Here is a 57,671-nt window from a genome sequence, read left to right as displayed (position 1 = left end):
AACTATGTTATTAATAGCTGTACCATTAGTTTTAATATCTTCAATGGCTTGAATTAAAGGATGCGTAGAATTAACTTCATTATCTCTGTAGGCTCCAATAAATAATAAATATTTACTGTTAGCGTTAGTAGTTAAAATTTTTATTAAATTTAATGTAGCAGAATCTGCCCATTGTAAATCATCTAGAAATATAACTAATGGGTGTTCTTTTTGTGTAAATACCTGGATAAACTCTTCAAAAACTCGATGGAAGCGATTTTGTGATTCTGTTGCTCCTAGTTGAGGTACTTCTGGTTGTTTACCAATGATTAATTCAACTTCAGGAATGACATCAATAATTATTTTGCCATTACTTCCCAAAGCTGATAAAATCTTATTTCGCCATGTAGCAATTTTTTCTTGATTTTCTGTCAGTAAGCAGCGAACTAAATAGGTAAATGCTTGAATTAACGAAGCATAAGGAATATTACGCTTTAACTGGTCAAATTTACCTGTGATAAAGTAACCTTGACGATGAGTAATAGGTTTACTGACTTCATTTACTAAAGCAGATTTACCAATACCAGAATAGCCAGAAACTAATACGACTTCATTACTTCCAGATGTGATGCGTTCAAAAGCTGTTAAAAGTTCATGAACTTGTGTTTCCCGTCCATATAACTTTTGAGGAATTAATAGCTGACTTAAAACATCTAAACGACCTGGAACGAAATTAACAATTTCTTGTTGGTTTTCTAAAGAATTTAAACATAGTTCTAAATCAAATAATAAACCTGCCGCACTTTGGTATCTATCTTCAGCATTTTTTGCCATCAGTTTCATGACAATTTCTGAGATAGCTATAGGAATCTCTGGATTGAAAAACTGGGGGTTTAACGGTTGAACTGCTATATGTCTATAAACTATTTCTAGAGGATCTTCACTAAAAAATGGTATCTCTTTGGTAAGCATTTCGTATAAAGTCACTCCCAAAGAATAAAAATCACTCCGGTAGTCAAGAGTACGATTCATTCTCCCGGTTTGTTCAGGAGACATATAGGCAAGTGTGCCTTCAACACAGTTAGGATTAGTAAATTGGGGAGTTTCTTTGTTTAAACGTGAGGCGATACCAAAGTCTGCAAGTTTAACTTGATTTGTTTGGTAGTTAACAATGATATTGCTTGGTTTGATATCTTTATGAATAATTTGGTTTTTGTGAAGATAATCTAAAGCTTTAGTTAACTGAATAGTAATTTTTAAAGATTTGATTAAATCAATTTTTTCTATTTTTAAAATTTCTGCTAAAGATTGCCCTCCAAAGTCTTCTAATAACAGCCCTACACGATGATCAAAGTTTTCTAGAGCAATTGCTTTAACTATATTGAGATGGTCTAAACCTTGCTGAATTTGATACTCGTTTTTTAGACGAGTAAAGGCTTCAAGAGTAGGAAATTCATTTTTAAGCAATTTGAGGATTACTCGCTGTTGCTTTTCTGGCATTTGCGCCCGATAAACAATTGTTTGGACTCCTTCGTTAAGGGTAGCGTTAATTTGGTATCCAGTAAGATTTGCCATTGATTTTTGACTACAAGTTACAAAAGTTAGCACTAGCCCCTTTTCTTAAACACAAGGGGTTCTGGTTTAATTATTCCCAGTAGGCAAAAAATTCTTACTATCGCTAACAATAACGTTATAAATATCGTTGTAATATCTATAGCAATCCTCAAACCTAAGCTTTTCTAAGTCTCTTTATCGAAACTTAATAGTATAGATGGTTTTCTTGTTGGTAGTTTAATCGATGAGTATGGTAAACATAACAAAGTTATGAAATTTGTTAGCCTTGTTAAAAGGCAGACGGAAGTACCAAGTTTTTTCAAAAATTCAATAGGAGTTTTGTAGTTTGGTTTTTTATGCCAAGTTATTATTATAGTGCGGCTTAAATCAAGCTATTAGCTGAAACAGGCGAAGAACTTAAGAAATCAATGCTCTTACTTGCTGCCTTGTTGTGCTAGGAAAATGGTGGGACTTGCCCACCATTCAATTAAGCTCGGCTACCAACACCTTTTTGGAATGCTGGTCGTTCAGTCATACGCTTGATGTAGTCTAAAACTGCTGGATAGGCACTGAGGTCTAGTTTCAGCATCATGGGAATGTAAGCAAGGATAGAGCCAACAGCAACGTCGGCAACTGTGAATTCGTCACCCAGTAAGAAAGGTTGCCGCGCGAAAATTTCATTCAAGGGAGTCAACAAACGGGGTACTTCTCGCTCTCTGGTTGTTTCTGTAAAAATTCCTGGGCCGAGAGTACCGTTGGCAAATAATACCCATTGGTAAAATTCGGCACGCTGTTCTGGCGAAACTGAGGTTTTGCCATACTTATCATTTAAATACAGCAGAATCGCACCAGATTCCCACAGATGTACATCTCCATCAATGATGGCTGGGACTTTACCCATCGGGTTAATTTTCAGATACTCAGGCTGCAAGTGTTCGCCTGCTTTCATATCTAGCTGCACAAACTCATAGGGAATTTGTAGTTCTTCTAGATACCACTTAACGATGGAAGCGCGGCTCATAGCACCGCCGTAAAGTTTTAGCATAATTACAGATATTTAAAGAACTTTGTGAGTATGTGAGTGCTGTTTTACATTGTCGTCTTTTGTTACTACCCTGGCAGCATTTAACACACGCTTTCGCTCAGTTGAATACTTGAAATCAGTGTAGGTTGTACCAAGAGGAATTAAGGTTTTGGCAGTTTCTGTACGCTTATAGGTGCGGGCGGCTGCAAAAACTCGTTGTGCAAATTCATCTGCAAATTGAGCGGAGTCGGGAAAGCCTTCTGGCAGTAGTGGTGTATCCCCATCCAAGACTGCTTCTAAGGTTGTGGCACAAGCTAGTTTGTAGGAAGTAGGAATATCTTTCATTAATGCTTCTAAAGATGCAGAAGGAATTGGCTCTATCACATCCACTTGATGAACTTCTCCATCTTCTTTAATAAAGCAAGTTGCTAGACCGATAACGACGTAATCATCGGCTGCTAAATCGGATGTATCTTGATCAGAAATTGCTGTTGTCATGGGAAATTTTCACAAGACCTAAAAATTAAAATTCTGTAACGGAAAACTTGGAGTGTGTTAGTGGCTTTTTAAGGGAGAAACACAGCAACAAAAAGAAACTCCTATAGTCTCTTGAGGTTGCCATGTCTCTGTACCCTTTTCTCCATCTCTTATGAACGGCTAGTAGGATTCTATCAAGTTGTTGCTCATTCAGAATTAGGAAACAGGCAAGAGACACACGGAAAAAGGATAGTTAATTTTTTTAGTATCCAGTAGCTAAGATCTAATCCCCGTAAAGATTGATTTTGTTTTTTTCTGGAATTCTACTTGCGAGTGAAGTATCTATTAATAAGTTAGTGCATGAATTGTTGGTATAAGTCCAAGTTTTTTACTGGTTGTAGTACCGACAATTTCGTCTGAGTTACTTAAATTAAAGTAATTATAGACACATTTAAAATGTATCGGGGCATGACTACCACCATAGATAAAACTTGAATTTAATTTACAAGAGCAAGCATCTTAGGCAGGGAGACATGAACAGTCACTCATTTTTAACTTCTGGTGAACAGCAAAATAACAGTTGCCAATCTGTTGTAGCTGATACGTCAAATACTCTAGGGGATGAGGCTGATGGTAGTGGTAAATCTGCTTTAGAAGAAAGCTACTTGCGCTCTTGTGCTTTGAAGTCTGCTAAACAAGGAGATTATACTAAGGCGATCGCCCTGTTAAACGAATTGATTCACCATCATCCCCAAAATGCGCTTGATTACAACAATCGGGGCTTGATTTATTTTCAAACAGGCGACAAGCAAAAAGCTTTGGGTGACTACAATACAGCACTACAATTAAATCCTCATTTAGCTGGTGCTTATAATAATCGGGCAAATTACTACGCAGCTTGCGGAGAGTTGGCTGCTGCACTTGATGACTATGACCAAGCGATTGATTTGAATCCTAGTTATGTGCGCGCCTGGATTAACCGAGGTATTACCTTACGGGATTTGGAAGAATATGAGGAGGCGATTGAGAATTTTGAGATCGCACTGCTGTTTGGTCAGTTAGAGGCTCATATTTGGGCTGAACGCGGCAGAACTTACCATCTTTGGGGCGACTGGAATTGTGCGATCGCAGATTATCGGCGTGCGCTAACAAAAGTATCCTTACTAGATCATAGCGGTAGTTTTTCGGGTTGCCGTTTACGTTTAAAAATTGACACTTGGCTAAATGATCTGTTGTTTGGCAAGTACTAGGGTGAATTAGTAATCTTCAACAGCAGTTAAATGAAGCTTGACATCATCTTCAGCTGATTAGTGGGTGTATCTGTGCAGAAACTAAAGAACCCTCTCCCCTGCGTCCTTCATGATAAGTCTTTCACCGAACACGATATAACGGCAGATTGAGACCCTGTATTACTAATAGCTAATCAGTGATAACTATATAGCTTTTTAATCATTATGTGTATATCTCTATATACGCAACTATGCATAAAAGGAACTGTAATGAGTGCAAATTCCTAAATCAAAATTGCGTTTAGGGTAAGGAATTTAAGGGTTTAATTTCTTTCCCATCCTGATTTGTTAACACAACCAGACGCTGGTTAGGTTGAAATTTATATCCTTGCTGCTCAATCATAGTTTTAGTTTGGCGGGGATCAAAGTTGCGGACAAATTCTGCCTGTAAGGTATTAACACGGCCTTCCATAATTTTGACTTCAGTGCGAACTTCTCGCAGCTTTTGCTGCTGTAGCAAGTGATAAGGCAAAAGTTGTGTTAGCGCGGATGCTGCTGCTGCTAAGATGACAAAATTGACACCTATCTTGACTGAGGCTTCAAGAGCCATCACTTGATAAGAACGTTGACGAAGATGCCGTTTTGGACGAGGCGTTTGGCGTTTCTGTATAGGTTGTAACGGCTGTCTAGATGGTTGGAAGGCGTTCATAATTTTAAAAATAACCTCACTAGTTCAATAAAAACACGCTATACCAGCTATTGTCGCTATTTAAGACTGAAGTTAGCTGTCATATTACTGCATTTTTTTGCAATTGCTACACGTATGTCAAAAGTTAGAAATTAATCCAACATACGTAAATCTGGGGTTTAACAGTTTGCTGTTCTCAACTACCAGCTTTGGGAAATTGCACCCAGCACCCAAGGATTATTAATCCTTTGTGATTTTATGTCAATGCCAAGCAAATATGATAATATTTATAGCCCAGCACCTTTAACTTTAAGTAAAGTTATCTTTTGAGTTTGAGAAGAGAAAATTATTAAGTAAAATTTTGCAATTAACAATAAATATTTAGTGATTTGCACACAAAGCTTAATATTTTTAACTACCAGCCGCTTCATCTTTGTGATGACCGTTCCTCTCACGCTTGAGACTTTCTTCTAAAGCTTGAATTTGTTCACGACGGGCTTCCAATTCTAGAGAACGACGGGCTAAGTCTTGATTTTGCAAGGTTAAAGATTGTCGCCACTGTTCGGCACGTTCTGCTTCTTGTTGTAAAAATTCTGGAGTCATGCCACTGCTGAGGTAAGTTTGTACCAAGTTCAGTACCCAATTACAGGCATCGTCTAGCTTTGTAATTTCACCTGTAGGAGAAAGTTCTACTAGAACTAGCAATTTTTCACTCATAGAGTTGCCTTTACCCAAAAGAATAAAAGCTTCTTCGGGAATAATTGCCCAGAGATTTTCAGCTTCTTGACGTGCTAACAAGTGCAACTGGTACTGGTCTAAAAATTCGTTTTTTTGTACCTGAGCTAGGTATAACATGATCGTTGTTTAGCTCCACTTTACAACCAAAAATTAAAAAATAAGTGATAAGTCAGGCGAGAGGGGACAGGTGACAAATGAATATTTGGGAATTTTTATTTATGGGTAATTGGTGAGAGTTTGGCTCAAAACTCTCCCATTACCCATTACAGTTATGACAGACTCAGCAGGCGATCGCTACAACAATGTCTGAAGGCGTACGCGCAAAATTTCGGCTTGTTTTTCAGCCTCGGCTAAGGCATCTTTCGCTCCTTTTACCACGTCGGCGGGAGCTTTATCGACAAACTTAGGATTGCTTAACCTACCTCTGAGAGATTGGGCTTCAGCTTCAGCTTTGCTAAGGCTTTTCTCCAGTTTGGCGCGTAGTGCGTCAACGTCTACCACACCAGTCAAGGGAATTACTACTTGGACTGTACCGACAACCCCAGCAATGGTTTGTTCTGGTGTTTGTGGCTGTTCTAAGACTGCTTGTTGCTGTATTGGCTGTGTATCTGGCGGGAACAACCCAGCCCAGAATTGTTGTCTAGCTTCGGCAGTTAAAAAGTTACGAACAGCAAACCAAGCAGTATAACCTAAACCGACAATTTCAAAGAAAGTGCCAATCAAGGGAATGGTGTTAACTGTGTTAGCAGCTGCGAAACCAACTTTGGCAAAGACAAGCCCCACAATAACTAAACCAATAGTCTTCCAACCCTGTAGGGGTTTTTGAGTTGCTACTGCTATTGGGGTTTTTTGTTCACCAGCAAAGCTTAAAGTTTCCACTTTAGCTAAATCCTTGATATAAGCTTGGCAAGCAGTGAGGATTTGCTGTTCCTTGATGCTGTCGGTTTGCAAATATACCTTTACTTTTGCCCCTGGCTTTACATCCGCCTCAGCGCGTAAATTGCGAATTGTGCGGATAGTGCCAATCAGCAATTCAAACTGTTCTTCCAAAGCGGGATCAATGAGATTGGCATCTGCCTTGGGGTAGGCTTGTAAAGCCAAAGATTTTTGAGAATCTGGGTCTTGTTGGGTGAGTACCTGCCAGATTTCCTCAGTGATGTGAGGCATAAAGGGATGCAGTAGTTTTAAAATCCCTTCCAGTACGTAGGCTAAGGTTTGTTGGACTGCGCGACGGGATGCGGGATCAGCAGTTGGTTGTAACCTAGATTTGACTAATTCAATATACCAGTCGCAGAAATCGCCCCAAATGAATTCGTATAGACCCTTGGCTGCTTCCCCTAAACCGTAGTTATCGATGCTATTTGTAGTTTGCTTAACTACTTGATGATAACGAGAAAGAATCCAGCGATCGCTCAATTCAGTAGCAACAGGCTGACCGAGTTGTTGCGGTGTCTGTCCATCCAAATTCATCATCACGAACCGCGCCGCATTCCACAACTTATTGGCAAAGTTGCGCGATGCTTCCACTGAGGATGACTCATCAGTTTTGCGGTTGTATTCTAGGCGGATATCTTGACCTGCACCTGCAACTTCCTTCACCAAGGTGTAGCGCAGGGCATCAGTGCCGTATTTCTCAATCAAAATTAACGGGTCGATGCCATTATTCGCCGTCTTCGACATCTTTTTATTGTTTTCATCCCGTACCAAGCCGTGGATGTAAACTGTCTGGAACGGCATCTGCCCGGTAAAATGACCCGCCATCATCGTCATTCTGGCAACCCAGAAAAAGATGATGTCAAAGCCTGTAACTAGGGTTGTAGTGGGGTAATAAGTTGCTAAATCTGGGGTTTTTTCTGGCCAGCCTAAAGTTGAGAATGGCCATAGCCCCGAAGAAAACCAAGTATCAAGAACATCTGGATCTTGTTGTATCTGGACATTTTCACCAAATTGTGATTTGGCTTTCTCCCAAGCTTCATCAGCAGACTTCGCCACGACAAACGGGGTAGTATCGGTGATTTGTCCGTCAGTTTCGCTAACAGCGTACCAAGCCGGAATTTGGTGTCCCCACCAAAGCTGACGGGAAATACACCAGTCGCGCAGACTGACCAACCAATCACGGTAAACCTTAGTCCAGCGTTGAGGGACAAACTCAGGTGAATTTTGTTGGTCGAGGAATTCTAGGGCGCGGTCTGCCATTGGGCGAATTTTGACAAACCATTGAGTCGAGAGGAGAGGTTCGATTGGGACTTTACCGCGATCACTATAAGGAACGGTATGCTTATAATCTTCTACCTTCACCAAAACCCCATCAGCTTCCAGACGAGCAACTACATTCTTTCTCGCCACAAAGCGGTCTTGTCCTTGAAACTCGCCAGCGTTAGCGTTGAGAGTGCCATCCTTATTCAGGATGTTAATAAACGGCAAATTATGACGCTTACCCATCTCAAAATCATTGGGATCATGGGCGGGCGTTATCTTCACGCAACCCGTACCAAAACTGGGATCAACCAACTCATCGCCAATAATGGGAATTTCGCGCTGCATAATTGGCAGCGTGAGTGCTTTACCAATCAGGTGTTTATATCGGTCATCATTGGGATTCACCGCTACCCCAGTATCACCCAACATCGTTTCTGGTCGAGTCGTCGCCACCTCAACATAACCAGACCCATCAGTCAGTGGATAGCGGAAATGCCAGAGATTACCATCAACCTCCTTAGATTCCACCTCCACATCCGACACAGCCGACTGAGTAGCCGGACACCAGTTCACCAAATATTCACCACGATAAATTAATCCTTCATCGTACAGACTTACAAAAGCTTCTACCACAGCTTTAGATAAGCCCTCATCTAACGTGAAGCGTTCCCGTGACCAGTCCACCGAGACACCCAAACGGCGTAGTTGATTAACAATTGTTCCCCCAGACTCCGCCTTCCACTGCCAAGCGCGTTCTAGGAATTGTTCACGCCCCAACTCAGAGCGAGTTTTACCTTCTTTTTTGAGTTGTCTTTCTAGCATCGTATGCACAGCGATACTAGCGTGGTCAGTTCCGGGTAGCCACAGAGTATTGCGTCCTTGCATCCGGTGGTAACGCACAAGCACATCAATCAATGCACTTTCAAAAGCGTGACCCATGTGCAAACTGCCAGTAACATTCGGTGGCGGAATGACGACACAATAAGGTTCGCCACCGTGATTAGGGTCAGCTTTGTAAACTTGGTTGTCTTCCCAGAATTTTTGCCACTTAGCTTCAGTGGAGAAGGGTTCGTAGAGACTGGGAAGATTTAGGATAGTTGCGGTCATGCGGGGAAAACTAAGTGTGGAAGGACTTTAATAAATTTTGCCACAGGGTTGTTATGGAAACGAACCGCCAAGAAGCCAAGAACGCCAAGAGAAGAGAACCTAGCCAAGAGTTAGATAGGTTAGCTTATGCTGTAATTGGAGCAGCGATAGAAGTACATCAGAGTTTTGGGGCCAGGATTTTTAAAGGAAGTGTATCAGAAGGCATTAATTATAGAATTTTTAAGGCGAGGGATACCTCATGAGTTTGAAAAGTTTGTAACAGTTAATTACAAAGGTCATGAAGTAGGCAAAGGTAGATTAGATTTTTTAGTTGCCAATTCTTTAATTGTGGAATTAAAAGCAGTCCACAACTTAGCACCTATTCACGAAGCTCAAGTTCTCTCGTGCCTGAAAATAACCAACTGTCCCTTAGGCCTCCTCATAAACTTTAATGTCCCTCTTCTAAAAGACGGTATAAAACGCATTATTCTTTCTTCTTAATCTCCTCTTGGCGTTCTTGGCGGTAGCCTGCGGCAAGCCGCTTACGCGTCTACGTTCAAAAAATTATCCTCATCTTATGTCACGCTCCCCCTGGTATTACATCCCCACCTTATATTTCGCCTCCGGTGTACCTTACATCATCATCAACACAGTTTCCGTCATTTTTTACAAAAAACTAGGCATAGACAACACACAAATCGCCGTCTGGACTAGCCTTCTTTATCTACCTTGGGTCATCAAAATGTTTTGGGGGCCAATTGTAGATACTTACTCAACTAAAAGAAAATGGCTACTTTACACCCAATTTGCTATGTTTTGCTGTTTGGGTTTAATCGCATTTTGCTTACAATTACCCAACTTCTTTTTTATCTCCCTCGCTGCGTTAACAGTAGGAGCATTTATTTCCGCGACTTATGATATTGCGACAGATGGCTTTTATCTCCTAGCTTTAAGTCCAGAACAACAAGCATTTTTTGTTGGGATTCGCTCACTATTTTATCGACTTGCGGTTATCTTTGGTTCAGGATTACTAGTAGTTTTAGCAGGACAGCTTGAAAGATATTTAAATAACATTCCCTTAAGCTGGACGATAGCAATTGGCTTTGCAGCAGTAGTTTTAGCTATCCTTAGTATCTTTCACAGCTTAGTTCTGCCTTTACCAGATACAGATAAACCCCGCCAGCTACAAACAGATAATCTACCGTTTTGGTCAATAATTAGTTCCTATTTTGCTCAAGAAAAAATTATCTTCATTTTAGGATTTATTTTGCTTTACAGATTTGGCGAAGCTATGCTAGTCAAGTTTGCTTCCTTATTTTTGCTAGATAAACCAGAAGCTGGCGGCTTAGGATTAACAACATCAGATGTTGGTTTAGTATATGGCACATTTGGCGTGCTATCCCTAATTATAGGAGGCATTTTAGGCGGATTAGTAATTGCGAAGTATGGTTTAAAAAAATGTCTCTTTCCTATGGCTTTAGCATTGAATTTACCAGATTTATTTTATGTTTATATGGCTTCAGCTAAACCTTCTTTAAACTTTGTTTATCCTCTGGTTTCTTTAGAGCAATTTGGCTATGGTTTTGGCTTTACTGCTTTTAGTGTTTATTTAATGTATATCTCTCAAGGAGAATATAAAACATCACATTTTGCTATCTCTACGGGTATTATGGCTTTGGGTATGATGGTACCGGGAATAGTTAGCGGATATCTACAACCAGTATTAGGGTATACATTATTTTTTAGTTTAGTTTGTTTACTGACTATCCCTGGAATGATTATTTTATTTTTTATTCCTTTAAAAGAATAAACAAAACAAAAACCTATCGAACAGTAAAACAATTCATGAGTTACGTTTTAGGAATAGATGGCGGTGGTACTAAAACTGTATGTGTCCTGATGGATGATACTGCTAAAGTACTAGGACATGGTATCGGGGGCGCATCTAACTATCAAAGTGTAGGTGTGGAAGCGGCAATACAATCAATTCATTCTGCTATATATAAGGCTGTTAATGAAGCCCTCAAATCTACTGAGGCAATTACAATTAAAGCGATCTGTTTAGGTTTGGCTGGGGTTGGTCGTCCAGCCGACATTAAAATAATTCAAGGAGTAGTACAAGAGCTACAAAGAAGTAATTGGTTGCCGATTTTATGGGATATACAACCATCTAATATTATTATCTGCCATGATGCTTTAATTGCTTTAGTGGGTGGTATCGGTGATGATGTGGGAATTGTTGTCGCAGCAGGTACAGGCTCAATAGTCTTCGGGCGAAATCAGCAGGGAGAAACTCACCGTGTTGGTGGTTGGGGTTATATTTTAGGAGATGAAGGTAGTGCCTATAAAATTGCTGTTTCTGGTATGCAAGCAGCACTAAAATCTTATGATGGACGTGAAATATTAACGAGTTTAGTAGATAGTTTTAAACGACATCTTGGTTTAGAAAATATACAAGATTTAATTGAAGTAGTATATCGGCGAGGATGGGGAGTTAAAGAGATATCTTCTTTAGCACAAATTGTAGATTTAGCAGCAGCTTCTGGCGATGAATTAGCTAATACGATAATTAATGATGCTGTGGAAGAATTAGTAAAGGCTACATCCACAGTAATTAATAAAATTTTTAATAACAATTCAAATATTGAAATAGTTACAGTTGGCAGTGTTTGGCAAGGTAAGTCTCAAATACAGGAGAGATTTGCAGCATCTATTTTTCAGGATTTCCCGCTTGCTAAAGTGATTTCGCCTAGATACGAACCGGCTTATGGGGCTGGCTTGTTGGCAATCAAGGGGTTATGATAAGATATCCTAAGCCTGTATACAAACCTGCTTCCAATGAAGTAAAATCATTTTAAACTGCTACTCAGCATTCAGCAGTTTCCAGAAGTACTCCAAAAACTCAACCGTATATATAGAACAATGAAGTAGTACCACGTAAAAAACGTCAAAACAAAATCAACAAAACAAGTTTGACAAGGTTACTTCAAAACAGTCATGAACTAAAAATACTGTCATCCCTGATTTATAAGTTAAGCTGCTGAGGAAATTTTTGCAGCTAAGTTTTGTATGCATAATTCACCCGTATTCTTTGTGCATAGACGGGTGAATAGATTATGATTTGAGGTTGCGAAAGAATGCAGAATAAAACAATATTAATAGCTGAGAATTTAGCTTATGAACTCGGCTATGCTAGGACTTTATTTGAAAAAGTTCTGGTGAGTATTGAGACGGATAATCGTATTGCTTTAGTTGGTAGCAATGGTGTAGGCAAATCAACTCTCTTAAAGATACTTGCAGGACAAACTAGTCCGAGTTCTGGTTCGATTTGGCGAAATTGTGGTATTTATTATTTGCCACAAATTAGCACTATCAAGCAAGAAATCAATGCAGATACGGTATTGAACTATTTAATTTCTATTTCTGATGAGTGGTGGCAGATTGAAGAAGTATTACAGACGCAGTTCCAAACAAACATTGACTTATCGCTACCACTTGCTAATTTAAGTGGTGGTGAATTGACGAAATTATTTCTGGCGATTGGTTTATCACAACAGCCAAATTTGTTGTTATTGGATGAGCCGACTAATCACATGGATTTGCAAGCTTTAGAAAGCTTAAAACAGTTGCTTTTAAATTATTCTGGTGCATATGTGATTGTCTCTCATAAACCATTTTTCTTAGATCAGGTTACAAATATTACCTGGGAACTTACACCTAACGGAGTCAAGGTATACGGGGGAAATTATTCTCACTTTCGACAACAGAAGGAAATTCAGCTTGAAGCAGCGATGCGATCGCACGAACTAGCCAAAAAGGAACTCAAACGCACTCAAACAACCGCCATGCAAGAACAGCAACGCGCCGCCCAAGTCCAACGTAATGCTCGGACTCAGTTGCTCAATGGTAGTATCGACAGAAAAGTAGCTGCATCACTTAAAAGTCAAGCGGAAACATCAGCTGGAACTGCGAAAAAGAAACATGAGGCGGCTGTGATCAAAGCTACGCAAAAGGTAGCCGAGACGAAGGTTAAAACTACCAAAGTCACCAGTATTCATTTAGAAGAAAGAAACCACAAGCGCAAAAATCTGATTGATATTCAAGGTGCAAATCTTTGGCTATCAGAACGCTTGCTAATTAAAAATATTCAGTTGCGTGTGTCGTCAGGCGATGCCTTCGGCAAGACGCTTTCGCATCAACGCATCGCCATTGTCGGTGCAAATGGTTCTGGTAAATCAACTTTGGCCAAGGCAATTCTAGGACAAACCGGAAGTCTAAAATCGGGTGAGGTTTCCATTGCACCCACAATGAACGCTGTATATCTTGACCAAACCTACCAACTAGTCAATCGCCAGCAGACAATTCTGGAAAATATGCAAGCTGCGAATCCTCATCTCAGCTATCAGCTATTGCGTCAACAACTAGGACACTTCTTATTCAAATATGATGATGTTCACAAACCAGCATCGGTATTAAGTGGCGGTGAGTTGGCAAGACTAGCGATCGCAATTATTAGCATCAGTGAAATTGATTTACTAATTCTTGATGAGCCAACTAACAATCTAGATATTGAAACTGTAGAACAAATGGTCACAGGTATCAATGAATATCAAGGTGCATTGTGGGTGATTTCTCACGATATTGATTTCCTCAGCCGCATCAATATTACCCAAAGTTTTCAATTGAAAAATCAAGCTTTGCAAATGACGACATATTTACCTAGTGCGCCTGAGGAATATTATCAAGAGATTTTAGATGATCATCCCAAATTTTGAACTTGCAAAAACTTATCCATAATCTCGCGGGGAATTGGTCGCGGACGCATTGTATTGACATCTACCCAAACCCATAATGCTTCGGCCGTAACTAACAAATCTTCTTGGTCTTGTTTGCGAATTTCGTAGCGTCTAAAAGCACGAGTACCACGCATTTCTTTTAACCAGGTGGTAACTTCCAAAGTATCACCAGCCACGGCGGGACGCAGATAATCAATTTCTACCCGCCGCATCACAAATACGCCACCTAACTCTCTATAAATATCCAAAGTTGCGCCCAGATTTTCTGAGTGTTCAATGGCCGCTTGTTCTAAATAATTTTGGTAGACGGCATTATTCACGTGTCCTAAAGCATCCATTTCATAGTGTCGGACGCGCAGTAAAGTCTTGAATGGTTGCATAATGTTAGTTTTGCCAAAGTTCTGGGAATTGTAAAAGTACTGACCCCCAAAAATATTGTCAGTCAAATTAGTCATGCCTGAGTAGCTGGAGCGAATAATACAGCTAATATAGTCAAAATACGGACTATATTTATTTGCCAAAAACAGGGGTAAAGCATGATGACGCTAGCTCGACAAGCGATTAAACTGTGGTTAATGTTAATCAGTTGTTGCTAAAAGCGACACATAAATAAAGCTAATTACATTGTTAATGATTCATAAAGTCTAATCCTGCTATAAACAAACTACTTATGACAGTGCATCAACGTAGTGTTGGGGAGACCGCTGATTTAATTATTGGTGTTCACAACCAAGAAAATCACCAATTACAACCCAATTCTGCTCCTGTGGGTGCCTTATCTAGAAGAAAAGGAACTATTTCAACTTTTCTTGCTCCTCTGACTCAGGATACTTTTAAACAAGTTGTTACCGATGTCGAGCATAAATTACAGATTGTCCATCAAACCTTGTCCATGCTGGATTCTCATGGGTTTGAAACAATTCTGCAAGAAATGTTGCAGTCAATTACTTTAAAAACTGGGGAATTATTAGGAGCAGACCGCACAACTATATTTTTATTAGATGAAGAAAAACAAGAACTGTGGTCAATCGTCGCGGCGGGAGAAGGCGATCGCCCACTCGAAATTCGCATTCCAGCCGATAAAGGTATTGCAGGTGAAGTCGCCACTTTAAAACAAGTAGTTAATATTCCCTTCGATTTTTATAACGATCCTCGTTCCATATTTGCTCAAGCACAAGAAAAAATTACTGGTTACCGCACCTACACAATGTTGGCTTTGCCACTGTTAAACGAAAATGGGCAATTAGTCGCAGTAGTACAATTACTTAATAAATTAAAGCCTTTAGCTCATCCTGACGCACATTTAGCAGAGCGCATTGATACAGTAGGTTTTACGAGCAACGATGAACAATTATTTCAAGAATTTGCGCCTTCGATTCGCTTGATTTTAGAATCATCGCGCTCTTTTTACATGGCTACGCAAAAACAACGAGCCGCAGCAGCACTGATGAAGGCGGTGAAGTCTCTTAGCCAAAGCAGTCTCGACTTAGAAGATACCCTCAAGCGGGTAATGGACGAGGCTAAAGAATTGATGAACGCCGATCGCAGTACCCTCTGGTTGATAGATCGCGATCGCCATGAATTGTGGACAAAAATTACTCAAGATGACGGTTCCACACGAGAGTTACGCGTACCCATCGGTAAAGGTTTTGCGGGTATCGTAGCTGCATCCGGGAAAACACTAAATATTCCTTTTGATTTGTATGACCATCCTGACTCAACAACAGCTAAACAAATTGACCAGCAAAATGGTTATCGTACCTGTAGTCTATTGTGTATGCCAGTGTTTAACGCCGATCAAGAGTTGATTGGTGTTACACAATTGGTAAATAAAAAGAAATCTGGTGATTTTCCGCCTTACAATCCAGCAACTTGGCCGAAAGCTCCCGAATGCTTCCAAGCTAGTTTCGACCGCAATGACGAAGATTTCATGGAAGCTTTTAACATCCAAGCTGGGGTGGCGTTGCAAAATGCTCAACTGTTTGCCACAGTCAAGCAGCAAGAACAAATGCAACGGGATATTTTGCGGAGTCTGTCTAATGGTGTAATTTCTACAGATAAATCAGGTTGTATTATTGCTGCCAATGACAGTGCTAAACGCCTGCTCGGTTTAGAAGCAGAAGAGCGTTTAGAAGGTAGATTAATTAATGATGCGATCGCTATTAAAGAAGGCGACTTTAGCAAATGGTATGAAGACGCATTACACGCCAAAGACCACAAACGCCGTCAGCAATATTATCCTGACCGCACACTTATAAGCACTAGTACAGCACAAGAACAACACAGCATTAATTTATCGATTAATTCTATTGCTGATGTGAATGACCAAGAGCAAGTGCGCGGCGCGTTGGTGGTCATGGAAGATATTAGTGATGAGAAACGCCTCAAGAGTACAATGTACCGCTACATGACTCAGGAACTAGCGGAAGAATTGCTGAAATTAGATGATGCTAAACTTGGAGGCGATCGCAAAGAAGTTTCGATTTTATTCTCTGATATTCGTGGCTACACCACTTTGACAGAAAACCTCGAAGCCGAGGAAGTGGTGAGTATGCTAAACGAATATTTTGAGTCAATGGTAGAAGCCGTTTTTAAACATAAAGGAACTCTAGATAAATACATCGGCGATGCCATTATGGCTGTGTTTGGTTCACCTTTACCTTTAGAAGAACACGCTTGGATGGCAGTTCAAACATCCATAGAAATGCGTCATCGCTTGCATGAATTTAACCAACGTCGTTACGCTGCTAATAAACCGAGAATTAATATTGGCATTGGGATTAATTCCGATACAGTAATTAGCGGTAACATTGGCTCTAGTAAGCGGATGGAATTTACCGCTATTGGTGATGGAGTTAACCTCGGTTCGCGGCTAGAAAGTGTTAGTAAACAATATGGTTGTGACATTATTCTTAGTGATAATACATTTAAACCCTGTCAAGAATATATTTGGGCGAGAGAATTAGATTTCATTCGCGTCAAAGGTAGAAATGAGCCAGTATCTATATATGAATTAGTTGGTTTACGTTCTGATCCAATTCCCAGCGACAAACTGCAAGTTATTGAACACTATCACAAAGGACGTGAGTATTACCTCAAGCGTCAATTTACCTATGCTAGGGCTGAATTTGCCAAAGTTTTAGCATTTGACAACCAAGACAAAGCCGCAATGTTGCATCTTTTGCGTTGTCAGCATTGGTTACAATCACCCCCAACTGATTTAGATTGGGATGATGGTGTTTGGACGTTTAATGAGAAGTAATACCGAGTTGCAGCCAAAGATAGTAACCTAGAGTGGGAGTTGGGAGTGGGGAGTAGAAATACTATTTCTGGAATTAGGGGTCTAATTGCAAATTACTATGGCCAAATGCCATAAAATCCCCTAGGCCAAAACAGCGAGTCGCTGTGGTTATAAAACTGCAACCTTCCATAACCTAAAAACTGTCCGTGGGATTTTTCTCCTGGGGGAAACGCTGTGACTCCAAAGAGATAAACACCAGTATTCCGAGGATTTTGCCAGGGTTTTAGACCAATTGTAATTGTCTTACCTGGAGATACTGGCGGGTCAAATGTTAAACTGACGGTTCTGGTTTTGCGATCTCGCTTCACATCTTTTAATCCTAGCTTCTGTCCTCGACCTGAACGCTTACCTTCAAAAGCAACAGTGTCGCTCAAATCAAAGCGAATATTATCTACTCCCTCACGCTGATTAATTGTGAGGCTTTGCAACCCTTCGCCTGCATTCTCTGGCAAGCTGATTGTAAAGTAGTATGTCGCACCCCATACATAGACTTCGTTATAGGTAGTAGCTGTTTCAACCAGGCGCGGCGGTTGTGCAAAATATACTGTCCCGTCTTGCAACTGAATTGCTTGACTCTGGGATACAAGACATCCTTCTATTAAAGTTATACTGGCGATCGCTGCACCTAACAACACTCTAGGACGCATTACTTTTTCTAGATGAATACTTAATTATTATTGTAGGTTGGGTACACCAAGGCTGCATTATTCCAGTCTTTCTATATACTTTAGAGCCTGGTTGATCTTACTCATGAAGCTTTACTAACCAACTGAGTTTATTAACCTTTCTTTACGTTTTTGTTCTCCTAGTTAAAACTAGTTTGTAAAAGTTAATTGATATTTGTTGTCAAAGTCACTGTTTAAGTTAGACACTAAGAGTAAGAGAACAGCAATTATTTCGTATTATGAATACTCTTGCTACAGTTGCATTCAAGCGGTCATTTTGGCAACCTGCCATTATGTTGACCTTGGGTTTTTGGTTAAGTGCTAGCGTGGTTTTAGATTGGGTAATAATGCCTAGTCTTTATCTATCTGGCATGATGAACGGAGCTAGTTTTACTACAGCTGGCTATGCAATTTTCTGGAATTTTAATCGCATCGAGTTATTATCTGCTGCGGTAATTTTAACTGGTGTATTAGCTTTAAGTAAAACCAAACCAAACTGGCATCCTAACACTATTGTGTTTGCCATTATTTTGCTCACAGTAGCTGTGCTAGAAACTTATTTTTTAACGCCGAATATGTGCGCCGCAGGAATTCATCTCAATCTGTTTGAAACATCTACAATTCCTGACACCATGAATTTACTACACGGCAGTTACTGGATATTAGAAGCAGTTAAGCTGGTGACTGGTGGAATATTGTTGAGCCAATGCTGGCGGATGCAAGCTGAATAAAGATACTCACAGGCAATGGGGAGTAAAGGCTCAAAAACTTCTTCATAGAGACTTATTGCCTATGGCCTATTAGTGAAAATCATAGATCCCCGTTGTGAAAATTGAAAGTTAAAAAACCTCAGTCTTTCTAAAAAACTGGGGTTATCATTTTTTTGGTAATGATTTATGGTGTTGGTTCAGAATCTTGTGATTCTTCGTTGTTAAAAAACAATAGACGTGCAGCGAGGATGGCAAAACCTAAAGCCGCGATCGCCTTTAAAATACGTGTAGGTAATAATTCTGCTACCGCACCCCCTGCTAATGCACCTAAAAGGCTGGTTAATAATAATGCGCCTGCTGTACCAAAAAATATAGCCTTTTGAGATTGACCGCGACTAGAAAGTGCGATCGCAGCTAACTGGCTTTTGTCACCTAATTCTGATAAAAAAACTGTAATAAAGCTTATTCCTAAAAGATGCCAATCCATAAATTTAAGGGGAGTAGGGAATATATAGGAGGTGACAGGTGATAGGTGACAGACTTAAAAGTTTTTTGGTGTCTAAGTTTTATCATCTATGGATTTAATCATCACCTTGGCTATTGCAACAAACTAACCTTGCAATACATCCCAAAACAGCATGACTGAAATTAACAGCAACATTACTCCGGCTGATTTTTCTACAGTTTTGGGACTGAGGCGGCTAGATATCCAACTACCCAACAGCACACCTAGTAAACTTGTGGTGATCAGTGCAGCCGCAGAACCGAGAAACACTACCCAAGGTGCATGAGATTCTGCACTCATTAACAAAGTTGATAGCTGGGTCTTATCACCAATTTCTGCGAGAAATATCGTCACGAATGTTGTGCCAAACACTACAAAAGCTGATTCCCGCTTTTTTGGACTATCAGTAATTACAGGTTGCAGTGGCTCAATAGTGGCAGTTGTGAGTTGAGATGTAGTGTTTTCCTTTAATTCTGGCAGGTCTTTTGCAGAAATAGCTACAGGTGCAGTGTCAAGTTTCACAGGCAGTAGTTTTGTTGCTAGGTAATTTTCATATTTCTCTCATTTTCTCAGATAGTTGCCATAAATTGCAACTGTATTGCCTGAATAAAATAGTTATGGTGAGAGATATCAATAATTGGTTATACAAAATGTTATGGAACGTGAAGCTTTAACAATCCGTTTCCCGACTGAACTGCTTGCCAAAGCCAGAAAACTCAAAAACGAGGGTGAATCGTTTAATGATTTAATCGTTGAGGCTTTAGAACGAGAGGTAAAACGCAGGCGCGGATGGGCTGCACATCAAAGAATTATTGCCCGTAGCGAAATCATCAAAGCCAAAACTGGTATACAACCAGCCTCTACAGATTTGATTCGCAGTCTCAGAGAAGATCAGGGGCGACGTGACTAGAGTTTTGTGTATAGATACCAGCGTTTGGATTCTCTACCTTTTAATTGTTTACAAAATAATGCTCTTTAAAGTAGTCAATTGCTTCTCTAGGGGAAGAATTATAATTAGATTCTTGTAGCCAGTCATGAAATTTATTAGCGTCCCCCTTCAAAACTTCAAAGTAATGAATTCTTAGTGCTACTCTGAATGGCATTTCATGGTGGTAAAAATCATCGTCATGTATTTTTAAATTTTTTTCATAGTAGCTGTTTATAACTTCTACTGCTGAGTCATCTGTATGACAGAAGTATTTCTTGAGACACCAGATAACTATTTGAAATAAGCGTATAGTGTCTTCATCAGTCTGGAATGAGAAACTAACCATCGAATACTCCTATTAAATCTGACTTTTTAGTAGTCCGTAGGTTGGGTGGAACGAAGTGTAACCCAACAAATGCTATGAAGAAAACCGCAAAATTTTCAACTACCTGAAAGATTATCTGAAAATTGCAGAGTTTGGTGTTGGGTGACGGCGCAATCTAGATTTACTATGTTGCTGTCAATATTTTTTGTGCGCCTCTACCCAACCTACAATAGCTTTCAACTACTAAAATATCTCTCCCAATTCCAACAGTAAAATTGACGCTGCAATTATTCTATCTGTCATAATTTGGTGTTGGGTTACGGCGCGATATACATTTACCATGTTGCTGCCAATATTTCTTGTGCGCCTTCACCCAACCTACAAAAGATGTTGTAGATTAGAATCAACTTTACATAACTTTAAATCCCAACAGCTTTGTCGAAGCGCAGCATTTCTAAACTGCGATCGCCATATACCCCTTCAATCTGTTGGCGACAGCAATCTATTGCAAAATCATTGAGTTCTTCTGGCTCAATCCCATACATATCCTGAAATGCCTCTGGTTCTACTCGACAGAAACGGGGACGGTTCTGATAAATCTGGCATTCCCTTGTAGTGTGGTCAAAATTAACGCACCATCCGCCTTCGCCTACCATACTCAGGTAAAGTTCTAATTCCTCTGGTGAGAGATATTCGTGTATATCAGGACGATCTGCTGGGTCGAGATTACAGCAGGCTCCACATTGCTTGACACACTGCCAGTTTGCCATTTTGTGTTTTTTCCTATAATTTTGTTAAGTAAATTAAAAATTACATCCCGTTCCCGGATATGATCAAATGCGGGTTTTGCAACTGATTGATTATCGAACTTTTTAAGACAATTGGGAGGAAAGAGAAAAAATGTTAGACGGTATCATTAGCACTTTCACCAGCATCAATTGGGAAGTTATTTTCCAGTTGCTCTCTGTCGCATTAATTGTCATTGCTGGCCCAGCTGTAATTTTTGTCTTGGCTTTTCGCAACGGCAACCTGTAACATTACAAACTGCTGAGTTGTGAGGCTGAGTGAAACACTACTCATGACTCAGCATTTATGTATGATAATGCTTGCAAGGCGGCTTGGATAATGGAATCATACTGTGGTTGAGATACATCAACCTCAATAGCCTCTTCACGACTGATTCCTAACAGGCCGATTGTGCGTCCTGGGTACATGACGAGAATTTTGCCTTCAGGATTTTTAATTCTTAGTTCTGGTAAAGAGTTGTTTTGATAAATGCCACAAATATAGTGACGCTGCTTGTACTGAAAAGTGGTTCTGAGTGTGTTGGGTGGCGAAGTGTAAAAGATTTGAGTTGATGCTGTTGTTAATCTTACGCCTATTAACTCCAACTCAATAGTAGTCTTGCCGTTAAAAGAGTTTTCGCGCAACTTGTAAGCAATATCAACTCGCTTTGGTAAAGGATAATAATCACGCCAACGCCAAGCGATCGCCTTAATTGTATATTGCTGATCATCAATAATTTGCGCTAGTGTCACTTTAATATGACCCTTGCCGACAATTTGCTGTTCGATAACTTGCACATTCGCTGTCCAAAAAACTGGGTCGGGGTTATCGATACCGCAAGGATGCAGCGCATTTAGCTGTTGAAAAAGCTGCTGATTAATTTGGTTAAAATTAGCTTGAGCATCAATCTTGAGCAGTGGCTTGAGGTGTTGCGGTTCTAAACACTGGTTAGCAAAATCAATTAAACGCGATCGCACCGATTCTAAATTTTCTGCTGGTAAAGAAAATCCACCTGCTGCTTTGTGACCGCCGAATTTGCCTAACAAATCCCGACAATATTCTAACGCCTCAAACACATGAAACTCAGGAATTCCCCGCGCAGAACCGCGTATATGTGTTTCATCTTCATAAGTACCGATAAATACAGGCACACCGTAGCGTTCCACTAAGCGAGAGGCGACAATACCAATCACCCCATGATGCCATTCAGGTTGGACAACAACTAATACCCGGTCTTGCTGTAGAGACGCAATATATTGCGTCTCTACATAAGCGATCGCTTCTTGTTCAATTTCCTCACACATTTGCTGACGGCTAGTGTTTGTTTGTTCACACTGCATCGCTCTTGTCAGCGCAATTCCCATATCATCGGTAGTCAGCAAATCGATCACAGTCTGAGGATCACCAATGCGTCCAACAGCATTAATTCTTGGGCCTAAACGAAAGCCAATATCTTCAGGTTTCAGGGATTTGGAAGAATTTTTCTCCCCTGCCCCCCTGCCCGCCTGCACCTCTGCTCCCCTGCTCCCTTGCCCTACTGCCTCTTTCGCTTGCACTCCGGCGATTTGAATTAACGCTTGCACTCCTGGTAATTTAGATTTAGGTAAATGTTTTAATCCACGTTTTACCCAACGGCGATTTACACCAGTTAAGGGAGCTAAGTCTGCAATGGTTCCCAGGGTGAATAATTCTAGCATGGGCTGAATTAAGCCTCTAGTTTCTCCTAGCTGTTGTGCAAGACATACCGCCAGAATGTAAGCCACACCAACACCAGCGACACCGCGATAAGGTGAAGATTCGGCGATGAGTTTGGGGTTGAGGATAGCATCAGCTGGGGGTAATTGTTGCGGAATGTCGTGGTGGTCAGTGACAATTACTTTTAATTCGAGTTCTTTGGCTCTAGCGATGGGTTCATAAGCAGAGATGCCATTATCAACAGTGAGAATCAGCTTGACACCTTCGCTGTGAAATTCTTCGATGATGCGTTTGTTGATCCCGTAACCTTCGTGCATCCGGCTAGGAATAGCATAATCAACCTGCGCGCCTAAAGCCCGCAGACTTCGTAATAGTAATGCAGTGCTAGTCATCCCATCTGCATCATAGTCTCCACAGATAGCAATTCTACTTTGAGATGCGATCGCCTCTTGCAACAACTCCACACTCATCGCCAAATCTGGAAATTCTTCTAAAGGTGAAGGTAAAACTATCGATTCTGGCTCTAAAAATGCTTGTGCTTGTGCTGGCGTTTCAATGCCACGATTAATTAATAACTGGCTAATGATGGGGGATAGATTGCTGGAAGTTGCCAGCTTTTGGGCTAAATCTGCATTTTGTGGGTAAATTTGCCAACGCTGATTCGGTAAGCGTCTGCGAAGTTGTGAGCGTTCAGGTAAAGGTCGGTCTAGCACGATGAAAAACAATATGTTAGGAGTTGTTGCTTAACTTCTAACTGATAACACGTTTACCTTTACATTATCGAGAATGTGTCATTTGTTAAGTTTCACTTTCACCCAATCTATAGCAATTTACCCTGAATGAACTAATGCCAATTCTTTGTAAAGCTGCGCCAATCTCTCTGTCTTATTCCTCTCTTTGCGTACTTTGCGTACTTTGCGGTTAGTTCCTTAATTAAGCGCAACTTCCTACAGAATTGGTATAACGAGAAAAAATAAACTTTTCTTGAGAAAAATCCAAAATATTCATCTGGTAGGGATAATATTCTTGTCTCACTCCCATCTATATACCTATTGACGATGGAATAAATCAATGTTTTTATGGCATCAAATCTTAATTAAAAAATTTAATAAATAATTTTTAATTAAATTTTAAAGTTATTTCCTAATCACTATAGACAAGGAGCTTCCGTGACTACTTCATCACCAAATAATGCCGTAAATTCACAAATCACTGATAGCTTGGCGGTAGCTAGACAGCAATATCAATACAACTACACTCATATTCCGGCAATTGCGATGGTGGATGAGCTTCCTGATCAGGAACAGTTCACTAGTGCGTGGTTTTGTTTGCTGGCACAGGTAGTACGTATAATTTTTATTAATACATTGATTGTCAATAGGGGGAATCAAGGTTCTCCGTCTGTTCGGGATGATGTCAAAAGATTTATTTTAGAAGCTTTAATCAAAGGAGCCATACCCTTCCAGGTTGGTGTAGTTGCCAGACTGTTACAAATTCTTCCCCAATTTTTAATTAAAAGCATATCTAAAGATTTTAGGGAAGTTGACGATTTGTTGTTTTCTCTATTTAAGGAAGGTGGAATCACAATTTTGCGAGATTCCCTAAACAGAGTTGTTAATTTATTATATAAAGACCAACCTAGAGGTCATGTAACCAACCTCAAAGATTACGAAAAGTTACTGCCAGAAATTCCGCTACCTGCGATCGCCAGCACCTATCAAGAAGATGAAGTATTTGCCTATATGCAAGTAGCAGGCTTCAATCCCTTAATGATAAAACGAGTCGAAAGTTTAAGCGATCGCTTCCCCGTCACAGACGAACATTACCAAGCAGTCATGGGGAGTGAAGATTCCTTAAGTGCTGCTGGGCAAGAAGGTAGACTATACCTCACAGACTATGGAATTTTAGACGGTGCAATCAACGGTACTTTCCCAAAGGAGCAAAAATATCTCTATGCTCCCTTTGCGTTGTTTGCCGTACCCAGAGGTTCAGAACTAAACCGCCTACTGCGCCCTATAGCTATTCAATGCGGTCAAACACCAGGCCCAGATTATCCCATTATTACCCCTAACTCTGGCAAATACTCATGGTTATTTGCCAAAACCGTTGTTTTAATAGCAGATGCCAACTTCCACGAAGCTGTGAGCCACTTAGGCCGAACTCACTTGTTTATTGGCCCCTTCGTGATGACAACCTATCGCCAACTACCACCCAATCATCCCCTGCGGATTTTATTACACCCACATTTCGAGGGAACCTTGGCAATTAACGATGCTGCACAACGCGCCCTCATCGCTCCTGGTGGTGGAGTTGATCGGCTGCTTTCATCTACCGTTGATAATGCTAGAGTTTTAGCAGTACGCGGTTTGCAAAGCTATGGGTTTAATAACGCTATGTTACCAAAACAACTCAAGCAACGTGGCGTAGATGATCCCAACTTATTACCTGTTTATCCTTATCGGGATGATGCCCTGTTAATTTGGAATGCCATTCATCAGTGGGTATCAGACTATCTCAAACTTTACTACCCAACAGACAAAGACATTCAACAAGATGCAGCATTGCAAGCATGGGCAGCCGAAGCCCAAGCTTATGATGGGGGACGAATACCTGATTTTGGTGAAAATGGCGGTATTCAAACACGCGAATATTTAGCTGAAGCTGTGACTCTGATTATCTTCACCGCCAGCGCCCAACATGGGGCAGTCAACTTTCCGCAAAAAGATTTGATGGGATACGCTCCTGTGTTACCATTAGCAGGTTACTTGCCAGCCTCAACCCTCAAAAACGAAGTGACTGAGCAAGATTACTTAAATCTACTTCCACCCTTAGATCAAGCACAAAGGCAACTCAACCTTCTATCATTATTGGGTTCTGTTTATTACAACAAGCTTGGTAATTACCCAGAAGGATACTTTACAGACCCACAGGTCAAACCCTTGTTGCAAGCCTTCAATGAAAATCTGCAACAGACAGAAGATACCATCAATCAACGCAACTTACACCGTCCGTCCTATGAGTATCTTCTCCCCTCCAGAATTCCCCAAAGCATCAATATATAAACTCACCTCATCAACCCTATGGAACTCAAAGAAAAGGTTCTCCAAAACCACGATCGCCAGATCAAACTTGCCCAAACCTTAGAGAAAGTCGGCTATAATACGCCATTTGGCAAGCTGTTAAGGTTACGTGCATATTACAGCGATGCCTTGATCATGCTCAATGCTTGGAAAGACTTTCTCTATATTCGCTGGCAAAATATTGGGGATAAATATTTTGCGGTAGATCACGCAATCATGCACTCATCTCATACCAAGGTGAAGGAACTAATGCACGTGGAGCCGCAAGTCCGGGGTAATGATTTAGGTATCATCAGAATCTTAGCACCTAGCTATTTACTCAACAATCCCCTCAGCTTGGGAACCAACGGCAATGAACACACAGGTGTTCGTGCTGTATTATTGCAAGCTTTACCAGATCCTTTAGAACAAGTAGAAGTTTTAGCAGGTTTAGTCGATCAATATCTGTCAAAAGCTACTCAACAAGGACAATTACATATTGGCAACGATTTGCCAAAAATATTGTTAGGAATACTGCACCAAGGAATTCTGCAAATATCATTAACTGAAGCAGAAATTGAGGGATCACAGGCTTATATTAAAGGTCTGGCTCTCGCATCTTTGCCTAACTTCATCAGCAAATATCTCCTGGCGTTTAGAACAGCACCAAATATCAAACATCGCCAGCGTTTAATTGAAAAATATAAACAATCTCCCAGATGGGCATCTTTTTTAGAAACAGGTTCAAGCTATGGTTTAAACGAACACCAAATAGCTAACAGTATTTTCGATATGATTCATATTGCCGGAACGGCTGGGACAAGTGGGCTGTTAGGTTCTGTGATTGGTGTTTTATGCCTAGATACTGCTTTAAAGAACAACGTAGTATCTGAGATAAATACTTTATGGAATGGTCAAGAAACTCCTAACAAAAATGCTCTCGAACAGTCCCAACTCCTTTATAAAGTAATCTTAGAAACTGCTCGTCTTTATCCACCTGTAAGATTTGTTAGCCAACTGAGTACTAATTCAGGCGAAGTTGAAATCGGGGGGCAAAAATGTCCATTCCAAACAGGCACTCGTTTACTTGGTTCTATCTTCACAGCAAACCGAGATGCCAATAGATACCAAAATCCAGATAATTTTGATATTACAAGAGATTTTTCTGATATCTTATCTTGGAATGGTGAAGGTCATGAGCGAGTTTGTCCTGGTAGAAGTTTGTCGATTGGTTTAATTAAGCTTTTTTGTTTCTATCTTTTCAAGAAGTATAAATGGGACTCAATTACAGAAGTCAAATGGGATTTTGCCAAGGTGACTGCCGTTACGCCTAATGATTTAGTGTTACAAGGCTTTGCTAAACAATAAGTGATTAAGGAAACAGGTAATGACTGGAAAAATCGAGAAAAAACAACTCGACAATATTGCTACATGGATGATAGCAATTAAAGAAACGAACTTACCCAGTGTCCTCAAAGGTGTTTTCTATATGGATGGCAATCCACTTCCAGATGATTGCATCACCTTTTATAACATAGAATGGGACAGCCAAAATAAAACTCTAGTCCTACCTGTTTCTGCTCCTTTGCAGTGGACTTTTCACAACACAATTGCCGGATGGCTATTACTTCGTTCATCTCAATTAACTCGATTTACTTACAAAATTGAGTTTATAGATGAAAGTTTACAGCATGGGCAACTCATACCTTTTGGTTTAGGAATAAGAATTCCTAAATGGGTGGTAGATGCCACAATACATAAAGAAGCTAACTCTCCAAATGGAGATATTTGGCAACGAAAAAATCGTTGGTTTGGTGGCATTTCTAGGGCTGGGGAGTACACTCTGCGTAGAGTTGTCGATGAAGATGGTAATTACACTCCTGCTTTTAAGCAAATGCTGACCAAGGTTCAAAATGAGTGTTTAGTTATTGCGAGAAACTCAAAGGATGAATCTGAGAAATTATTTTCTAGTAGCAGGGAACAGGGAGTAGGCAATAGGCAATAGGCAATAGGGGTAATGGTTGCGGCATTTGGGCAGAGGAAATTGCACCTGCGGTGCTTGGGCAATACGATTCAGTTAGTAATTTTTTCTTTCCTTAGTGTCCTACCCTGCGGGAAGACAGTTCGTTTCTATGCGTTCTTTGCGGTAGCTTGCGGCGATCTGCTGACGCGTCTACGTAAAAAAAATGTAAATTCGACAAGTTTATTTTGACCTCTCCCCCAACCCCTCTCCGACGCGGAGAGGGGAGCTAAAACCCTTGCCTATTGCCTATTGCCTATTGCCTTTATCAAACCGGATTCCTATATTACATCCGTTGAGTCAAGGTGGCGATTAAAGCTACTAATTGCGGGGGTTCGATGGGTTTAGCTATGTGCATTTGGTATCCGGCGGCTAAGGCTTCGGCGTATTCTGCATCGCCAGCATAGGCGGTGAGGGCGGCGGCGGGAATTTGCCCACCGAGTTCGGGAGCGAGCGCCCTAATTTGCCGAATTAGTGAGTAACCGTCTTCTCCGGGGAGGCCGATGTCAGACAAAAGTATGTCGTAGCTGTTAGGGTTTGCCATCAGCGTTGATAGTGCAGCACTGGCTGATGCAACTGTTGTGACTTGGACTCCGTATTCTTCTAAGGCTAACTTGAATAAAAGGCGGATATCTGCTTCGTCCTCAACAATCAGCACTCGCACACCTTCGAGTGAGGCAATGTTTTGGGTTGATAATTCTGGTCTTGGAAAAACCAATGATTGACTACTATGGACTACAGAAATTTGCCCTTGGATCTTTTGTAGCGGTAGACTAATTGTAAAGGTTGTGCCTTTACCTACACCTGGGCTTTTGGCTTCAACTACACCACCGTGAAGTTCTACCAAGTGACGGACAATTGCCAGTCCTAGTCCTAAACCCTGATTGGAGCGAGTTTTCGAGCCATCGGCTTGGCGGAAGCGGTCAAAAATATAAGGAACGAAGTCAGAGGGTATACCCAGGCCTGTGTCACTCACTTGGATTTGTGCTAGTACTTTGGTGTACTTAAGTGTGACTTTAATTTTGCCTCTGACTGGGGTAAACTTGATGGCGTTAGACAGTAAATTCCAGATGACCTGTTGTAAGCGAATGGGATCACCAACGATCGCTCTGGGTGTAGTATCTAACTGAGTTTGAATTTCAATGCTTTTGACTTCTGCTGCTAGACGCACAACTGCGATCGCTGCTTCAATTATCTTTGCAAGCTCGACTGGTTGGGCATCCATCCGCAACCTACCAGAGCTAATCCGAGAAATATCTAACAAATCGCTGATTAAATGCGCTTGAGCTTGGGCGCTGCGCTCAATGGCTTCTAATCCCTGCTCAACTACATCTGTTTCTAGTTGGCGCGTTCGCAGCAAATTCGCCCAACCAAGCATAGCATTGAGTGGGTTTCGCAATTCGTGGGAGAGAATTGACAAAAATTCATCCTTGGCGCGGTTGGCTCTCTCGGCGGCTTCACGGGCTGATTGTTCTTGCGCCAAAAGTTGAGTCCGTTCTGCTTCTAGCTGCTTTTGCTGGGTAATATCTTCAATCACAAGCAGAATCATCGCCATATCGTGGATGTGAGAGAGTTTGCGACCATTCAACCGCAAGATTTTCTGCCCAATATGCTCAAAGTTATGCTCAACTTCTAGGTCTTGAAATTGGCTTTGTTCGGAGAGGATGCTTTCTAAAAGCGATCGCAATTGCGGTATATTCCACTGTCCATTGCCTAAATCATAAATTAGTTGCTGTTCTGTTTCTTCTGCCGTCACCTGAAATATTTCGTAGAAAAACTGATTAGCGGTAATTACTTTTAGGTCTGTATCTAGCACTACTAAAGATTCTCGGACTGTCGCCACAATTGCTTCGGCGTAATCTCTCGCGGCTGTGATTTGTCTAGCACTGCGTTTGAGTTCGTTAATATCCACCAACACTACGACAGCACCGTCAATTTTGTGATCGATGGTGCGATAGGGACGGATGCGTAAATCATACCAGTGTCCCTCGTTGTCTTGTACCTCCTGGGCTTTAAAGGTGAGTGTGCGTACCACTTCCAAAATCTGTTGTTCTAAGTCAGGAATATTTAAGTTGTGATTAATATCACTGAATGGTCGCCCCACATCTGAAGGAATTAGGTTAAAGATTCTTTCTGCTACTGGAGTAAAGCGACGAATGCGTAAATCTCCTCCTAACATGAGAATTGGGATACTAATACTGCTGAGGAGATTTTGTAAATCGTTACTGACTTGAGTTGACTCGACGTTACGGCGTTGTAATTCTTCGTTAATAGTGTTTAATTCTTCATTAGTTGCCTGAATTTCTTCTTTAGCTGTTTCTAATTCTTCATTAGTGCTTTGCAACTCTTCATTACTAGAAAGAATCTCTTCGTTAGCGGCTCTCAAGTCTTGATTTGTAGCTTGTTGTTCTGCAATAATTGATTGCAGATATTCTTTAGTTGTGGCTAACTCTTGTTTGAGTTGCTGAGTTTCATTTTCGTTATTAATTTTGCGTCTTTTGCGAGTGCTTGTGCTTGAAGAGGAAGCTTGCTGCTCGTCAGCTAAATTTAAGATAGAAGATGCGGCAGTCTCGGCAAACATAACTAAAAAGTAGCTTTTTGTGTTATCGGGGAGAGCATAAAATGGTACAACATCAATCCTCACCAGTTTGATTTGCTCGTTGTCTTTGATTTCTATGCCTTCTTTTCTGACTGCTTCTTGGTGCTTTTTGGCTAGGTGAATAGCAGTGCGTAGTTCTAACCGTAATTCTTGTTTAGCTATTTTTAAGAGATTAAAGCTTGGTCTGCCTGATGGTAGTTGCAGATAGGGGCTAGTCTGCCCGCGAAATTGCACAATTTCTAGATTATGGTCAATAATCACACCAACCGGAGCATATTGCTGCAATATAATTTGGTCGGCTGCCTTCTGCATTTCTAATTCATTCCAAACCTGTTCGCTGACTAATGGCGTAGGGTGGACAACTTCTACGGGCTTGTTAGGAATTAATTCAATCTTCAGCCCAGTCGGATAAATTTTGTTGGCATAAATCTTATACTTTTTGTCAATCAGTGCAAACAAGTCGCTAAACTCGCCTACTGTTTCTGACGTGCCTAGCATCAAAAAGCCTGTTGGCTTCAAACCATAATGTAAGATAGGCAGCAGTTTCTTTTGGACAGCAGAACCTAAGTAAATGAGTACATTGCGACAGGTAACGAGATCGAGCCGAGAAAAGGGCGGATCACTAATCAGGTTTTGTCTAGCAAAAACACAGCATTCCCGCACGGGCTTGTTAATTTGATAGCCACCGTCTACGGGTACAAAAAACTGCTGGAGGCGTTCGGGAGAGACATCTACTAATTGACTGTGCTTGTAAATACCTAGTCTGGCTTTTTCAATAGCTACCTCATTAATATCTGTGGCAAAAATTTGGATAGGCTTTTTTATTCCCTGCTCGTGCAAATATTCTAGTAAGCAGATAGCCAGGGAGTAGGCTTCTTCTCCTGTGGAACATCCCGCCACCCAAACCCGAATCGGAGAATTACCAGACTGTTCTTGAGTAATAATCGGAAATACTTTATTTTTTAAAGCTTCAAAAGCTTCAGGGTCGCGGAAGAAAAAGGTGAGAGTGATTAGCACATCGTAATACAAGGCTTTGACTTCGCCCGGATGGTCTTGAAGATAACGCACATAATCTTCTAAACTCTCTAACCTAGATAAAATCATCCGCCGTAGGATGCGCCGCTTGAGGGTAGTTTGCTTGTAGTAATGAAAATCAACACCAGTAGCCGCTTTTAACAGACTAAATATGGTAGTCATAGCATCCTCATCTGCGGGTATAACTTCAGCAGCTTTTTCTGGGGTAGTACGACTAACGAAAGGATGACGACTGAGGTTGGCTAATTCCTTGCCTATTTCTTGTGGTGTTAAAACAAAATCTACCTGTCCAGAAGCCACAGCCATATTCGGCATACTACTAACTTGTGCCGAGTCTTGACACTGGGCAAAAGTAATTCCGCCAGCTTCCTTGATTGCTTCTAACCCCTTAGCACCATCAGCATCGCCCCCAGACAATACAACACCAATGGCTTTGCTTTCCCGTTCCTGGGCTAAAGAAAAGAAAAATGTATCAACTGACATTATCTGACCGCGAATTTTCGGACGCGGACTCAGTTGTAACTTTCCCTGAGAGATCGTCATTATGGCGTTAGGGGGAATCACATAGACATGATTTGGTTCTACTACCATCCCATTTTTTACTTGCACTACTGGCATGGTGGTTGTCTGGGACAGAATTTCCGCCAACATACTCTTTTGGTCGGGACTTAAGTGCTGAACCAACACAAATCCCATACCTGTATCAGTCGGCAAATGGCTGAGTAATTGTGTAAATGCTTCTAATCCCCCGGCAGATGCGCCAATGCCGACAATCGGAAATAATTCATTTTGGTTGGGCTGTTGCTGTTCGTCAGGGGTATGAGGCTGAGTTGGTTTTGACCGCCTAGAGTTCATTAATATAAAAGTGATTAAAAGTCGGGGTGTTAGAGATATTACTTTATTTACTAATAAAATACTTTGTTGCTGGCTAGACTTTAGCCCACCATAGATACATCTTATATATTTATAGTTAAAGATATTAAGACCGATCCTCTGTGGTATCATCGAGCGATCGCAAATCTAGCAGGATATCGCGCAGTCTAATCTAAAATTACCCTGGAAGATGAGGCTTCTGAATATGCACGCCCATCATACTCCTGATGTGATTGAACTGTTTCAAACCGAGAGTGTTGATTAAATCAAACTTAACTACTGCTAACCAGAAGCAGACACAGCGATTGACCAACATTGTCAAGTTTCTTATGAACGGGAACTCATTCATAGAGAAGCCTAACTCATTTGTGACGAATAGACCTCTTGCAAAAACCACTTTTGCAAGAGGTGGGAAAAGGGAAAAGGTTAAAGGGGAAGGGAAAAATACAAAACCTTTCCCTCTTTCCCCTTCCCCTTTTCCCGACTTCTGCAAGAAGTCTATTACTTCCATTCGCCCTGCAATGTAAACGCAGCCCAATAATAAGGCGCAGTAAAATTCTGATTACGAGACATTTCTATTTGTGCTGCCCTTAACGCCGCCGCAGGTTTTAAATTTTTCTGTAACATATTGGTATAAAATTTCTGCATTAATTCTGATGTAGCTTCATCATCCACACTCCACAAACTCACAACCACACGCGGACTTCCCGCATACATAAAACCTCTAGTTAAACCTACTAACCCTTCTCCCTTCACTTCTTCACCTAAGCCTGTTTCACAAGCACTGAGAACTACTAACTCTGCTGGCAAACTTAGGTTAAAAATATCATGGAGGCGTAAAAAGCCATTTTGTGGTTTCCCTTGGTTATCAAACAGCGACAGCACGACTCCAGATAATTCGGGATTCGTACTATTAAGGATGCCGTGGGTAGCAAAATGGATGATTTGATATTGTCCTAACTCTGGACTTGTGGCAATATCACGACTAGCAGTAAAGTCTAAAGCTTCCTTGCGTTCTTTATTAGATACCAGTGAGAGAATTTGTTCGGCTTCTTGGCGGGTAAAACTTAGGCGTTCAAAGCTAATGTCAGCTTCTCTGGCGGAACGTGCTAATTGTTGCTGGTCAAAAGTTTCTAAGTCTGGAGTCATGGACGGGCGATTTGATGGTTGACCTTTCAAACGTTCGTCGTCTGGGGAAAATACCGGGTCTGCTAATACAGCTATGGCTTTGGGTGCTTTTTTTCGCCCTTTGATGTCTTGGCGCAATAGGGCAATAGTTGAGGCTGAGGGTAAGGTGATGATTTCGTTTGTTGTGATTAATGGTTGATAGTTTTGATTGTTTGGTATTGCTAATGCACTTATCGGTACATACTGCAAAGCACCATCACCAACCACAATTAAGCGTTTTTTTCCGAGTTGCTGGGCTGCGGGTGCAAGTATCATCTTTGATAGAGCGATCGCAGTTTTGCCTGTCTTTGAGATACTAGTTCTTTGGGATGGTGTAGTTAAGGCATTGCGAAACTCCTGCACGGCTATTTCAATATCGGTACGTTTAGGTAATTCGTAACTGGTAATGCTATTTTTGCTCACAACCCAAAGATAACTACGGTCTTCTCCCAAGGAGTATTCTAAAAGCAAGGTCTGATCATCTAATACTTGCTGTTGAATTTGCTGCAATGATAAGGGTTGAGGTTGTGTCAACGCCGCGTAACGTGGACTAGTGGCTCTAATTTCTGCCTGAACTTGCTGATACTGTTTAAGAAGTTCTTCTGTTTGTTTATCTAAATTTTGAACTTGACTTTCGGTATAGTTTCCATTTAATAGTTGAATGCGGAACTTTTCTTTAGCATTGAGTTGTTGCTGTAAGTTGCGTTCTGTTTGCAACAGCTTCGGATTTACACCTTGGCGGATGTCTGCGTTAGCTTCTGTCAGCAAGTCCAAAAGACCCCGCGCCCTAGCACGTTCACTAACTTGCAATGCCAAAGCATTATAGCCTTGAGATGGTTGCTGTTTGTGTAGCTGCATCAACAGGTCGATATAGAATTGGTAATATTTCTGCACCGATGCAAAGTAAGCAGTTCGCAAATCTTGACTGGTGACGTTGGTGCGGATATCTTCAACGATTTTAATACTGTTTTCTATTTGGCTGCGGGCGGCGTTGAGATTGCCCCGATCGCGTTCTGTCTGAGCTATATAATACAGGGTGTCTGCTTCCCCGGTGCGATCGCCAATTTTCTGTCGCAATTTTAATTCTTGATTAGAAGTTGCGATCGCCTGTTGTGGTTGTTTTAAAGCATTATATGTTCTAGCAACATTCCCAATAACGTTGGCTTCAGCAATTTTCTGCCCTAGTTTTTGCCAACCAGTGGCAGCTTTTTGCGAAAAGTCTAAGGCTTTTTGATAATCACCTGCTGCTAAATAAACTCTACCTAAGAAAGCATAGCCGCTAGTTTCGGCAAAGTTATTTTGTTTTTGTTGTGCTAACGTCAAAATTTGGTTAGCAGCATCCAAAGCTTGAGGATAATTTTTCAAAGCTTCGTAAACTCTAACGATGCCACTAATAGCACTGACTTCACCAATTAGATTCCCTTGTTCACGTCGTACCTGCCGCGCTTGATTGTAATATTGCAAAGCTTTGGGATAATTTTCTAACGCACGGTAGGCACTGCCAATATTATCTAAAGTTTGCGCTATTTGATCGCGATCCCCTGTATTTTTAAATGTCTCTAAGACTTGATTATAAGTTGCAATACTCAACTTATAATCACCGAGGAAACTATAAACCAAAGCTATATGTTTGAGTGTATCTCCTTGCCCAGCAATATCTTTTACTTGGCGTTGAATATCTAGGGCTTGGTTATAAAAATTGATGGCTTTTTGATAGTCGCCCAAGGATGCATAAATTCCTCCCATAGTATCGAGGGTGAAGGCAACTCTCGCACCATTTTTCGTACCACGTTGCAATACTAATGCTTGATTTAAAACATCAAGAGCTTTTTGCTTTTCACCTAACCTATCGTAAACTAGAGCCACTTGCCCTAATAGTTCTGCCTCGGCTTGGGGACTGCCTGCTTTTTGCAAAAGCGATCGCGCTTGGTTATAGTAGCTTAGTGCTTTGGGTGGTTCATTAAAAGAATAGCCGCCAGCAATAGCAGTCAATATCGTAGCTTGTTTGCTCAGGTTAAATGCCAAGGCATTTCCAGACAAATTACCTTGGATTTGTTGTTGTAGTTTTAATGCTTGATTAAGGTTTAAGAGTGCCTTTTTCTCATCTCCAATAGATAAGTAAACTAAACCAATAGTGTTGAGTGCATCAGCTTCTCCACCTAAATCTTTTTTCGCCCGTTGAATCTCTAGTGCTTGCTGGAATATGTCTAAAGCTTTTTGTGGTTCTCCTAAATTAGTATAGGCAATACCAATAACTTGCAAGGTATCAGCTTGTCCATCTAAATCTTTTTGCTCACGCTGAATTACTAATGCTTGATTATAAGCTTCTAGTGCTTTCTTTGTCTGACCTGAATTAAAATAAACTCCACCAATACCAATTAAAGTGTTAGTAATAAAAAAGGGTTGTTTCTCAGCCCGAAATAATGGCAATGCTTGGTTATAAAATTCTAAAGCTTTTTGTGGCTGACCTAAATTAGCGTAAGCATTGGCAACAGAATTAAGCATCACAGCTTCGCCAATTCGGTCTTTTTGTTCGCGGCGAATTGTTACCCCTTGCTGAAAATATGTCAACGCTTTTTGATTATCATTTTGCGTATAGTAAAGTGTACCAATAGCTAATAATGTTGTGGCTTCAGAATTGCGATCGCCTATTTGTCGCCAAATTTTTAATGCTGCTTCATATTTTGCGATCGCTTCTTGTCGAGAGGTTGCTGTACCCTGTTCATATAGTTTCTGCGCTTCTTGCAGCAGTTGTTTTCCTCTGGTGGCGGCTCTTTGTTTCTCAGGGCTGGTATTTGGAGCAGTAAGAGTTGGCTTTTGAGCAATGTTGATACTAGCTGTTGCTGTCGCCATCAATAGCTCTGATGAAACTAGCATACTGACAAAGAGAACAAGTGTGCGATGTTTGAATGCTGGCTGATTTCTCTTTGTCATAACTGTTTCTGGGAATTGGAAGGAGTGGTGATGTTAGCAAGCAAGTTGCAATTCTACAGTTTTAACTATGTTTCTCCGGATCAGCCTAAATCTAACTGAATAATAAGTAATATAAAGTTTTTACACCAAAACCTATGGAACTGCCTCAACGCGTATCGATTCGCTACAAAGACACTTCCTACAACATGAGTGAGATACGCTTAAAAACCTTTCAACTTGCATTCCGCATTTGGGAAGAACAAAGCAAACCCAAAAAAACCGAGCTTTACGAGTTTCTCTTGTCTTGCTTAAAACAGTTCGACCGCCAAGACCGCTTTATTATTTCACATTTATTTATAGAATTGTCAGACATGATCCGTAATTCTTCCCTAGAAAGAAGCATGAGAGAAGTTCTAATTAAAATAGCCTTTCGAGAGTTTGCTTGTGCATTAACTGACTTTGAAAATGCTGAAAAATAGTAACAGGGAATAGGTAACGGGCAATAGGCAATAGGCAATAGTAATTATTCTGTACTCCATTCCTCATGTTCTTGTGAATACAATAGACCTCAAGACTCATTGCTTTTTGCACTCTTGTGAGAAAAGGGACTCATCTTTATTGGGAAAGGGTAAAATACAAAACCTTTCTCCCTTTCCCCTTCCCCTTTTCCCGACTTCTGCAAGAAGTCCAATGCAATGTGTGGGTTGATGCTACACCGCCAGTCCCGCATAATTATACTGAATGCTCTTAAAGCAACCATAACCAAACCCATGCCAGAAAAGTTTGAACCAAAGCACTCACAGTCTGAAGAACGGGAAAACTTTTACGCCCAGCCTGAAGAACCGGAAAAGTTCTACCCCACCCAACACCTAAAAATCTACCAAACGAGCAATGCAGGGCAACTGTTAATTTGCGAATGTCGCAACTGCTCGACTCCACTATCTATTGATGTAGTTTTTTTGACACCCCAAAATTCCAAACCTCGTCCTAAGAATAAACCTGATACTCAGCAAGATGATGGAATGAAATGTCCTAACTGTGGACGAACCCCCATCTTTTTGGAAGGCTGTGTTGTACAATCGATTGCTCAATTACCTTCCTCTCCGTGGCCACAGGAACAAAAAAAGTATGAAGTATGAAATACAACAAAATTTTTACTTGGCTTTGAGAAGTATTGTTTACTTCACTACATGAAATGTCCTACGTTTGCCTAATTTTATTACTGCGCTGGCTTTAAATAGCGATCGCTAAAATCGTGCTTAAAGTTCCGCTAAAAATTACAGCCGGAACTTTAGGGCGAAATTTTTGCATTGAATCAGCTTTTTACTTGAGTTTTCATACCTTAAACCAGAAATATAGCAGAAGGCAAAAGGCAGGAGGCAGGAGGTAAAAGTATTACTATTCCTGGCATTCAATCGCATTCATTTGTCCTAACCTATGTGACTACCGCTATATATATCTTTAGAATAATATTTTTATTTTACAGAAGTGTTTGTAATCCTTTTTAAGTAAGACGCACAGTAACGGCGTGCAAGACTAGGATTAAGATAAAATCTGCTGTAATTTAATTATGTAATGAAAACAATCAGCGCACTTTTTAGCGAAGAACGCAAACAACTTCAGACAGAGATTGATAACACAACTAGCATTGAGCAAGTAGTTAAGCTAGTTCAAAACCATCTCGATAGCTTAGAAAGAATTTATATTAGTGAGCTAAACCTGACTCAAGTGCGTTTAGCTGCCTTTTTTTTGGATATGCTGCGACAGTCTATCGCTACTCTGACTGCGGCTAACCAATCTCAAGTTACTCCCAAACAGCCAAAGCAAATTCCTAATTTAGATTTAGCGCAATTTTCCCCCAATAGGTTGATATTGAAGCTGCTTAAGGTACTGATTTATGTGGGGATTTTAGGTTCGTTGTTTTCGTTAACCAAAATAGACCTAAGTGCTTGGATGGCAATTTTGCTGACTTCCTTGCTGTTAGGGTTAGAAGTTGTCTTGCAACTTGATAAAACTAATTCAACTTCTGCTGAACTGGTAGAACTACCCCAACCTGTGCTACGGGTTGATAGTAACATCCTGCTTGATAACTTGGCGGATGCTCTCAACACTATCGACTTAGCAGTTGCTAGATTTGAAGAAAGTAATAAATACGAAGACGATCGCACCATCGAAGAACTACCAGAGTTATTGAATTTTCTGCAACGACTAATGGGCGCATCATTTCTCGATCAACCCCAAATGGCGATCGCATTAGCTAAACTTCTGCCACAAATTTTAATGTCTCAAGGAATCCGCGCGCAACTTTACCAACCGCAAGCACAGCAAAGTGAACGTGAATATTTTGATTTTGAGCCAAGTATCGACCCCGACACTAAAGATTACGTTACCATCACACCTGCCTTATTAAAAGGCGATCGCTTGCTGCGGCGCGGTCGGGTAATTGAGCCAGCTTATTCTGAGGCGAGAGAATAGGAGAGGTTAGAGACTAGGGACTAGAGCAATCCTAATTAATTTACAAACTAGTCGTGGAGTCAGGCAATAGGCAATAGGCAACAGATTTGTTTGGAACCTACATGATTTGCTATAGAGGAAAATACCTCATTCAGATAAAAATTGCTTTAAAAGTATGAGAATTATTGAAACAATCGGTTTTGATTTGGGACACGGTGAAACAGCAGTAGCAAAAGCTATTGTGGAGAGTATTGAACCACCCCAAATGCTAGAAGTTAATAATAAAAAGAATCAAATTACAGCTTTAGGTTGGCATCCTAAACTTGGTTATCTAGTCGGAGAACAAGCCTTAATTCAAGCTGGCGTGACCCAACTGGCGATAACTTTTAAACAAAAACCTAACAATGATCCTGAGTACCGAAAAACAATTTCTACATTTCTCGCTACTTACTACAGCCAACTAAAAGAAAGCAAACAAATTGAAGGCGGCGAAAGTAGTTATTTTTACGTTGGTTGTCCTTCGGGATGGTCAACAAGCGATCGCGCCGAATATCAAAAGCTATTGCAAGAAGCTGGAATTCCTCAACTGAATGTTATACCCGAATCTCGCGCTGCTTTCATGCAAGCCAAAGAAGCCGGGAAGTTGGAATATGACAAACTACTGTCATCGGTGCTAATTGTTGATATTGGCTCCTCGACCACAGATTTTACTTTGGTAAAAAGCTTACACGAAATCCCCATAGATTTCGGGAGTAATACTTTAGGTGCATCTTTAATTGACAAAGCGATTTTTGCCCGAACTTTAGCGCAACATCAACAAAAGACCTTACTCGAAAAAGTATTTCAAGAATATCCCCATCACCAAGCGCGTTGTGAACTGGCTTGTCGCAAAGCCAAAGAAGATTTCTTTTCTAACGAACAGCTATATAGTGATCCCCAATCTTTTGCGCGCGGCTTTGAGTCAATTAACGAGCAGATTTATTTTATTCCGCAAGTCAATAAATTGATGATGGAGGAAATTTTAAATCAACCTTTAGCCGAACTGGGACAAAAAAGTTGGATGCGATCGTTTCAGAACTCAGTAAGCGAAGCGAAACAAAAGCTTGAGCAACTTGGGATTGTACCAAAACTCGTGTTGATGACTGGTGGCGCATCGCGGATGAAATTTACCCATCAAATTTGTCAACAAATGTTTCCCGAACCAGAAACACTCCTGCGCCCCGATCCCGAACCAGAACGCTGCATTGCACTGGGTTTAGCCCGTGTCGGTCGCTGGGATTTGCGTGCGACAGCCTTTGAACAAGAAGTTAATAAACTTTTAGACTCACAAAAGCTCGAACAACTGATTAGGAGGCATATCCCAGATTTAATAGAATTGTTGACTCAGCCACTAGCAGAAGGTTTGATAGAAAACGCAGTTAGACCAGGAGTAAAAGACTGGCAAAAAAACAAAATCCGCACTTTAGCCGACTTGGAAACATCAATGAAAAGTCGTGCCGAAGAGTGGCTAGAAGGTGATCTTTCTCAGCAGATAATTAACAAACAATGCATCAGTTGGTTTAACAATAAAATTCAACCCGACTTAGCCGCAGAAACCGACCCCATCTGCCGAAAGTTTCAAATACCTAGAAGCAGTTTAAGGTTTGAAGACACCATTGAGCCGACGTTTGCCAACCCAGAACTACGTATTGGAGATGCTATTCTTGCCGAGACAGTAGGGTTGATTGTCAATGTAGTCATTGGTGGAGGAACTCTTGCTAGCATCATCACCCTGATTCTTACAGGACACTTTACCTGGCCGATCGCATTAGTATACGGTGCTTCGGTCATGGCAGCTGGTATGGAATTAAATCGTAAGAGTGTCCAAGAAGCGATTAAGACAAATGTGGATCTACCCAGTTGGATGCGTTCTAGTTTTATGAACGACAAAAAAATTGAGGATATGTGTACTCAAATCAAGCCTGAGTTAGAAAAAGTTCTCCGAGAACAATTAACAACAAATCAAGAGGCTTTTGAGGAACTGAGTCAAAAAGTTGAGCAAGGGCTTCAAACAGCACTTTCTACAAAAGTTCAAGAGGCAATTATTCTCATTCAATAGTGCTAAAACACACATTTATTGCTTAACGAAGGCAGGGGGCAGGAGTCCGTTTTTGTAACGAGGATTTATACCCCGTTGCAAAAACTTTTCGCCTTTTAAGGCGAGGTTTTAAACCAGATTGTTTCGATAATCTGTTGAGGCTGGGTGTAGGGGTTTACTGGTATAGGGTGTAAGGGTTGTGAATAGATCCACCCCTTAACCCAATACGGTTCGGTTAAAGGGGAAAGGCGAAGTGGGAAAGGTAAGAAAAAACTTTTAACCCTTACCCTTTAACCCCTTTGGGGTTCGCCAAACCAATTCTTCGTTCAAAATGCTTATCCGTACCGTATTGCCTCTTAACCCACACACCCTTGCACCCTTCCCCAAATACTTGATTTTTCGTTTTCATGCTTAAGTCCTATGTAACTGTCTTAGGGATTAATTTATATTTAAGAGTGCGTTTATTTTGTTTACGCTTGGAAATACTTATCAATCAAGGGTTAGATACAACAACCTCGATTTAAAACTCCAGACTTTGTAACTTAAATAACGGAGATTTTTATACCTCAAGAAAGAGGTTCATCTTGTGATACTTGGCGACAATCTAACTTGGCAAAGTTTACATATTTTTGCATTTTTATTAATCAAAAATGCAAATCAAGTATTGCAATTCCAAGAGTAAAATCTAAAATAATTTATATTAGATTAGATTTTTTCTTAATCAAGTCTATATTAATACATAAAATTTCTGGAAATGATGAAAATATTTTTCTAATTGAGTAGTAGATATGCAATTAATATAAGCCTAATTGTAGAGTGCTTATCACAGTAGATGATGTTAGAAAAATAATAGAGAAATAAAATTTTGAGCAATCAAGAAACCACAAAGTATAGAACATTTAAGGAACTATAAACATGAGATCTGTTAAATTATCTAAATCCGTTTGGGCTAGCTTGTTTGCCATCAGTTTCGCCACCGTAGTAACTATACCTGTTTCTGCCCAGACTGGTAGCAGTGGTAGTGGTAGTAGTGGTAGCACAGGTACTACAGGCACAACAGGTACAGGTACTAGCGGTACCACAGGCACGACAGGCACAGGTACTAGCGGTACCACAGGTACAGGTATCAATGGTACAACAGGTACTAGCGGTACCACAGGTACAACAGGTACGGGTAGCTCAGGCTTAGGTACAGACACAGGTACCAATGGCACAACAGGCACAGGTAGCTCAGGTACTACAGGCACAGGTAGCTCAGGCTTAGGTACAGGCACAGGTAGCTCAGGCTTAGGTACAGACACAGGTAGTTCAGGCTTAGGTACAGACACAGGTAGCTCAGGTACTACAGGCACAGGTAGCTCAGGCTTAGGTACAGGCACAGGTAACTCAGGTACTACAGGCACAGGTACTACAGGTACTGGCACAACAGGAACAGGTACCACAGGTATTGATTCAACAGGTACCAGTGGCACCACAGGTACAGGTAGTACAGGTACCACTGGTACTGACTCAACAGGTACTAGCGGCACAACAAGCACTGGCACCACTACAGATACATCTTCTCAAGGAACTAGTGATGTCAGAGGCGATCGCGGTTCTAATAATTGGGGTTGGTTAGGTTTAGCCGGTTTAGCTGGTTTAGCTGGTTTAGCGCGTAAGCGGGAAGAACCCAAAGCTTACCGCGATCCCAATGAAGTCACAGGAACTCGCACCAGATTGTAGAATGCCAATGAAGGGTGAAGCAATGCTTCACCCTTCATTTTGAAAGTGATAAATAAAATGCTGAGAATTTTCAAAATACTCGTGCAACCATTCCTCCATCACAGCACTCATATCTTTCAGCACATTTGAATTTAAAGAAATCTGGGATGTGTGCTGACCCCAAGCCGCCAGGGCCATCAACAAAAACTCACAGGCTTTTGCAAGTTTACGTGAAACAGTATATTGCTTTAGAGCTAACTGTTGCCCAATTTGCTGCTGGGTAAATCCTTGACCGTAATATAGCTGTAGTATCTGCTGTTCTTGTATTTGGAGTTGCTCAAGTGCTGATACTAAAACAGTGTGGATTTGATGTTTTTGGGCTTCTCTTTTTTGGGTTTCTTCCTCAGCAATAATTTTCGTCAGTAAAGATTCTTGTTCGTCTAGCAGATAATTTCCCAGTTCATGGGACTCTTTTCCGGGTTTTAGTTGGTTTAGGGAAGTTACCTGGGGATATAAGTAATGACGCACCCACTTTACAGACTGTTTTAGACAGTTTTCTAGAGTTTCTGGGCTGCATTCCTCTCCTGGTGCAGTCAGTTGGCTGTGGCGTTCGCTGTTGTAGAGTTGAGCGATCGCTTTCCAAGTCGCGGGATCTGGTGGCGGAAGTTGCTGTCTATCTCCTGTATTGCTTGGTGTGTATAGTTTTTTGAAACAATTCCAGGCTAAACAATAATGTTCAATTTGCTCGGAATTTACACCAGCGTTACTCAGCGATTTTTCTAAACGTTTTTGGCTAATTCTGTGTAATAAAGTCCAATCACTACAAAAATCTATTTCTTGATGTTGGCGAAGTGTATCTATAATTACACCTTTAAAAGTAGCACTGGCGTAGCTTTTTAAGCTGAAACCTTGCTGGGGTTTAAATCCTTTCAAAACTTTGTCAATTTCTGCGATCGCAATTTGAAAACAGTCTGATAACCTATATTGTGCATTCGCTAAACTGCTGACAATCTTGTAGGCTGACCAATAACAACTTTCTTGTAGGTAAGCTGACAGATGCAGTCTCGCCAAACTATGGGATTGTTGCCAAAGCTGATACCAGTATATTGCCCAAAAATTTTCCGAGCTTTTTGATTCTGGTAATTGCTGTAAGCAATTTCGCATATTACGACGCAAATGTGGAATTGATACCCAACCCTTAACCCGGTCTTCTGCAAATTCCAGGAAAGTGGAAAATGACTCTATGATGGTTTGACGAGGATGCATGAATTTTACTAAATAAAGCAAAACACCAGAAAATGTTCAATTTGTTTTGTCGATATTAAAATAATTATTTTTTCAAGAATCCTAATGCTTGAGTTTATCAGGACTTCGGATAAGGAAAATCAATGGTTTAAACAAGGTGTATAGGTCAATACAGTTCGGTTAAAGGGGAAAGGCGAAGGGGAAAAGGGGGGAATTTTCTCAAAGTCCCCCTTTTTAAGGGGAGCCAGCGCCGTGGGCGGGTTTCCCGACTTGAGGCGACTGGCGTGGATTTAGGGGGATCAGAGGATTTGTGTGTACACCGTAGCCCTTTTTAAGGGGGTTGGGGATCTGAGTGCGTAAGTTCTGAACCTTAGTGCGTAAGTCCTGTTTCTGGGGATAATTTCTGCGTGGGAAGTCTTTTACTGACTTCGCAGATTTTAGTCAGACGGGGTTTGTATTGTAAATAAGCGGACAAATCAGCATCAGCCGTTTCTACTGCTAAACTTCTATTGATATTTAAACTTATTGCTTGTGATTGATTTACATCGACTTTTTTGAGACTTTCCCACAGAGTGCGATCGCTCAGAGTATTTTGATCCATATTTTGGATATATTTTTGTGTCACCAACACTACCCGCAACCGTTCATCTATGTTTGCAGTAGGCGGTAATCCCAGCAAATGGTTATAAAACCACACTTCTAGAGGTTGCAATCCCCCCATTAGTCGCACAATCATCATGGCAATGGTAAAAGCCAAACTAACTGTCCAGAGGTTTCGACTGTGCTGCAAGAAGATAGGGCTTGGAGATGTTACTCTAATGAGATTGTGCCTCAATCCTGCTCTGTGTTGCCGTCCAAAACGTAATTCTTCCCATGTTGGGGGTGCAGCTATAGAATTTTGGCAAACTACAGGTAACCAGCTTGCACAGGGATATTCATCTTCTAACCCCTGTAACCTTTCTTTCGCTTCTCGCACAGCCATATAGAAAGACTTTCCAGAGGCAAACAGCAGCAACCAAGACTTCAAAAACTCTTGTGCAACAATATCTGGAATAGGTTCTCGCATCACAATTAGTTGGGGAATCTGCAAATCAGCCAAATCATGCGCTAATCCCAAACCATCACAAGAATTGACAATTGCCAATTGTAAACCGCGAGCGATCGCAGCTTTTAAGCTATTTTTTAACTGGGGAATACTAATTGCATCCTGAGAGTTAATTTCCAACTCTCCCGTTGCACAATCCATCTGACTGGAACTATGTCCCGCAAAAAACAGAATATCCCATCCCCGTTCATCCCAGAGACAAGCATCAATTTCTCGACGTTGCGGTTCTACTAAAAATACTGTTTCTGCATCTGGTAGATTTTCTAATAACAGACGGTCTTTTTGGATTTCTATCCCTTGGGAGTTTCCCAAAATTGCTAAAATTCTCACTTTTTTGGAAATCTGACGACGCACAGATGTTACACCTTCATATTCTTGAGTACCCTGTGCGATTTCTGCTTTTGGGTAATCTTCAAAAAAATGCCACAAATGCCAGGGTAATCTGAGCAGTTGCTCATCTTCTGTTGCAATAATTACTCGAATTTCATCATGCTGTGAAAGTTTAGTCCGCAGCCTTCTCTCAATTTTTTGAAATGATTCTGTATTCAGCCAAATATTAATTTTGTTTTCTAATTCCTGGCAAACTTTTCTAAATTCTGTATCAGAAACATGGGTAATATCCTCTGATAAAAATTCTATTTCTGGATGAATAATACTGCGAAGCCTACGAAAACGAGCAGCAAGAGCGCAATATAATAATTTCCAGCGTTTGTAAATTTTTACTAGTTCCAAATTAGCAGGTAAACTTCCTACAAATTGAATCGGAGCCAGGCTCTCTGTTTGCCACAATTGAGCGATAATGCTAGGAAAGCCTTGCTGCAAATTCCCTTTGCCTAAATTAAAAACAAGTAATGTCCTTTTACCGTGATCGTGGAACATATCAACGCCCTGGCACATTAATAAATTTAGGATATTATGAGCTATAAACTAATTACAGAAATAATTAGAATAATTACTTATTTATTATGTAAATAGATGTGTATTATCCAGCTATTTGATTAACTATTATTTAAACTACAAAATATTCTGTAATCTCAAATTCCTGTAATGCCACTTTCACACTAAACTGAAATTCTGATGAGCATTTAAAGCTTGGTACTTGAATGTAGTTATCTTCACTTCCCGCCTCTACATATTGCAGTATTTTTCCGGAGAAGGAAAGCAAAATCAATTTGATATTAGCAGGGAGATAACGGTTTCCCGGACGCGGATGTAGCTGTACTCGCACCATAATTCTGTTATCTGCTTGTGTTGTTAATTTTACCAATAGTGCGATAGACTCACCTGATGGTAAATCAATCCACCTGCATCCCTGCACTAGGTCATCCTCAAAGGAATTATCTCCTCTGAGGCTACTGAAACTGTATGCTAAACCTGTTGACGACGATGATAAATCTGCTAAAGATTGCCAACCATCTGCAAAGATATTCTGGCCCCATCGGCTTAGATTCACCAGTACTGGTATAGATGGTAGCGCACTTAGACGCTGATGATAAAGACGCGATCGCCAATTTTCATTTTCCAGCAACGCTCCCCATAAACTAAATGGTACTGCCAATCTAGGAAACACAACGTTAGGACTAGCCAAACGTTGTATTAAATTTTCAGCTTGTGCCATTGGTAAACTAGGTAAAGAGGCTACCACTTCTCGCGTCACCTCATCTGAGCAAAGTTGCTGTGCTACCCAGAGAACCCTCATATCTCGAAATATGTCATCCCCGTCCAAGCTATAACTACGGTCTCTGGGATCATATCTGCCTTCATGCTTCAATTGCTGATGGGTAGTATAACCCCAAATTATCAGCGATTTCTCATGCAGATTTACCTGCACCGCTAAATAATAATCTCCAACCCAGCTAGGAATATCAACCCATTCTTGTGGTACTCGTAATTCGTCTTCGTCAATTATTTCTGTAGGTAATAATATTAATCTTTTTGTCCCCATAACAATAACAGTGCCATTCACAAATTCCCATACACTAGGTAGAGCAGAAGTGGTGAGCCAAATTGCTGCGTTGGGTGCATATTCTTCCTGTATCCAAGGGAAAAAAACTTGGTAGCAAATCTGATTCAAATATCCTCGCCAGACACTACTGGTGTCAGAAAAATGCTGGCTTTGTTCCCAAGCTTCTGCTGAGAGTCTTGAGGAGATTTCTAACCACAGTTGAGTTGGTCTAGCGTAAGAAAATATCATCTTCACCACTTCCTTAGAGAAGGGCATTCAGGATTTTTTTTAGATACCCTGTCATCATTTATTTATTAAATATTAATTATTAATATAGAACTCATATTTGCTTTTTGAAAAAACTCAGTAAATTTCTAGTCACCTTCTTCCAATTTGGTCATATTTGCAATCCTCCAGTCATATCGTGTCCGGTTAAAGACTTATCATTAACGTGAGTTCGATGAACCTCTCCCCAACCCCTCTCCGTCTCGGAGAGGGGCTTTAATATCTTGGTTAGGAACAAAAAATTAAGCTTTCTAAGCCTCTCCCTGCTTCGGGGAGAGGTTTGGAGAGGGGTTCTTTATCATCGGTCGAACTCACGTTATCATTAAGACGGCAGGGGAGGAGGGGAGAAGGTTTGCTGTTTCTGCACAGACACATTTAATCACAACTGATCAGCCGGACATGATATCAGAGTATTTTCTAGGAAGGAAAGTAGGATCAGCCTAAAAAGAGCGATCGCCACTTCCATGAGTAATCGCTCTTTTTAGTTAGTCTATTCACTCAGTTTTCACAACTCTTTTTTCATGCAATAAGGTTCTGTGAGAGTTGATTAAGTAGCAAAGTTGATGAAGTAGTTATCGATAGGTTGTAGTCGGTACTGCCAGAGTATTGATAAACTTGGACAAAATAATCGCCTGAATTCACGCCATAATTCAAAGACTCGCTAGAACTACTACCAAGCCTAGAATATGCAAGGATTTCGTCAGAATCAACTATTTGATTGCCGTTGTTATCCTGAATTAATCTAATATCAGCGTCACCAGTTAATCCCGTGAGGGATGCATTGAGTTCTAGACTATCAATGCTACTTACTGAGAAAAAATAGGTATCAACCGTGTTGTTATCACCTAGCGAGCCAGTTTGATTGCTTGTGCTAATAGTGCCTAACTCTATTTCTTTTGGCAACAGGTTAGGTGCTGACGTATAGTAAGGAAACTGTGGGGTAGCTGATAGGTCAAGTTCGTAGTTTAAACCGTCATTATCACTTACAAGGTATTTATCAACTACAGCCAAGTAACTACCAGCACTACCTACATAGTTGATTGCGTCATCTAAATTACTCCCTCTACTAGAACTTAAAATCAGTGTGTCGCTTGAGTCTAAGCTACCATCGCTGTTAACATCCTGATACAGTTTGAGATCAGCATCATCACCAACAGTAATATTATGTAGGCTCAGGTTAATGCTGTTTGTACCACTGGTACTGAAGTTGTAAACGTCTTGAGTAAAGTAATTGCCGAGGTAATTACTACGCTCTACGGGTGTTTCACCTAAAGAACCAACAGTGTAAGTACTAGTAACCATCTCAACTCTCCTTTGAATAAGCATGGAAATTCAATCTGACTACTACTCGGTTGACTCTTTGCTTTTATGCAATCAGCAGCAATTTTTTTAACAAAACTTCAAAATAAACTTTTCGGTCTACTGACTTAAATTTACAGCGTTTTTCGGTTGAGTGCAGTACAAGTAGCTAGGAGCGAGAGGCTAGAGGCTAGAGGAATTTACCTCATTGGGATGAAAACTGCTGTAAGAATTAACTTTAGTTCTAGTGAGTTCAATGCTAATTTTGCCGCCAAAATCAGGAATGGGTGCTGCGGGTTTGGTGACAATGACTTGAACTTGCGTGACGCGATCGCTCTGTTGCAAAATAGAGTCAGCGATCGCACCTGCTAATCTTTCAATCAAAGCAAACTGAGAAGTTTTCACCAGATTTTGAATCGAGCTAATCACACTGCGATAATCAAGAGTATCTGCGATCGCATCAGTCACAGCAGCCTGAGAAAGGTCTAACCATAATTTCACATCCACCTCAAACCATTGGCCTAGTACCTGTTCCTCTGGTAAGTAGCCAGTGTAGCCATAGCAGCGAATATCGGTTAAATGAATACAGTCCATAAGTGTTGTAGATAGAGTTGCAATTAATTTGCCATCCAAAAATTTACCAAACAGAGGATGTCACAATTGAATATTGTCTGATAGTTATTTTGGATTTGATGCTGTTCGCCTATAAGAATGTTAATCAGCTTTGGGCTTTTGTCTTAACAGAGACACTAAAACGCCTAGGTTTAACTTGCGCTGTGATTTGTCCTGGTTCCCGTTCCACACCTCTAACAGTCGCTTTTGCCCAACAAATACCTCATATTGAAGCAATTCCGATTCTTGATGAACGTTCTGCGGCATTTTTTGCCTTGGGAATTGCGAAAGCTACCGGAAAGCCTGTGGCGTTGGTATGTACTTCGGGGACAGCAGGCGCAAACTTTTACCCAGCCGTCATTGAGGCAAAAGAAAGTCGGGTACCACTGTTGCTGTTAACTACCGATAGACCACCAGAACTGCGAGATTGTCACTCTGGACAAACCATCGACCAAGTAAAATTATATGGTAGTTATCCCAACTGGCAAGCTGAGTTAGCTATTCCCTCCCCAGATCTGGAAATGCTGGCTTATTTGCGACAAACGGTAATTTATGCTTGGGAGAGAACCCAAACACCAACAAAAGGGCCCGTTCATTTAAATATTCCTTTTCGTGATCCCCTCGCACCTATTCCCGATGGTAGTAACTTACAGTTAAACGTAGACGCATTCTTCGCCGCCATTACAAATACTATCCCGACTCCCGACTCCCGACTCCCCATTCCCCAACAATGGCAACAGTGCGATCGCGGTATAATTATTGCTGGAGTTGCCCAACCTCAAAATCCCCAAGAGTATTGTAGAGCGATCGCGCAACTTTCCCAAACTCTGCAATGGCCAGTGCTTGCCGAGGGACTTTCCCCACTGCGAAATTATGCAGACCTCAACCCTGATTTAATTTCCACCTATGACCTGATTTTGCGAAATCAGGAATTAGCAAAGCAGCTAGCACCCGAAATGGTGATTCAGGTTGGAGATTTACCTACGAGTAAAGAACTGCGTACTTGGATAACTGCTACCCAACCCCGACGATGGGTAATTGACCCTAGCGACCAAAACCTCGACCCTCTGCATGGTCAAACGACACATCTACGAGTGAACGTAGAAGATTTAGTAGTAGAGAAATCAGACAACAATCAGTTAACCTCTGAATATTTACAACTTTGGTGTCATGTTGAAGCGAAAGTCAGGGCTACTGTTGACCAAACTATGGCGACAATGGAAGATTTGTTTGAAGGTAAAGCAGCTTGGCTATTGTCGCAAATATTACCACCTGGGACACCATTGTTTATTGCTAATAGTATGCCTGTGCGGGATGTAGAATTTTTTTGGCAACCAAATAACTTAGGAGTGCGATCGCACTTTAACCGAGGTGCTAATGGTATTGATGGCACACTATCGACAGCTTTAGGAATTGCCCATCGTCAACAAAGCAGCGTCATGTTGACCGGAGATTTAGCACTATTGCATGACACCAATGGCTTTTTAATCCGCAATAAATTTATCGGACATTTAACAATTATTTTAATCAACAATAATGGCGGTGGCATATTTGAAATGTTACCCATTGCCAAATTTGAACCACCCTTTGAAGAGTTTTTTGCCACACCCCAGGATATTAATTTTGCCCAATTATGTACTACTTATGGTGTAGAGCATGAATTGATTACAACTTGGCAACAGTTGCAACAAAAATTAAACCCACTGCCAACTAAAGGAATCAGAGTTTTAGAATTGCAAACAAATCGGAAGTTAGATGCTAAGTGGCGACAGGAAAATTTAAGGAAGTTTGCCGCCTATATTACGTAATAAATACCATGAGCATAATCAACACAATCATACTTTTCGGGACTTCCAGAAATTAAATTATTCAACTATATTGATCAGAATCTTTTTCTCCCCCTGCTCCCCTGCTCCCCTTCTAGCCTCTACCCTCAGATGAGTAGGCGAGTCATACTTGTAACCGATGACAAACACCACAGGAAACTGGTGAAATACAATTAATGTTACCCACACCGGAGTAATGACAGACCGCGTTTTAATTCTTGGAGGTAGGGGGCGAATTGGGAGCAGTGTTGCCCAAGATTTAGCCGCCCATACAGAAGCAAAAATTACCATTACTGGCCGTTCCCCAGAGACTCATAGCTTGCCTTTGGGAGAGCGAGAGCAGTATTTAACTTTGGACTTGGCAGAAGTTGATAGACTACGGGAAGCGATCGCTAATTCTGATTTAGTAGTTCACTGTGCTGGCCCGTTTCACTACCGCGATGCCAATGTTCTAAAAATTTGTATAGAACAAGGTGTTAACTACGTAGATGTTAGTGACCATCGCTCTTTCACTAGCAAAGCTTTGTCCTATCATGAACAAGCTGTTGCTGCTGGTGTAACAGCAGTCATTAACACAGGTATTTTCCCTGGCATTTCTAACAGTATGGTGCGTCAGGGGGTCGAGCAATTTGATGAAGCAGAAGAGATAAAACTATATTATTTAGTAGCTGGTTCTGGTGGTGCTGGCGTAACCGTCATGCGAACGACTTTTCTAGGCTTACAACATCCTTTTGAAGCCTGGATAGATGGTAAATGGCAAGTAGTTAAACCTTATAGTGAACGAGAACTAGTTGAATTTCCCCACTATCAACGTAATGGCGTTTACTGGTTTGATATGCCAGAAACTTTTACATTGCCTTATGCTTTTCCTTCAGTTAAAAGTGTAATTACTAAGTTTGGTTCGTTTCCCGATTATTATAATCATCTAACTTGGATGGCGGCGCATATTTTTCCTAAATGGTTAATGCAGCGTCGTGGCATGATTGAATTTTTATCTCATGTTAGTCATACAATGACAGATGTTACCAACCGATTTAGTGGTATTGGTGTAGCAGTACGCTCTGAAGTTATCGGCAAGAAAAATGGTGCAACAGGCGTTTTTGCTTCTACGGTATTGCATAATAATGCGGCTGTAGCCACTGGCTGCGGTACTGGTACTGTCGCTCAATTAATCCTCGAAGGTAAACTTAATAAGCCTGGGGTTTTACCTGTAGAAAATGCACTACCAACAGATTTGTTTACCCAAATAATGGATAGCCGCAAAATTCAGATTGAGCATACCTTTTTAAAGTCACCTGAACGTGTTTAAATCTACCCAATGCGGAATATGGGGAATTTAGACTGCAAACAAATCGATAGCCGCAAAAGCGATCGCACTGATTGGAATGGCAATGATTTGTTTTAGCCTCAGTAATTTGAGAAGGCTTCAACAGTACATTTGCTAATGTTGCGATCGCTTTTGGTTTATTTGAACCTATTTTTCGTCGTTTAGCGACCAGTCATTTGCTCCAGCTTTTCAGGATAGCGCGCCCCTTGCACCATGATTTTAGATGCCGCATCATCAATGTCGCGTAAATTGTCGGGCGTAAGTTCGACGGAGACTGCCCCGATGTTTTCGTCCAAACGATGCAGCTTTGTAGTACCTGGGATCGGAACAATCCAAGGCTTCTGTGCTAGTAGCCAGGCGAGGGCAATCTGAGCAGGTGTCGCCTGCTTGCGTTGGGCGATGCTGCCAAGCAGATCAATCAAGGCTTGATTCGCTTTGAGAGCCTCTGGCGTGAAGCGAGGCAAGGTGCTGCGGAAGTCGGAACTGTCGAAAGTGGCATTTTCGTCAATCTTGCCAGTGAGAAAGCCCTTACCTAGCGGGCTGTACGGGACAAAGCCGATTCCGAGTTCCTCAAGAGTTGGGATCACTTCCGCTTCAGGCTTTCTCCACCACAGCGAGTATTCGCTCTGGAGAGCAGTCACAGGCTGAACTGCGTGCGCGCGCCGGATCGTTTGCACTCCTGCTTCAGAGAGTCCAAAGTGCTTAACCTTTCCTTCATCAATCAGTTCCTTCACGGCTCCTGCTACATCTTCAATCGGCACGTTCGGGTCAACCCGGTGCTGATAGAGTAGGTCAATTGTCTCGACCTTGAGACGCTTAAGGGAACCCTCAACGGCCTGCTTGATATGTTCTGGTCGGCTATTCAGTCCCGGCGAACCCTTCATTCCACGTGGATCGGAATTAGGACTGATGTCGAACCCGAATTTGGTGGCGATGACCACTTGCCCACGAAAGGGAGCGAGGGCTTCACCCACCAGTTCTTCGTTCAATAACGGGCCGTAGACCTCGGCGGTGTCAAAGAATGTTACGCCGCGATCAACGGCAGCCCCAAGAAGAGCGGTCATCTCCTGTATGTCTTTAGGCGGCCCATAAGAAAAGCTCATTCCCATACAGCCCAGCCCGATTGCTGAGACTTCCAAGTTACTGTTTCCAAGTTGGCGTTTTTGCATTTTTTGAACTCCTATCTTTGTATTATTTGTATTAAAAGTCGGAACATCATCTCGTTCACATTCACATCATCTGGCTGACTCATGTGCCTCGAACAGAGGGTCAATGCGGACAGTGCCGGTAAAATACTCGGTCGGCCCTTTGGCGGAAGGCTGTGAGCCACTTCTTTTGATGTCCATTTTCTTAATTCCTTCACTTGATGCCATTTTGGTGGCGTGGCTAGCAGGCAAGTCTCTTGCCCAATTAAAACTGAGTTGTTTCTTGAATAAAAATCCAGAATGTTTATAAGAAGCCGGAATCATTTTTGATTGCTTTAGCTTCATTCTAAGAATCTTGAAGGGCAAGTAATAAAACAATAGTCTAAGATTGTTGTACAATCCTGCAAACTTAGAAATGAACGCTGTCAAAACAATTGAAAAGTCCGATATAGATTTGATCAACGACCAGCAGGCAAAGCGCGAGGCAGACAGGGCGCAAGCCAACAGAGATGAACTGAAAGAGCGGATTGTACAGGCTATCCGTCATGATGGGACGATTGAGCCGCTCAAAGGATTGCACCTTAACCGCGCCTCCTCGCCTTCCGAATGCGTTCATAGTGTCTCTATCCCTGCCTTTTGTGTAATTGCTCAGGGCAGCAAAGAAGTTATGCTGGGTAGCGATCGCTATCAGTACGACCCGATGCATTATCTGCTTGCGACGGTCGAACTGCCGATTATCAGCCAAATTCTGGTAGCGTCCAAGACGCAACCTTACCTGAGCCTCCGCCTCGATCTCGATCCTACCCTCGTTGGCTCCGTGATGGTCGAGGCAGGGCATCCCGCATCACGCAACCGTGCTGATGTGAAAGCAATTGACGTAAGTCTGTTGGATGCAAATCTGTTGGACGCTGTGGTGCGGCTTGTCAGGCTTCTAGATTCCCCTGCTGAAGCTCATGTTCTCGCACCACTAATTAAGCGGGAAATCATTTATCGGCTCCTGATGGGAGAGCAAGGTAACAGGCTCCGGCATATTGCAGTTCTGGGTGGCTACACCCACCATATCGCCAGAGCCGTTGAGCGACTTCGTAAAGACTTTAAGGAGCCGCTGCGGATTGAAAGCATCGCACGAGAACTGGGAATGAGCGTCTCAGGCTTTCACCATCACTTTAAATCTGTTACTGCAATGAGTCCCTTACAGTTTCAGAAGCAACTGCGGCTCCAAGAAGCTCGCCGTCTGATGCTGGGGGAAAACCTTGACGCTACCAGTGCTGCCTACCGTGTGGGCTATGAGGATGCCTCGCACTTTAACCGCGAGTACAAGCGTATGTTTGGTGCGCCACCAATGCGCGATGTTGAGCGGTTGCGAGGATCTGCTATCGGTACTTAAACAATCACTTCATCCGAACGAGAACCGCTATATTTTAAAAGTTCTGGTTGTCAAAACCGATATAACGCGATATATTTATTGACGATAACGATATATCGTGATGCGTCAAAAGCCTAAGGAATTATATATGTTCAAACAATTTCATCCACGTCATCTCATACCAGCATGGGCAGGAGTTGGATCTGACAATCAATTTTTTATGAGTGGACGACATGGACACAGAGGTTCTTATAGGGGTAGTTGGGGAGATGAGCCTCGCACCCGTCGCGGTGAAATGAAATTCATTTTGCTTGGAGTTTTATCTGAACGTCCCCAGCACGGTTATGAACTGATTAAAGAACTAGAAACCCGTCGAGGAGGCTTTCACCGCCTGAGTCCTGGTTCTGTCTATCCAACACTCCAAATGTTGGAAGAAGGAGGTTATTTAACCAGTGAGCAAGTTGATGGCAAGCGTGTTTACACGATTACAGAGAGTGGTAGACAATTATTGAGCGATCGCGTCCAGCAATCTGATTCACAAAATCCTCACGACAGTTTTACCGAAAGCAAACCTTCGGAATTGATTGAGTTGCGGCGTACTTTAACCCAAGTGAATGATGCGGTCACACAGGTTGCACGCAGTGGCAATTTGGAGCAAGCAAATCGAGTACGCGATCTGCTGGTTCAGGTAAAGCGAGAGATTTATAAGCTTCTTGCCCAGTAGTAAAAAAAAGGTGACGATGAATCTCGCACGAGTCGTAAAAGAAGATTAATTTTTTGGTGAACAAACATGGAAAAACCCCACGGGTGCTGTGGGGTGATTTCATTAGGGTCTCTTAATATAGTGCTAATGTACTATACTTGATTGAAATTTGCAAGGATTTTACTTTATTTAGCTAAGTGATGTTAATTAACTCCTCACGTGCAAATAGAGGTTAGAGGCTTAAGGCTAGGGACTAGAGAAGAACGTTTTTCATGTTTGTTGTGGGTATTCACAATTATTGACTGATGTGAAAGTGCTGAATAAAAATACTAGCCCCTAGTGGTCTGGCAAGCCAACTTTGCATGGTGAATGCAGGTTTTGGTAAGCTATTTGAAGGGTGGCGGTGAATAGCATAATGGTAAAGAAGTATACAGTAGATTTGAAGACAGAAGAAGTCGAAAAACTGCGATCGCTAATTAAAACAGGCAAGAGTAAAGCAAGGAGTATAACTCGCGCCCATATACTAGACCTCTTGCAAAAGTCGTCAGGAAGATTTGATTTTGGGAAGAGAAAGCTCGTAATTGTAGAGAGCAGCAATTAGATTAAACCGCAAACTAAATCTTTTTCGGCGATTTCTATAAGTGAGAGACAAAATTTTAAATACCTTCAGCTTACGATTTACGTGTTCACCTAAAACTCTGATTCTGGCTAACTCTTGATTACTCTTTTTATCTTCATTACTTAACTTAGCTCCTCTGGGCTTTTTCTTAGGAATCCGGCTATTATGATGTAATTTTTGAATACCTTGATAACCTTTATCTCCTAAACATTCGATATTTTCTTCCAACCTCACTTTACTATTTTTAAATATACGGAAATCATGCTCTCTACCCTTACCATGCGCGGTACAGATGATTTTACCATTGGCTTTATCTACCACTACTTGTGACTTGAGTGTACGCTGTTTCTTCTTCCCACTGTAGAACTTTTTTTGTTTTTTTTAGGACGTTCAATTGGGCTTTCTGTCACATCAACTATTACTACTTGTAACTGATAATCGGAATTGAAGAGTCTTTTCTTGCCAGGAAGAGTGAACGCTCTAGATTTAACCAGTGTCTCTTCTATTTTTCGGATAATTCGGTATGCCGTAGACTCGTTTACTCCCCAAGATTGCCCAATATGAAAGTAAGTTCGGTATTCTCTCCAATATTCCAATGTCATCCACAATTGGTCTTCCAAGCAAAGCTTTCCTGGTCGTCCGGTTTTTTGTTTTGTTCGCTTTTGTGATCGCACTACCTCTAACATCTGGTTGAAAGTCTCCGGACGTACACCACACAAGCGTTTAAAATCTTCTGGTTTCAGACTCTTTACTTGTTCGTAGGTCATAGATGCTACCCAAATCTCATCTACTTGTCCCACGCATCTGGGACTTTTGCAAGAGACTCCACGAGCTGCGCTCACAAGGAACAATGAAAATGTGATACATTTTGCTCAAGCAGTTGGTACAAAGGTCGGAATGAAAGTAGTGCTGCGAGCCTGAGCAGGAGACAGACCTAGATGTCCAGTGGCACAAGGAAATGTGATACCCCTGAGTAGAGTGGGAAACACGCAAGGCAGAATCGTTTTTTCAAGGACATCTGACCAGCTGTGACAACATCAATGGAGGTGAAACATGGAACTCACCTACACTCACTGTGCGGGATTAGATGTCCATAAAAAAACAGTAGTTGCCTGCTGTATAACTCCCTTAATTAAGGGCGAGGTTAATATAGTTACCCGCAGTTTCAGTACGATAACAGTAGGACTGCTAGAACTGTCCGATTGGCTGCATAGTCAAAATGTTCAGCAGGTGGCAATGGAAAGTACAGGAGAATACTGTTCGACTGTATACAACTTATTGGAATCAGGCTTTGAAGTTTTGGTCGTCAATGCCCAACATATGAAGAATGTCCCCGGACGTAAGACAGACGTACAAGATGCACAATGGATAGCTGAACTCTTAGGTCACGGGTTACTGCGAGGAAGCTTTATTCCACCTTTACCACAGCGGGATTTGCGGGATTTAACTCGTCAACGTACTAATTTGGTTCAAGAACGGGCGGCTGTGGTCAACCGCTTGCAGAAGATCTATTGAAAAAAGCTCATGAAAGAAACCACTACCGCAGCCATTAGTGAAGCAATAGATGCTTTTAGAACAGCTATGTCATGCGCGATTTTTCGATTGGTTGAC

Annotated in this window: 44 protein-coding genes and 2 pseudogenes (1 of these 46 running past the window's edge); 22 read left to right on the top strand and 24 right to left on the bottom strand. The window is 41.3% G+C overall.

The features are described 5' to 3' along the window. From H6G76_RS18795 to H6G76_RS18785, 3 genes are all read right to left on the bottom strand, one after another. A protein-coding gene (locus H6G76_RS18795) for an ATP-binding sensor histidine kinase (RefSeq protein WP_190703792.1) crosses the window boundary here: on the bottom strand, nucleotides 1–1,554 show its start. Its footprint begins 3,873 nt before the window's first position; 1,554 of the gene's 5,427 nt are visible here — the first part of the coding sequence; its start codon is at nucleotides 1,552–1,554; its stop codon lies beyond the left edge, outside the window. Nucleotides 1,555–2,020: 466 nt separating this feature from the next. Further along, a complete protein-coding gene (locus H6G76_RS18790; RefSeq protein WP_190703790.1) occupies nucleotides 2,021–2,578 on the bottom strand; it encodes a glutathione S-transferase family protein in 558 nt (185 codons plus the stop codon). 12 nt (nucleotides 2,579–2,590) lie between these two features. After that, entirely contained in the window at nucleotides 2,591–3,055 is a 465-nt protein-coding gene (locus tag H6G76_RS18785; RefSeq protein WP_190703788.1) for a hypothetical protein, read from the bottom strand. Nucleotides 3,056–3,567: 512 nt separating this feature from the next. On the opposite strand from H6G76_RS18785, the gene H6G76_RS18780 reads away from it, so the two are divergent. After that, a complete protein-coding gene (locus tag H6G76_RS18780; RefSeq protein ID WP_190703785.1) occupies nucleotides 3,568–4,284 on the top strand; it encodes a tetratricopeptide repeat protein in 717 nt (238 codons plus the stop codon). Nucleotides 4,285–4,564: 280 nt separating this feature from the next. Here the strand turns inward: H6G76_RS18780 and H6G76_RS18775 are convergent, their stop codons facing one another. From H6G76_RS18775 to H6G76_RS18765, 3 genes are all read right to left on the bottom strand, one after another. After that, on the bottom strand, nucleotides 4,565–4,972 hold the full coding sequence (locus tag H6G76_RS18775; RefSeq protein WP_190703783.1) for a hypothetical protein: 408 nt from the start codon (nucleotides 4,970–4,972) through the stop codon (nucleotides 4,565–4,567). A gap of 390 nt (nucleotides 4,973–5,362) precedes the next feature. After that, nucleotides 5,363–5,806, bottom strand: a complete 444-nt coding sequence (locus H6G76_RS18770; protein ID WP_190703781.1) for a hypothetical protein — start codon at nucleotides 5,804–5,806, stop codon at nucleotides 5,363–5,365. A 177-nt stretch (nucleotides 5,807–5,983) separates the two neighbouring features. Beyond that, nucleotides 5,984–8,995: a valine--tRNA ligase gene (locus H6G76_RS18765; protein ID WP_190703779.1), complete on the bottom strand. Its 3,012-nt coding sequence runs from the start codon at nucleotides 8,993–8,995 to the stop codon at nucleotides 5,984–5,986. Between the two features lie 53 nt (nucleotides 8,996–9,048). On the opposite strand from H6G76_RS18765, the pseudogene H6G76_RS18760 reads away from it, so the two are divergent. The 4 genes and pseudogenes from H6G76_RS18760 (at nucleotide 9,049) to abc-f (ending at nucleotide 13,749) form a co-directional block, all read left to right on the top strand. Beyond that, a pseudogene (locus tag H6G76_RS18760) lies at nucleotides 9,049–9,475 on the top strand (GxxExxY protein). A gap of 76 nt (nucleotides 9,476–9,551) precedes the next feature. Further along, nucleotides 9,552–10,784, top strand: a complete 1,233-nt coding sequence (locus H6G76_RS18755; RefSeq protein WP_190703777.1) for an MFS transporter — start codon at nucleotides 9,552–9,554, stop codon at nucleotides 10,782–10,784. 35 nt (nucleotides 10,785–10,819) lie between these two features. Continuing rightward, entirely contained in the window at nucleotides 10,820–11,776 is a 957-nt protein-coding gene (locus tag H6G76_RS18750) for an N-acetylglucosamine kinase (RefSeq protein ID WP_190703775.1), read from the top strand. Nucleotides 11,777–12,111: 335 nt separating this feature from the next. Next, on the top strand, nucleotides 12,112–13,749 hold the full coding sequence (gene abc-f, locus H6G76_RS18745) for a ribosomal protection-like ABC-F family protein (protein ID WP_190703773.1): 1,638 nt from the start codon (nucleotides 12,112–12,114) through the stop codon (nucleotides 13,747–13,749). On the opposite strand, the gene H6G76_RS18740 is transcribed toward abc-f, so the two are convergent. Further along, nucleotides 13,734–14,225, bottom strand: coding sequence for a thioesterase family protein (locus tag H6G76_RS18740; protein WP_242056455.1), 492 nt, complete (start codon nucleotides 14,223–14,225; stop codon nucleotides 13,734–13,736). The two genes, abc-f and H6G76_RS18740, sit on opposite strands and share 16 nt — an antisense overlap. Nucleotides 14,226–14,440: 215 nt before the next feature. On the opposite strand from H6G76_RS18740, the gene H6G76_RS18735 reads away from it, so the two are divergent. Then, nucleotides 14,441–17,032 (top strand): GAF domain-containing protein, encoded by a 2,592-nt coding sequence (locus H6G76_RS18735; protein ID WP_190703771.1) that lies wholly within the window; start codon nucleotides 14,441–14,443, stop codon nucleotides 17,030–17,032. A 95-nt stretch (nucleotides 17,033–17,127) separates the two neighbouring features. Here H6G76_RS18735 and H6G76_RS18730 read toward each other — a convergent pair whose 3' ends face one another. Then, the gene (locus H6G76_RS18730) at nucleotides 17,128–17,718 is read right to left on the bottom strand and encodes a DUF2808 domain-containing protein (protein ID WP_190703769.1); all 591 of its coding nucleotides are present in this window, start codon (nucleotides 17,716–17,718) and stop codon (nucleotides 17,128–17,130) included. A 257-nt stretch (nucleotides 17,719–17,975) separates the two neighbouring features. On the opposite strand from H6G76_RS18730, the gene H6G76_RS18725 reads away from it, so the two are divergent. Further along, nucleotides 17,976–18,467, top strand: a complete 492-nt coding sequence (locus H6G76_RS18725) for a hypothetical protein (protein ID WP_190703767.1) — start codon at nucleotides 17,976–17,978, stop codon at nucleotides 18,465–18,467. Between the two features lie 163 nt (nucleotides 18,468–18,630). Here the strand turns inward: H6G76_RS18725 and H6G76_RS18720 are convergent, their stop codons facing one another. Further along, on the bottom strand, nucleotides 18,631–18,933 hold the full coding sequence (locus tag H6G76_RS18720; protein ID WP_190703764.1) for a TMEM165/GDT1 family protein: 303 nt from the start codon (nucleotides 18,931–18,933) through the stop codon (nucleotides 18,631–18,633). A 123-nt stretch (nucleotides 18,934–19,056) separates the two neighbouring features. Then, entirely contained in the window at nucleotides 19,057–19,473 is a 417-nt protein-coding gene (locus tag H6G76_RS18715; RefSeq protein ID WP_190703761.1) for a TMEM165/GDT1 family protein, read from the bottom strand. 133 nt (nucleotides 19,474–19,606) lie between these two features. On the opposite strand from H6G76_RS18715, the gene H6G76_RS18710 reads away from it, so the two are divergent. Continuing rightward, nucleotides 19,607–19,861: a YlcI/YnfO family protein gene (locus H6G76_RS18710; protein WP_190703758.1), complete on the top strand. Its 255-nt coding sequence runs from the start codon at nucleotides 19,607–19,609 to the stop codon at nucleotides 19,859–19,861. 40 nt (nucleotides 19,862–19,901) lie between these two features. Here the strand turns inward: H6G76_RS18710 and H6G76_RS18705 are convergent, their stop codons facing one another. Then, the gene (locus H6G76_RS18705; RefSeq protein ID WP_190703756.1) at nucleotides 19,902–20,225 is read right to left on the bottom strand and encodes a hypothetical protein; all 324 of its coding nucleotides are present in this window, start codon (nucleotides 20,223–20,225) and stop codon (nucleotides 19,902–19,904) included. Between the two features lie 398 nt (nucleotides 20,226–20,623). Next, nucleotides 20,624–20,974 carry a YkgJ family cysteine cluster protein gene (locus tag H6G76_RS18700; RefSeq protein WP_190703752.1) on the bottom strand — a complete coding sequence of 117 codons (351 nt, stop codon included), beginning with the start codon at nucleotides 20,972–20,974 and terminating at the stop codon, nucleotides 20,624–20,626. A gap of 130 nt (nucleotides 20,975–21,104) precedes the next feature. On the opposite strand from H6G76_RS18700, the gene psb30 reads away from it, so the two are divergent. Then, a complete protein-coding gene (gene psb30, locus H6G76_RS18695; RefSeq protein WP_062296431.1) occupies nucleotides 21,105–21,239 on the top strand; it encodes a photosystem II reaction center protein Ycf12/Psb30 in 135 nt (44 codons plus the stop codon). Nucleotides 21,240–21,280: 41 nt separating this feature from the next. On the opposite strand, the gene H6G76_RS18690 is transcribed toward psb30, so the two are convergent. Beyond that, on the bottom strand, nucleotides 21,281–23,398 hold the full coding sequence (locus H6G76_RS18690; RefSeq protein WP_190703749.1) for a DHH family phosphoesterase: 2,118 nt from the start codon (nucleotides 23,396–23,398) through the stop codon (nucleotides 21,281–21,283). 456 nt (nucleotides 23,399–23,854) lie between these two features. On the opposite strand from H6G76_RS18690, the gene H6G76_RS18685 reads away from it, so the two are divergent. From H6G76_RS18685 to H6G76_RS18675, 3 genes are read left to right on the top strand one after another with little or no spacing between them, the layout of a single operon-like run. Continuing rightward, nucleotides 23,855–25,747, top strand: a complete 1,893-nt coding sequence (locus H6G76_RS18685) for a lipoxygenase family protein (RefSeq protein WP_190703745.1) — start codon at nucleotides 23,855–23,857, stop codon at nucleotides 25,745–25,747. A gap of 18 nt (nucleotides 25,748–25,765) precedes the next feature. Beyond that, nucleotides 25,766–27,112, top strand: coding sequence for a cytochrome P450 (locus tag H6G76_RS18680; RefSeq protein WP_190703743.1), 1,347 nt, complete (start codon nucleotides 25,766–25,768; stop codon nucleotides 27,110–27,112). Between the two features lie 19 nt (nucleotides 27,113–27,131). Then, nucleotides 27,132–27,749 carry a hypothetical protein gene (locus H6G76_RS18675; protein WP_190703740.1) on the top strand — a complete coding sequence of 206 codons (618 nt, stop codon included), beginning with the start codon at nucleotides 27,132–27,134 and terminating at the stop codon, nucleotides 27,747–27,749. 301 nt (nucleotides 27,750–28,050) lie between these two features. Here H6G76_RS18675 and H6G76_RS18670 read toward each other — a convergent pair whose 3' ends face one another. From H6G76_RS18670 to H6G76_RS18660, 3 genes are all read right to left on the bottom strand, one after another. Further along, the gene (locus H6G76_RS18670; RefSeq protein WP_190703738.1) at nucleotides 28,051–32,253 is read right to left on the bottom strand and encodes a chemotaxis protein CheB; all 4,203 of its coding nucleotides are present in this window, start codon (nucleotides 32,251–32,253) and stop codon (nucleotides 28,051–28,053) included. A gap of 196 nt (nucleotides 32,254–32,449) precedes the next feature. Beyond that, on the bottom strand, nucleotides 32,450–32,782 hold the full coding sequence (locus tag H6G76_RS18665; RefSeq protein WP_190703735.1) for a hypothetical protein: 333 nt from the start codon (nucleotides 32,780–32,782) through the stop codon (nucleotides 32,450–32,452). Further along, nucleotides 32,773–36,372 carry a CHAT domain-containing protein gene (locus H6G76_RS18660; protein ID WP_190703733.1) on the bottom strand — a complete coding sequence of 1,200 codons (3,600 nt, stop codon included), beginning with the start codon at nucleotides 36,370–36,372 and terminating at the stop codon, nucleotides 32,773–32,775. The genes H6G76_RS18665 and H6G76_RS18660 overlap by 10 nt, the downstream gene beginning before the upstream one ends. A 134-nt stretch (nucleotides 36,373–36,506) precedes the next feature. On the opposite strand from H6G76_RS18660, the gene H6G76_RS18655 reads away from it, so the two are divergent. The 5 genes from H6G76_RS18655 (at nucleotide 36,507) to H6G76_RS18635 (ending at nucleotide 42,604) form a co-directional block, all read left to right on the top strand. Beyond that, complete coding sequence (locus H6G76_RS18655) at nucleotides 36,507–36,830, top strand: hypothetical protein (protein ID WP_190703730.1); 324 nt, start codon at nucleotides 36,507–36,509, stop codon at nucleotides 36,828–36,830. A 291-nt stretch (nucleotides 36,831–37,121) separates the two neighbouring features. Next, entirely contained in the window at nucleotides 37,122–37,490 is a 369-nt protein-coding gene (locus H6G76_RS18650; RefSeq protein ID WP_190703729.1) for a hypothetical protein, read from the top strand. Nucleotides 37,491–37,926: 436 nt separating this feature from the next. Next, nucleotides 37,927–38,826, top strand: coding sequence for a hypothetical protein (locus H6G76_RS18645; protein WP_190703727.1), 900 nt, complete (start codon nucleotides 37,927–37,929; stop codon nucleotides 38,824–38,826). 154 nt (nucleotides 38,827–38,980) lie between these two features. Next, nucleotides 38,981–40,903, top strand: a complete 1,923-nt coding sequence (locus H6G76_RS18640; protein ID WP_190703725.1) for an Hsp70 family protein — start codon at nucleotides 38,981–38,983, stop codon at nucleotides 40,901–40,903. Between the two features lie 894 nt (nucleotides 40,904–41,797). Beyond that, nucleotides 41,798–42,604 (top strand): WGxxGxxG-CTERM domain-containing protein, encoded by an 807-nt coding sequence (locus tag H6G76_RS18635; RefSeq protein WP_190703723.1) that lies wholly within the window; start codon nucleotides 41,798–41,800, stop codon nucleotides 42,602–42,604. A 27-nt stretch (nucleotides 42,605–42,631) separates the two neighbouring features. Here the strand turns inward: H6G76_RS18635 and H6G76_RS18630 are convergent, their stop codons facing one another. The 5 genes from H6G76_RS18630 to folB form a co-directional block, all read right to left on the bottom strand. Continuing rightward, nucleotides 42,632–43,849 (bottom strand): sigma-70 family RNA polymerase sigma factor, encoded by a 1,218-nt coding sequence (locus H6G76_RS18630; protein ID WP_190703720.1) that lies wholly within the window; start codon nucleotides 43,847–43,849, stop codon nucleotides 42,632–42,634. A 349-nt stretch (nucleotides 43,850–44,198) separates the two neighbouring features. Next, nucleotides 44,199–45,812, bottom strand: coding sequence for a CHAT domain-containing protein (locus tag H6G76_RS18625; protein ID WP_190703717.1), 1,614 nt, complete (start codon nucleotides 45,810–45,812; stop codon nucleotides 44,199–44,201). Nucleotides 45,813–45,942: 130 nt separating this feature from the next. Next, complete coding sequence (locus tag H6G76_RS18620) at nucleotides 45,943–47,127, bottom strand: DUF1822 family protein (RefSeq protein ID WP_190703714.1); 1,185 nt, start codon at nucleotides 47,125–47,127, stop codon at nucleotides 45,943–45,945. Between the two features lie 555 nt (nucleotides 47,128–47,682). Further along, nucleotides 47,683–48,465, bottom strand: coding sequence for a pre-peptidase C-terminal domain-containing protein (locus H6G76_RS18615; RefSeq protein ID WP_190703710.1), 783 nt, complete (start codon nucleotides 48,463–48,465; stop codon nucleotides 47,683–47,685). Nucleotides 48,466–48,645: 180 nt separating this feature from the next. After that, nucleotides 48,646–49,056, bottom strand: coding sequence for a dihydroneopterin aldolase (folB, locus tag H6G76_RS18610; RefSeq protein ID WP_190703707.1), 411 nt, complete (start codon nucleotides 49,054–49,056; stop codon nucleotides 48,646–48,648). A gap of 98 nt (nucleotides 49,057–49,154) precedes the next feature. Here folB and menD point away from each other — a divergent pair, with 98 nt between their 5' ends. Both menD and H6G76_RS18600 read left to right on the top strand, forming a co-directional pair. Next, nucleotides 49,155–50,882 (top strand): 2-succinyl-5-enolpyruvyl-6-hydroxy-3-cyclohexene-1-carboxylic-acid synthase, encoded by a 1,728-nt coding sequence (gene menD / locus H6G76_RS18605; RefSeq protein ID WP_190703825.1) that lies wholly within the window; start codon nucleotides 49,155–49,157, stop codon nucleotides 50,880–50,882. Nucleotides 50,883–51,096: 214 nt separating this feature from the next. Then, nucleotides 51,097–52,209, top strand: a complete 1,113-nt coding sequence (locus H6G76_RS18600) for a saccharopine dehydrogenase family protein (protein ID WP_190703704.1) — start codon at nucleotides 51,097–51,099, stop codon at nucleotides 52,207–52,209. 179 nt (nucleotides 52,210–52,388) lie between these two features. On the opposite strand, the gene H6G76_RS18595 is transcribed toward H6G76_RS18600, so the two are convergent. Together H6G76_RS18595 and H6G76_RS37150 are read right to left on the bottom strand one after the other, a co-directional pair. Then, entirely contained in the window at nucleotides 52,389–53,396 is a 1,008-nt protein-coding gene (locus tag H6G76_RS18595; RefSeq protein WP_190703701.1) for an aldo/keto reductase, read from the bottom strand. 66 nt (nucleotides 53,397–53,462) lie between these two features. Next, complete coding sequence (locus H6G76_RS37150; RefSeq protein ID WP_242056454.1) at nucleotides 53,463–53,717, bottom strand: hypothetical protein; 255 nt, start codon at nucleotides 53,715–53,717, stop codon at nucleotides 53,463–53,465. Nucleotides 53,718–53,787: 70 nt separating this feature from the next. Here H6G76_RS37150 and H6G76_RS18585 point away from each other — a divergent pair, with 70 nt between their 5' ends. Together H6G76_RS18585 and H6G76_RS18580 are read left to right on the top strand one after the other, a co-directional pair. Continuing rightward, nucleotides 53,788–54,759, top strand: coding sequence for an AraC family transcriptional regulator (locus H6G76_RS18585; protein ID WP_190703698.1), 972 nt, complete (start codon nucleotides 53,788–53,790; stop codon nucleotides 54,757–54,759). 127 nt (nucleotides 54,760–54,886) lie between these two features. Then, entirely contained in the window at nucleotides 54,887–55,462 is a 576-nt protein-coding gene (locus H6G76_RS18580) for a PadR family transcriptional regulator (RefSeq protein WP_190703696.1), read from the top strand. Nucleotides 55,463–55,985: 523 nt separating this feature from the next. Here the strand turns inward: H6G76_RS18580 and H6G76_RS18575 are convergent. Next, a protein-coding gene (locus H6G76_RS18575; RefSeq protein ID WP_242056457.1) for an IS5 family transposase occupies nucleotides 55,986–56,827 on the bottom strand; the annotation gives its coding sequence in 2 pieces (ribosomal slippage) (nucleotides 55,986–56,443 and nucleotides 56,443–56,827; 843 coding nt in all). A 286-nt stretch (nucleotides 56,828–57,113) separates the two neighbouring features. On the opposite strand from H6G76_RS18575, the pseudogene H6G76_RS18570 reads away from it, so the two are divergent. After that, nucleotides 57,114–57,566, top strand: a pseudogene (locus tag H6G76_RS18570) (transposase); the annotation flags it as partial. Nucleotides 57,567–57,671: the final 105 nt, after the last annotated feature.

Source organism: Nostoc sp. FACHB-152, assembly GCF_014697475.1.
Lineage (GTDB): Bacteria > Cyanobacteriota > Cyanobacteriia > Cyanobacteriales > Nostocaceae > Nostoc_B.
This window is presented reverse-complemented; position numbering and strand designations above follow the sequence as displayed.

Excerpts from the sequence above, each read along its gene's own strand:
- H6G76_RS18790 (WP_190703790.1), bottom strand. The coding sequence starts at position 2,578 with ATGCTAAAACTTTACGGCGGTGCTATGAGCCGCGCTTCCATCGTTAAG.
- H6G76_RS18785 (WP_190703788.1), bottom strand. The coding sequence starts at position 3,055 with ATGACAACAGCAATTTCTGATCAAGATACATCCGATTTAGCAGCCGAT.
- H6G76_RS18780 (WP_190703785.1), top strand. The coding sequence starts at position 3,568 with ATGAACAGTCACTCATTTTTAACTTCTGGTGAACAGCAAAATAACAGT.
- H6G76_RS18775 (WP_190703783.1), bottom strand. The coding sequence starts at position 4,972 with ATGAACGCCTTCCAACCATCTAGACAGCCGTTACAACCTATACAGAAA.
- H6G76_RS18770 (WP_190703781.1), bottom strand. The coding sequence starts at position 5,806 with ATGTTATACCTAGCTCAGGTACAAAAAAACGAATTTTTAGACCAGTAC.
- H6G76_RS18765 (WP_190703779.1), bottom strand. The coding sequence starts at position 8,995 with ATGACCGCAACTATCCTAAATCTTCCCAGTCTCTACGAACCCTTCTCC.
- H6G76_RS18755 (WP_190703777.1), top strand. The coding sequence starts at position 9,552 with ATGTCACGCTCCCCCTGGTATTACATCCCCACCTTATATTTCGCCTCC.
- H6G76_RS18750 (WP_190703775.1), top strand. The coding sequence starts at position 10,820 with ATGAGTTACGTTTTAGGAATAGATGGCGGTGGTACTAAAACTGTATGT.
- abc-f (WP_190703773.1), top strand. The coding sequence starts at position 12,112 with ATGCAGAATAAAACAATATTAATAGCTGAGAATTTAGCTTATGAACTC.
- H6G76_RS18740 (WP_242056455.1), bottom strand. The coding sequence starts at position 14,225 with ATGACTAATTTGACTGACAATATTTTTGGGGGTCAGTACTTTTACAAT.
- H6G76_RS18735 (WP_190703771.1), top strand. The coding sequence starts at position 14,441 with ATGACAGTGCATCAACGTAGTGTTGGGGAGACCGCTGATTTAATTATT.
- H6G76_RS18730 (WP_190703769.1), bottom strand. The coding sequence starts at position 17,718 with ATGCGTCCTAGAGTGTTGTTAGGTGCAGCGATCGCCAGTATAACTTTA.
- H6G76_RS18725 (WP_190703767.1), top strand. The coding sequence starts at position 17,976 with ATGAATACTCTTGCTACAGTTGCATTCAAGCGGTCATTTTGGCAACCT.
- H6G76_RS18720 (WP_190703764.1), bottom strand. The coding sequence starts at position 18,933 with ATGGATTGGCATCTTTTAGGAATAAGCTTTATTACAGTTTTTTTATCA.
- H6G76_RS18710 (WP_190703758.1), top strand. The coding sequence starts at position 19,607 with ATGGAACGTGAAGCTTTAACAATCCGTTTCCCGACTGAACTGCTTGCC.
- H6G76_RS18705 (WP_190703756.1), bottom strand. The coding sequence starts at position 20,225 with ATGGTTAGTTTCTCATTCCAGACTGATGAAGACACTATACGCTTATTT.
- H6G76_RS18700 (WP_190703752.1), bottom strand. The coding sequence starts at position 20,974 with ATGGCAAACTGGCAGTGTGTCAAGCAATGTGGAGCCTGCTGTAATCTC.
- psb30 (WP_062296431.1), top strand. The coding sequence starts at position 21,105 with ATGTTAGACGGTATCATTAGCACTTTCACCAGCATCAATTGGGAAGTT.
- H6G76_RS18680 (WP_190703743.1), top strand. The coding sequence starts at position 25,766 with ATGGAACTCAAAGAAAAGGTTCTCCAAAACCACGATCGCCAGATCAAA.
- H6G76_RS18675 (WP_190703740.1), top strand. The coding sequence starts at position 27,132 with ATGACTGGAAAAATCGAGAAAAAACAACTCGACAATATTGCTACATGG.
- H6G76_RS18670 (WP_190703738.1), bottom strand. The coding sequence starts at position 32,253 with ATGAACTCTAGGCGGTCAAAACCAACTCAGCCTCATACCCCTGACGAA.
- H6G76_RS18665 (WP_190703735.1), bottom strand. The coding sequence starts at position 32,782 with ATGGAAGTAATAGACTTCTTGCAGAAGTCGGGAAAAGGGGAAGGGGAA.
- H6G76_RS18660 (WP_190703733.1), bottom strand. The coding sequence starts at position 36,372 with ATGACAAAGAGAAATCAGCCAGCATTCAAACATCGCACACTTGTTCTC.
- H6G76_RS18655 (WP_190703730.1), top strand. The coding sequence starts at position 36,507 with ATGGAACTGCCTCAACGCGTATCGATTCGCTACAAAGACACTTCCTAC.
- H6G76_RS18650 (WP_190703729.1), top strand. The coding sequence starts at position 37,122 with ATGCCAGAAAAGTTTGAACCAAAGCACTCACAGTCTGAAGAACGGGAA.
- H6G76_RS18645 (WP_190703727.1), top strand. The coding sequence starts at position 37,927 with ATGAAAACAATCAGCGCACTTTTTAGCGAAGAACGCAAACAACTTCAG.
- H6G76_RS18640 (WP_190703725.1), top strand. The coding sequence starts at position 38,981 with ATGAGAATTATTGAAACAATCGGTTTTGATTTGGGACACGGTGAAACA.
- H6G76_RS18635 (WP_190703723.1), top strand. The coding sequence starts at position 41,798 with ATGAGATCTGTTAAATTATCTAAATCCGTTTGGGCTAGCTTGTTTGCC.
- H6G76_RS18630 (WP_190703720.1), bottom strand. The coding sequence starts at position 43,849 with ATGCATCCTCGTCAAACCATCATAGAGTCATTTTCCACTTTCCTGGAA.
- H6G76_RS18625 (WP_190703717.1), bottom strand. The coding sequence starts at position 45,812 with ATGTTCCACGATCACGGTAAAAGGACATTACTTGTTTTTAATTTAGGC.
- H6G76_RS18620 (WP_190703714.1), bottom strand. The coding sequence starts at position 47,127 with ATGATATTTTCTTACGCTAGACCAACTCAACTGTGGTTAGAAATCTCC.
- H6G76_RS18615 (WP_190703710.1), bottom strand. The coding sequence starts at position 48,465 with ATGGTTACTAGTACTTACACTGTTGGTTCTTTAGGTGAAACACCCGTA.
- folB (WP_190703707.1), bottom strand. The coding sequence starts at position 49,056 with ATGGACTGTATTCATTTAACCGATATTCGCTGCTATGGCTACACTGGC.
- menD (WP_190703825.1), top strand. The coding sequence starts at position 49,155 with ATGCTGTTCGCCTATAAGAATGTTAATCAGCTTTGGGCTTTTGTCTTA.
- H6G76_RS18600 (WP_190703704.1), top strand. The coding sequence starts at position 51,097 with ATGACAGACCGCGTTTTAATTCTTGGAGGTAGGGGGCGAATTGGGAGC.
- H6G76_RS18595 (WP_190703701.1), bottom strand. The coding sequence starts at position 53,396 with ATGCAAAAACGCCAACTTGGAAACAGTAACTTGGAAGTCTCAGCAATC.
- H6G76_RS37150 (WP_242056454.1), bottom strand. The coding sequence starts at position 53,717 with ATGAAGCTAAAGCAATCAAAAATGATTCCGGCTTCTTATAAACATTCT.
- H6G76_RS18585 (WP_190703698.1), top strand. The coding sequence starts at position 53,788 with ATGAACGCTGTCAAAACAATTGAAAAGTCCGATATAGATTTGATCAAC.
- H6G76_RS18580 (WP_190703696.1), top strand. The coding sequence starts at position 54,887 with ATGTTCAAACAATTTCATCCACGTCATCTCATACCAGCATGGGCAGGA.